Genomic DNA, 56,443 nt, shown 5'->3' with positions numbered 1-56,443 from the left:
CTTGCATATCCGACAGGCCTCCCCAGATAAGAACGCCATCTTTCCGCCCGTGCCTGCCCAAGTCTACGGCTACAGCCCTTGGCAGCTTTGGATTTCGTCATGTATTGGTGACTCATCCGACTGCAACCGCCTCCAATTGGATTCGTGTACCTCAGGCCGTGCTTTTGCCTCCGGCTTCCTTCAGATTCCACCTCACGGTGGACACCCTTGCCCTTGGCTAACGGTAGGCGCTTGCCAGCCCCCGCTCGGGACTTTCACCCTAGAGATGACGCCCATGCTGGGCGTACAATGAAAAAACACGCTTCTCCAGGAAACGTGTTTTGAGAAAAGTCTCTATATGTATAAATATATGATCATTTTAATATAATCACACACCAATGTTACAACTCCCTCATATATTCATATTCTCTTTTTGCTTCTCCTTCAATTGCCTAAACAATTTTTCCACAGTACTGATCCCGACATTTTTATACTTTGCCAGAATGACAAGTTCCCTCGGTAAATGTTCGACTCGCGTCATCTGATCCTCGTTAAGCTGTTTCAACAGATTAGGGAAGCCGGTGAATTGTTCTGTATTAAGTTGTATTTGAGATAATTCTTCCGTTACAACAATATAATCATCTTTAAAGAAAAAGAATAGCTCTCCGGGGCGCTCCATCATCAATTTTCTGCGGTTTTTTTCTTCTTCAATATACTGCTTCAACTCTTCAAAAAAGATTTCTTCATGCTTTTCATTATATCGTATGATATATCGGTTCAATCCTTCCACATTGTTCGGCAATTCGCTCATGATTCGTGCCTGTTGTACTGCTCCCAGTCGGACAAGAAATGTTTCGGATTTCTCAAAACGTTGCGGCAACAAGAATGCATCACGTAGAAAGTATGGAATGTCCACGTATTGGTCTTTGTATGTTATCGTGCGAACCGTTGTTAGTCCTGGCGTTATCGCTTCAGGAACAGAGATTGCTATAGCTGCCTCCTCTGCCGCTAGGCTCTCAGACTCCACCTTAGTTTTTCTAAGAGATGAGACAAGCAACTCCTCAACAGCCTTCAGACGTTCCTGAATTTCAACGATTCCTAAGGAAGGATTTTTTTGTGTCGATGGGTCTTGATAATTAGGGAAATCCAGACTCACTGGTCCATATACTTCAATATACCATTTCACAATTCGGTAAATTGATTCCCAAGAAGACAACGCCTCCGAATACCTGAACATTCGAGTGTCGTGTGCTGCTTCATTTCCTAGTTTGCGAATAGAATGGAGATCGTTTCGAATTTCTGGTGTGAGCAATTCACTTTTATTCAGTAAATCAATTTTCTCCAGAAACCCACTTCTCTGCTCCTCAGGCAGCTTCTCCGCTTGAATCACCTTCTGGAGTATGTTTTCAACAAAAGTTCTAGCATGAGTAAGCATCGTACGTGGACTGTTAAAAATACTGTTCTCCAATTCACGTGCAACATACGCTAACTCTTTAGATATAGGTTCTAAAAAATGATAATAATACGATTGCTGCTTTATTTCCATGATGTCTTCCTCCAAATAGCTTTTTACTCAGTGACATAATGGCGTCTGCCTTTATAATCATCATTCCAGATGGACTAGATAAAAAGAATCATAGACTACATACCTAATTCGACATACAACACATAATCCCTTTTATTATCCCACCCGAACACCCATTCGTGACACCCAGCTGTCACCCAACCTCCTGTACACTTGCAGTAAGCAAATACATAAAGGAGCCGATAGCTATGAAATACATCGTATTTGACCTGGAGTTCACGGTACTCCGTTCGCAGAAGCATATGGCGGAAACGATCGAGATCGGGGCGATTGAGCTTCAAGCGGATGAGCATGGGGAGCTGAGCATGACTGATTTGTACCACACTTATGTTCAACCTTCACGAAGTCCCCAAATTTCCAAGCTGACGACGGAATTTACCGGGGTCACTCAATCTGACGTGGATGATGCGCCTCTGTTTAAAGAAGCGATAGAAAGCTTCAAAGCCTGGTTAGGTGAGAATTATTATCTTTGCTCCTGGGGACCGGACGACAAGTATCAATTGGTGCGGGAATGCAACGCTAAGAAAATGGACTTGAATTGGATAAGGAACTACAATGATATCCAATTGTCCTACACCCGTTTGAACGGGGCAGACATTGGTCAGAGAATGGGCCTGAAGAAATCCTTGAAGGCCGAAAATCTTCCCTTTATCGGGAAACAGCACAACGCGCTCGACGATGCCTTTAATACGGCAAAACTGTTTAAAAGATACTTCCCGAGGTTCATTCTGGAATGCAACAACGCTGCTGAAGAATCTTTGTTCGAAACGAAAATCGTTTATTCAACCGACCCTGAATTGAAATACACACCCTTCCTCGAGCTTGCCAATTTGTTAAAAATCGCCCAATAGTCCAAGAGGCCCTGAAATAGGGCCCCTTTTTATGTTTTATAAAACGACGTATTCGTTCCCATGCAAAAAATACAGCCCTTGCTCTTTTACCTTGAGGCCAAATGCACGCTCCAGTTCGGACGCATAGGCTTGAACTTGCGGACGGTAGAAGTCGGAAAACAATTCCAGTTGTCCATCTGCATACATATCGGTTTTAAAGTCCACAATCACCCAGCCGTTCTCTTCTTCGAAGAGGAGATCCACAACTCCTTTAAGTAGCAGGTCAGGTGCTTTGCCATTCGGCTCAATATCCGCTTGATTGCCATTAGCATGACCATCGGATATATCTCCTTCATACGACCCAGCACCTATCATCGTTCGAAATGGAAGCTCTTGAAGCATCGTTTTGGCGGCAAGAGCGCGCCTCCAAATCTGGCTTTCCTTTACTTCTTCAAGCATGTACTTCACTTCTGGCATTAAGTTGGAATCCAACCCTTCTTCTTCAGCGATGACTGCGATATTGATGTCGAGTTCATCCTTGCTTCGTCCCCTGCCCAACAGCTCGATCGAGCGATGCACCGTGCTGCCGAATGCCAAACCTCTACCCTTTAAAGGCCTTGGTGGTTGAGTCCCTGCTTGTTTAGCTAACTCCGTAACAGATGCGGAACGGTAGGTCGGAATGGAAAGTTTCTCTCGTACGCTTCGACCTACACTCTCACTGTCGAATTGTTCCTTGCCTGCATTATCCTCAAGCGCCCGGTATTTCTCGGGCAAGACCGATTCCCACTCTACATCTTCCAGTTCCGGCGCCTCCTGCAAGCTTTCTGCAAATCCGCTCCACGGATCGATCGCCGGTTTGTCGGGATATCGACTGATGACGAGCAACTGCTTCGCACGCGTCGCCGCGACATACAACAGTCGTTCCTGTTCTGCGAGCATAAACACCCTTTCCCTTTCCGCAAGCTCTTGCCATCCTGGGGGCTGGGCAATGATTTCTTTCTGATATCCTCTTTTTCTAGAAATAACGAAATACCCCAGAGCTTCCGGCCCGCTCCGGTCGACGTACTCGGATGCGTCATGATCTGAATTGCCGCACGGAGCAGCCAAAAATACAACGGAAGCCTCCAACCCCTTCGCTTTATGCAAATTCATTATACGCACCGCATCCTGCTGCCCGGCGAGCAGATGGCTTCCCTCCAGCTTGCCTTCCTCAGCAAAATGCAGGAGCAGAGCGGTCAATTCCGCCCATCCCGCCGCTGCTCTTAAATCGGATTGAACTTTTTGAAGCAACTGCAATATAGTTCCTGCCCGGCCAAGTCCTCCTTTTCTCCCCACCGCTACCGGCAGCAAGCCAAGATCTTCTACAATCCACATCATCGCCGCCCAGGCAGGAAGCGACCCCACTTGTCTGCGGTATCCGGCTAAACGCTCCAGTGCATCAAAAACAGGTAGAGAAATAGCCGAAACCTTGTCACTCTCCGGTAAAAAAAGATAACTCAGCGGGAAGCCTTCCATTTTATAATGGTAGAGCGCATGGTCGCTAACTCCAAATATCCCCCGAATGGCGGCTAGTAATGCTATTTTATCGTCTGGATCATTCAAGCATTGAGCCAGCAGCGTCAGCATGCCGATCTCCTCGTATACCGGAGCTCCTCCGGCAGTAACCGCGGGCACACCATATAGCTCCAGGTATTCGGCATACAGAGACAGAAATTCCTTTTGTTTCAGCAAGATTAGAAAATCTCCTGGAACAGCCTGACGACAGACATAACCTTCCGCAGATCGCTCCTGGATCTGCAAATTCTCGGCGCAGGCCCAAGCAATGTAGCGTGCAATCCGGTTTGCATCTACCTTAGCGATAGCCGCTTTGCCGCCGGACATTTTTTCGTGCGTAATAACCGTTGTGCCGTGCAAGGCCATCACAAATTTCCCGTTCACCTCTGTCGGATTTGGCAACTGGGTCTCCATCTCAGCATAGGCCGCCTGATGCTCTGTCTCCCACTCCGGAAATCGCGGCCGAAATACTGAATTCACAAACTGCCCGATCGCATGAACGGAACGGAAATTAGATGTTAATTGTACGCATTCGCCGCACCCGGCAAGCTTGTTTTTTACAAAATTGTAAATAGAAATATCAGCCCTTCGGAAACGGTAAATCGACTGCTTGGGATCCCCAACGATAAACAAGGAACCCGGTTTCGGAGTCAACTTTCGCCAATCCGCTTCCGTCGTATCGTCCCCAGTCAATCGAAACATGATCTCCGCCTGAATCGGGTCTGTATCCTGAAATTCATCGACGAACAAACGGGTATACTTCCTGCCGAAATACTCCCTTACATGCCGGTGTTCCCGCAGCAACTTGGCTGCACGCATTAACAAATCCTGAAAATCCATGACCCCGAGTTGATTCCGCCTTTGCTCACAGTAGCGGATGATAGGGAGCACCTGCTCAATTAGTTTTGGGTACAAGTATTCTCGCCAGGCATTCAAAAAAGGAAAAAGCACGGTCACCTGCCAATCGTGAAACCGTTCCTGAAACGCCTTGCCCATCGATTTATCACTCCAGCGGCTTTGCACGACCTTGATACTTCGTTCAAAAAGAAACGCAAGCTCCAGTATGCGCTGATCGTCTGCAAGCCCGTGGAGCGCAATCTTACGCTTACCTTCTTTGATCATTAACTGCAGATTGTCCCAGTCCTTTTCGGGCTGGATCGTTGGAATGTAAGGATAAGCGGCTTCAATCAGCCCGGGAAGCGACAAGCGAATCAAGTCGAAATCCGGGCGGGTACCACAGGCGGTTTGCACCTGCACATCACGGTACCCGGAGACTTTGTGGTATACCTCTTTCAGTTCCTCCACCTGAACATGCAGTTCTTCCAATTCAGGAATCAACAGGCCCTCTTCCCGGCTCCTCAGTTGCAATAAATACTCATCCCAGCATTGATCCTGCAATGCCGAAGCCTCTTCTTCCTCCAGTTCGCGAAACATCGGATCAATCCCCGCCTCGATAGGCCGTTCTCTAAGTAGTCTCCCGCAAAAAGCATGGATCGTCCCGATATAGCATTGCTCGATTTCTTTCAACGCAACCTCGAGCCTTTCAAACTCGGGGTTACTTGCGGTTCTGATCCGTTTTTCGATTTCCAGCCGGAATCGGCTACGTAATTCATCCGCCGCTTTTCGGGTAAACGTAATCGCCGCTATTTGCTCGACTGTAGCTTTGCCGGACTCGATCATAGCCAGCATGCGGCCAACGAGTGACGTCGTTTTTCCAGAGCCCGCGCCAGCCTCTACCAGGAGGGTCGTGTCCAGATCAGATAATATCCGCTCACGCACAATTTGATCGTTAAGCATAGGCGCTCACCTCTTTCCAAGCCAATAGCAGTTCATTTTGTTCATTTTCCCATTTCGCCTTGACGAGATCACCTTGATTGCCGCAAACCGGCTTGTAGGGGCACCATCTACACGAGTCGGCATGGGGTGTTCCTAGAAATACACCTGACTCAATGGAATCAAGCAAACGTTTCACTAATTGAACCAGCTCAAGCTTACGGTTTTGCACTCTTAGTACTTCCTCACCTTTTCCCCGTTCTGTAGGAAAATAATAAGCCGATTCGATCACCCTTGCTTCCGGATCCAACCGGGTTTGCCTAAGGTATTGCTCTACCGCCACTGCATACAAGGCGTGCTGCAGTTGCGTCCCGCCTGCGAAATAGGCGTTCTCTCCGTATTTTCGGGGATTGCCGGTTTTGTAGTCGTAAATTTTGTACTCGTGCGGACGCAGCTCATCCACCCGGTCGACGAACCCCTTCATATATAAAACTGTTTCACTGTCCAATACCACTTCTAACGGATGATCATCGGTTGAAAGCGACAACTCGAACCATTTCGGCAACGTTTGACGTTTCAGCTCCGTTTGATAAAACACTTCCACGTCTTGATGAATCGCCTTACATTCCTGCTCAAACACATGCGGGGATGGGGGCGGGATACGACGTCTATATTCGCTGATAACTTCATCGGCAAGGTGTTTGATCCGTGAATAATCATGCTGTAACGTACGATCTCCGATCTCATTCTCTAGATGAAATTCGACTCTTTCTTTTAAATACCGGTAAAAAATCACATGAAGCAAGCTCCCTCGATCAGCCGGACCAAGCCAAATATTGCGATCGAAGACTGGGGTATCCTTTTCTCTAACCTTTAATATAGAGCCATAAAAGAACCGCTTCGGACACTCTGCATACCGTTCTAACTCCGTAACGCTTAGGTGGATTCCCGAATTGCCCCGGTAACGGATCGCCATTTCTCCATGCGGTTGGATAAGACCATCAGCTTCGGTCAACGTGTCCCCCTGTACTTCTTTCCTGAGCCCGATCGAACATGGAAAAGTAGCGCTCAGCGCTTCATCAACAAGAAAAGCCTTCCCCTCCGCGACCAACCGTCCCAGCCAGAAGTCTGACCGGTCAAGCCGGTTTCTCGACTCATCCTGATTACAATCCTCTTGCCAGGTCATAAATCCAGCCGGTATACCGAGAATAGCATTCATCTCCGAAAAATCCATATCTTCATTTTCCGTGTACCCGCGGCAAACTTGGAGCAATTCAAAAGCAGCATAATTGTCTTGCTGATTTACAGGGTCATAACTGCTGTAACTTAAGTTGACATATCCGCCGATCCCGCCCAGCCTTTCGGCTCTTTCCTGCTTAGCCTGCTTCACGGATTCCGCCATAGTCCGCAAACCGTCAATCCCTTTCTTTTCTTCGTCCAGCAGGATGGGATCTTCTTTCGCGGAAAACGACCAAGCCCCATCATCCATCCCTAAAATAAACGTATGCGTTCGGCCCGACTCTCCCCCGTTTTCCAGAGAGGAAATATGAAGATGTCCACTTTGCGGAGATGCTTGCTTAATGCACAAGTTCATCACCGAATCTTTGACGTAACGAACTGCCGATTCACTGGATATGGCGGAGGGCTCCAATATGATTAGACTATCCCGCTGTTCCTTTAGTGAAGTTAAAACTGAATGATCGTGGACATCAACGATATCCGTACAATTCTCCAAAAAGAGAACCAGACCTTCGAGTACATCTTGTATCGACCAGTTACGATCTTCCGGTAACCGAATCAGCAATTCCTTGAATAGTAACGACCAGGCGTTACATGCCGCTGCATGTTCTGGATTGCCAAAATGCTCCGTACAAATATCCAATAATTCATAACGTTCCCGGCCCCATCCAATCCCGCTTTGTTCCAGAACGCGAACCAACTGCAGGGAGGTCATATTCAGTTCACCCTTTTCTAATGATCGGGTTGACAAAACTCCGTTACGAAATGCCTGAATTAACACATCTACTCTGAAGCCAGAATCCAGCCATTCCAAATAAGCAATGGCGGCTTTCCCTAGGTTCGAAAATGACGTAGAAATTCCTTGAGAAAAAGTACACGGAATGTTTAAGTATTCCATTAAAGTATGTATCGTAACATAACTGCCGGTGTAATCTGAAAGGATAAGCTCTACTTGATCAAACGGCACCTCTTGCAAGTAAATTCTTCTAATGACCTCCCGTATCTCCGCCAGCGTACCCGCCGCCCTAAACATCTCAATTTGTCCCCGGTCATTTTGAGTTAAAGATTGTGGAAATAACCGCCCTTCCTGCCATATATAAAGTTTATTTACGGACAAACGATTAAGCATCTCTCGTTCCACTCGACTAAGCGATTCGTAATGAAAACTCGAAATCATATATTCTACCGCCGCAGGGTTACCTCCTGGCAGTAAGTCGAGCAACCCGGTCATATCCGTCCATGAACGTCGTGCAAGTTCCCGTTCATACATGCCTAACAAATTGAGAACATAACGCCCTTTGGACAGATTTTCAAAATCCAGAGGATTTAATTGTGCTGCCTTAATTCCCGCTAATCTCAACTCTTGTAACGCATTATGGAACCGTTGCACAATCCCGGCTGTTACACTTTCCTTGGGAACATACCCATTGTTTTCATGCATATGAGTCAACATCAGTTCGTATACAAGCCAGAAACCTTGCTCCCGATTAATCAGCCGAATCTGCCGGCGCGAGAGTTCCGATTTGGCATTTTGGACGATCAAAGACTCCAAAGTTACTGTTTCTACGTTCATCAAAGGTCCGTTCTCTTTACACATTCTGGTCAGCCATTGTTCTCCCTGCGCAAAGCTCCTGGCCAGAATTACCTTTTTGAGGAAGGGCTGTTCCTTACATCGTTCATATAGATGTTTCGAAACGTTTGAGTCCATGAAATACACCTCCAGCTTGCTATGCATTATGGTTCATTATACTCTTCACTAATGTCTTCACCTTGTCAGCGAATAAACGTTCGATACTGTAAAAAAAGAACTGCCCCGTTTTTCCCAGTACAGTTCTAAAAGTTTCATGCCTTGTTCACCTGCAGGCGACTAACTCCTCGCCTTAATGTCTGAATCATATAAGGTCATCCAGTCCGCCAACTGTTGCTTTAAAGTCTCCCTTGCTGAAGCCGGCTCTAAAATTTCCGCCTCCGGACCGTATTGCTGAATCCACATTAAAAATTCCTTTTCATTGTTGACAGTAACTTCAAAAAGCAGACCCCCGTCCTTCAAATCCTTCATCCAAGGCTGGACGAATAATTCCTCTTCCTTGATATAACGAGCCACATTCGGAGAGAACCGCACTTTGAACCGGGTATTTTTCTCGCCGCGATCAATCGACCAGGTGTTTTTCAAGTACTGCTTAAGATTAAAATCCCCCTTATCGAAGGTCTCCGTGGTAATCTCAACCTGCTGAAAACGGCTGATGCGGAAAGTACGAATTGCCTGCTTCAGATGACAATAGCCGATTAAATACAACCCTTGTTTGCGCGGAACGAGAAAATAGGGATCTACATTGCGTTCCGTTGTTTCGTCACGATATTGCGTATGGTAGATAGTATGCAGCGTTCTTTTCTCCAAAATCGCTTGAATCACCGGTTGCAAAAAATTAGGGCTTTCTTGGCGATAAGCCGGTGTCCCCATTTGAATAACATCCGCAATATCCTCAATGATGCTGTTTTGCTTTGATTTTTCCTTCAAATGCGTCCCCATCACCTTGTCATAGGCCGTGTCAAACCCGGGAGGCAACTTGTCCGTGTCCAAAACCGACGGCAATAAAGAAAAAGCAAGGGCCTCTTGCTCCGTAAAATTGAGCGGATACATAAAAAACTTGCCCATAAAGCGATAGCCCGTCCCACGTTTATCGTTAGTTATAGGAGCAATTAAATTTAATACATCCAAGTCCCGGTAGATCGTTCGAATATTAACGTTACATTTCAGCGCTAAATCGGCAGCAGAAATACCCGGATTAGCTTGAATAGCATTAATAATATTAAAAATACGGATGACTTTATCGATCATACGATTCTCCTAGGTAAATAGTTTTATTTTCCAATAATTATTAGTTTCTACATCGAAGAGGAATCTCCTTCCTGTCTTGCACTTTCCAAGCTTAGCAGATTTCTAGCATAACTTTTTATTGAATGAACATTCGGAAATCATAAAAAGCACTGTTGCCTCTCAATTGAGATCACAGTGCTTACAAGACAACACTTTCCACATGCATCAATGAGAATAGGAGCACGATTTCTCTAATCCGCTTATTCTGATTTTCTACAAATCTGCCACACAAGAAATATCATATTTTGACATAATTTCAGTTGGCATTCTCCATTTCTAAATATTCATTGCGTGCTTCAAGCTCTTTAATTCGAAGCTGGAGTTGTTCTTGTTCATTCAGTTCCTCTGGCTGTTTTTTACGACCTCGACGATCTTGCAAGGCTTCTTGTCCCATCGCTTTATATTTTTGCACCCAAGCATAGACCTGCTGGTAAGACACACTGTATTTCTTGATCGCTTGCTGATAATCTAAGTCATGGGCTATTGTGAATTGTACAATTTCAATCCGTTCTTCATAGGTGGTTCTACGTCCTTTATTCATACGAGCTATTCCTTTACGAGTAGGTTTGATTTCTTCTCTACAAGTATACTTGCTAATCCAATTCGATAAAACACTGTTACTGGAAATATGGTAGTGTTTTGTCGCTTCTCGTATCGAATAATGTCCTGATAACACAGACCGAATCGCAGCCTCCTTAAGATCTCGTGAGTATGTTTTGCAGACTCTGGATTCTTTTAATCCCTCACTTCCCTCTGCTTCATATTTCCTGATCCAATCTTTCACGATTTCTTTATCTACACCTAGTTGATTTGCTTCATAATGTGGATTCGAATTCTGCCTAAGACATTTTCTTACCACTTCTAATTTTATTTCTATTGAAATACGACTTTTTTTCGACATGACAAAAACTCCCATCCTTGTAGTAGTAGTTTTTGTTTTTTCTACTGTCTACTATGATGGGAGCATATCAGCGCCAAGGGAACGGGTTATTTTCAACAAAGTCTCTCTGGGAGGCTTCCCACCCAAAATGTTGTGCAGGGAGTCGGATGGCCGTCCGGCTCCTTATTCCTATCCTAATCATATCACGGGTGTTTCATTCAAGCAATTTTCCTCATAGACGATCCTGAGGATTCTCATACATCGTCTCTTTAACCGACTTTATTTTAAAAACGTATGACACTCCGTTCCTCAATCTTTCCCGTAGCCTGCTTATACACGTAATAAACCATCCGATCCAAGTTCACTAGGGCAAGTCCTCTTTCCTCAATCACTGAGTATGTATTTGAACCTAAGTCGCCATTCAGTCTTGCCCCATCAAAATGAATAATTTCAACAGGTGTATGCCCATGGATTACAGGTTTGGATTGGGTCAAGGATAACAGAGTTTCTTTTGGAATACTGTAAAATTCCAACTCCGAAATCCAAAGAATATCTCTACCCTGCTGATCAAGTGGCACGGATGGATTCAGTCCTGCATGAGTGAATACATAGTCTTCATCCTCATATAATAGCGGCAAGTTGCTTATCCATTCAATATACGCATTCATTTCTGCTTTGGAGAATGTCTTTTCGAAATCTTTCAGCGTCTCATGTCCATGACTCAGCCAAAACTTATCTCCACTCTGATAATAATCTCGCATCATCTCTTCATGGTTTCCAATTAACACTTGGACCTTCTCCGGATAATTATCGGACAGTTGCTTAATCGTCCTAACAACCTTGGCACTGTCTCTACCCCGATTTATCATATCTCCGCCAAAAACAAGCTGATCTCTACTGAAATCAATCTGAGCATGCTTCATCAAAAGCTCCATACCTTTGTAATCCCCGTGTATATCTGTCATAAAGAACCTCAAGACAACTTCCCCCATTGATAAATCAAAATTATCAAAGAAAAATAAATCTATTACTATCTGAAACAATTTCATAACTTCAAAGCCTTGATCTGTCAGGCTTTTTTAAGCATAGAAAAAGGAGAACCTCCCCAAATCTCGAAGTGTTAAGTACCAGCCAAACACAGAGATGAAAGAATGAACTACCTATGTCATATATACGACACGAGAGCTTGTTTACCCTGCTTATCAAATGGAACAAAAATCAAAGGCTGAACGTGAAGTTTGGGTCGCTCAAAAACAAGAAGAGAGCCAAAAGCCACTGTTCAAGAAAGAGACCGCTGCACAACCTAGCGAGCCCCTCCAGGTTCTAAGAGATGAAATGCCGATTGAGCCGCAGTGGGGAATCAAGAAAAATAGTGATGGAAAAAATGTCTTCTGGTATGGCTATAAAGATCATCTTGCCGTAGGGACCAAAAGTCAATATATCCTTGGGGCCCTGCTCTCTTCCGGGAATTTGAACGATGGTAAAGCCGCGATACCGCTTCTAAAAGGAGTGGCTTTGCAGTATCCGCATTTTCATTTCAACTATGCAACCATGGATGCAGGTTATGACTATGAGCCCATCTATAAGCAAGTTCGAGAAGTGAAGGCACATGCAGTTATCGCGTATAACCGTCGCCGAGAATCCAAAATTGTCAGATTTGACGAACACCTTGCCCCTACTTGTGTGAGAGAGTATTCGTACCGTTAACGACAGCTACGACTCGAAATATCAAAAGCTTAAATACGTTCGGCCGAACGAATGTGAGAACTGTCCATTAGCGAGATGAAGTTCACCCGTGATCTTCGAAAATATACCGCTCCGGCCCGCGGTTCAAAACGTTGGAAGGAGATTGCTAAAGAACGCCCTGCAGTCGAGAGAGTAAATGCTTACCTCAAGGAATTTTTTCAGTTGAACAATGTGAGGCATCGGACAGGACAAAAAGCAAAAGCACATTTCAACTTGGTAACGCTGGTTTACAATGGCACGAAGTTGGCATGTGATCGTCTAAATCGCCACTTACAAGAACAAGTATCATAATTTTCGAAAACAGTATTGCTCAAATTCGGTTAGTCTACGATTTAGTAACATCCTTAGTAAAAGGCACAAAGTGTTGAAAACAAAGGATTTCTAGGTATCTTTGCGTTGCATTCCTACTACTACCTCCACATGTGTCGTATGCGGAAACATATCCACCGGAGTCACCTCGATGGTAGCGTAGCCCCCGTCCTCCAGCACTCGCAAATCCCTGGCCAAGGTGGCCGGGTTGCAGCTCACGTACACGACGCGCCCCGGCTTCATCTCCAGAATGGTGTCCAGCAGGCGCGGGTCGCAGCCCTTGCGCGGAGGATCGACGACGATCACGTCGGCGGTGATGCCTTGCTCCTTCCAGGCCGGAATGACATCCTCCGAAGCTCCCACCTCAAAGGTCACATGGCTCATCGCGTTCAACTCGGCATTGATGCGGGCGTCCTCGATGGCTTCCTTGACGATTTCCACGCCGTACACTCGCTTGGCATGCTGTGCCAGAAAGAGGGAGATCGTGCCGATCCCGCAATAAGCGTCAATCACGGTTTCTTGCCCGGTGAGTCCGGCGTATTCTACCGTTTTTCCATATAATACTTCGGTCTGAACCGGATTCACTTGAAAAAAAGAACGCGCGGAAATAGCAAACTTCACCTCACCAATGTAATCATAGATCACTTCCCGGCCCCATAATACACGAGTAACCTCTCCGAAAATAACGTTTGTCTGCCGTGTGTTGATGTTCTGACAGATGCCCACTACTTGCGGCAGCTCCCGGTGAATCGCCGCAATCCACTCTGATTCCTGCGGAATATCCTTGCCATTGGTGACAAGGACAATCATCATCTCGCCCGTACTAAAACCAACTCGGACCACCACATGACGAAGCAGCCCGTGGCCCGTTTCTTCATCATAAGCGCTGATTCCCAAGCGGCGGGCGATGTCCTTCACCGTTCGCACCATCTCATCATTGCTTTCATGCTGGATGAGACACTTTTCCATGTCAACGATGCGATGGCTGCCGCGGGCGTAGAAGCCCCCGACAAATTCACCATTCATTTCACCTACAGGAACCTGTGCTTTATTGCGATAACGCCAAGGCTCAGCCATTCCCAGTGTGGGCAGAACCGTAACAGGTGTTGTTTGCTCTGTACCTGCAGCCGTTCCACTACCCTCTGCTACGCGCAGCTTGCCGATCCGCTCCAGCGCATCGATAACATGCTGCCGCTTCCAGGCAAGCTGTGCTTTATAGCTTAAATGCTGCAACTGGCAACCTCCGCATTTATCATAGATCGCACAGGGCGCGTCCACTCGGTTCGTACTTGGCTCAAGCAGCTCCAACAGCTTGGCATAGCCGTATTGCTTCTTGGTCTTTAAAACCTTCACTTTGGCCGCTTCCCCCGGTAAAGCCCCCGGCACGAACAAAGTATATCCCTCGGCCCGGCCCACGCCTTCTCCATCATGGTTCATGCTGATCATCTCAAGAATGACCTCGTCATTCTTGGCAACAGGTAGCCCTGCATCTATATGGTTATTGGCTGTACTGTTGACGGATGATTTCCCAGGTCGGTGTTGGGACCGTCGTCCATCGGATGAACCCTGTGCTTGACCGCGAGATGGAGCATGTGAGCGGCCTTGCCGCCCTTTGGAGCCCCCGGTTGTTTTACCGGAAGCTTTGTCTTTTCGTTGCTTAATCATGAAGTGCTCCTTTATCTATAACCTGTTATATTTTGCATTTACTCATTATGGTGGAATTAGTAATTACCATATTAGAATCAGCCAAAATGAGTTATTCCGTAATTATTAGAGTTGTGTCTGAAAATGATCAAATTATTTCTGAGATTATCCAATATGAAGAGGAGTTCTAGCTCTATGCCCATGATCAATGCCAAGTCATATGGGCTCAAGCAAATCAACTAGATGGAAATCCTCCATCTAATTTACCCACTTTGCTTCATTTTCGCAAAATAGATGGAAAACCTCCACTTAATTCGGCAACTCCCCCCTATTTTTGCCTAAAACGGCAAGATTAGAGGGACTTTTTCCAGCTAATTCACCTAAAATCCATCCACTCGCCAAAATAACTGGAGGAATTCCATATAAACTCTTATCTTCTCCCCTTTGTGCCCCTACACTTTCATTTTCCAACTATTGTCCATAACATACAGCTACCTTCGCTTATCCTAACCTTTAATCACTTTCCGTGCTATGCCTGATCTCTCCCGCCCTCTTGTTCACCAACACAAACATGCCAAATCCCCCACCCATCCGGTGAGGGACTGATCAAGTTCACAACAGGTATTGGCACGCTTGTACAGACAATTATGGACTAGATTGTCAGGCCAAGATTAGTCAAGTCACATCGGCTAGATTAGTCAGGTCAGATCAGGCTAAATTTGTCAGATCAAAGCAGATCAGGTCAGTCAGGCTAGTTTGGCTAAACTGGCCAAAGCTTGGGCTTCATCGGCTCTGACATTGATTATTCGGAGTCAGCCCGGAGGACCGGGTTCTCCTAAGCTTGGTCAGTCTGGACTTGATCAGTCCGAACTTGACTCTGGCAGTCCGGACTGGCCCCCTTCCCGCTTGAGCAGTCCGAACTTCCCCTGCCCTGCCCAGTCCAGACAAAGCTCGCCCTGCCCCACTAGCTCGCACTACAAAAGCGCTAACCCCTAAGCAAAAATATGCAAATGCTGCGGCAGCACCTCGAACACGCCAGGAAGCTCGCCGCCGAGCTCGCCGTCCAGATTGAGCTGCACTTGCCCTGGGGAGGTCACAGCCATCCGCGATGTCTTGAAATAAGCCACATGTGGATCATCCAGATGATCGCCCCGCAGGGCTAGTGTTACCAGGCGGATAAATTCCGCCAGATTGCATTTCTTCACCGCAATGACATCCAGCAATCCGTCATCGATACGCGCGTCGGGTGCCAGCTTCTCAAAACCGCCCACCGAATTGCTGTTAGCGATCAGGAACAGCATGAACTCGCCTTCGACGATATCGTAGCCTTCCGCATCAATGATTAATTGCGTTGGCGACAAACTGACCATCTTCTCGACACCCTTCGCGTAATAAGCCAACTGTCCAATCAGCGTCTTCAGCTTGCTGGGCACCTCATATGTCAATTCGGTCAGCGTACCGCCGCCCGCAATATTAATGAAATGGCGGCCATTAACCCTGCCGATGTCTATGGGTCTGGTTTTATTTTCGATGACCAGGTCGCAATAATCCTCCCAACGCCGGGGTATCCCCATCGCGCGGGCAAAATCGTTGGTCGTTCCCATGGGGAACACGCCAAGCGGAGGCAAGTTGTTAAGCCCCGCCATGCCGTTGACGACCTCATTCAGTGTGCCGTCTCCGCCGGCGGCAATGATGATGTCATAGCCGCGCTCCACGGCCCAGGCCGCTTCCCGCGTCGCATCGCCTTCCCCTGTTGTCGCATGGCATGAAGTCTCGATGCCGTGACGGTCCAGCCGCTCCAGCACATCCGGCAGCAAACGCCGAATTTCCTCTCTTCCCGAGGTTGGATTATAGATCAGCCTAGCTCTCTTCATAAGGTCAACGCCACCTGATTATCATAATGTAAACAACTTCATTATATTCAATATTTGCTGTGACATCCAGCGAGCAAGCAAGGGGTGGGGCAACAGGGACTCCCCGGCATAGCGATACCCCTCATGGCCCTCCAGCCTTCCCGGGATCGTTCTTTTTGTAAAATAACCCGAGCTCAGGAACAATGGCGCCACCAGTACCTCCATGTTCCGCTCCTTTGTCCAATACCTGACCTTCTCGCTTAGCGTGTCGGGAGACAAAAACGCTACATCAGCAGCAGCCAGACCACTAAGCTGTCCAGTCCGTTCAGCCAGAGAGGTAATCCCCCGCTCCCAGCGCTGCAAAAATGCAGTATGCCGACTTCCATGGCCAACGAGCAGCAGAACCTCCCGCTCAGGCTTGACCGATAGCGTCTTGACCTTATCCCACACCAGCTCCGCCACCAGAGGATCATCATCTACAGGATCGCCAAAAAGCACCCGAGCCGAAACACGAAGTCGCTTCATTTCGGTTTCCTTCTCCGGCGCCGCCTTTACACCAAGAGCATAGGCAATTTCATCGATATGTGTACTGCCTGAGGACACAAAGAAAGGTATGACGATCATGTCCGTCACCCCTTGCGCCTCCAGCGAGTTGATTCCATCTTGAATAAGACGCCCCGGTACCAATTCCAGATAAGAGCTGTAGACTGGAAGCTCTGCAGGCAGGTACGCCCTGGCCGCCTCTACCGCCTCATCCACAAGGGATACCCAGTAATGATCCGCTGAACCGTGACTGATCACCAGCACGCCAGGCTTACGAAGAACACCCAGACCGGAAGATATTTCTTCCAGTCTGGGATGCAGCTTGTCAGACACCATATCTGCCACCGTGCTTAACGGCCCAGACGGTCCAGGGCCATTTTGTATCCATCATTTCCGTAATTCAAGCAACGTTTCACCCGTGAGATCGTGGCCGTGCTGGCTCCCGTCTCCGCTTCAATCTGGTTGTAAGTATTGCCCTTGCCAAGCATCCGCGCTACCTCCAGACGCTGGGACAGAGACTGAATTTCATTGACAGTGCAAAGATCGTCAAAAAAAGTATAGCATTCCTCGATGTTTTTCAACGTTAAGATGGCCTCGAATAATTGGTCGATTGACTTGTCGTTTAATTTTTTCAGTTGCACTCCATAATCATCCCCTAGAATTACTGTAACCCATTCTCATTGTACCTGAGGGGCATACACATTTTCAAGCATTAACGGTTTCACGCATCACAGAAAGAACGCCCAAAATCCGCAAACGCCTACCATGACCGGGACATTCGTCCATACGCCAAGTCCACCGGGCACATACAGTATAGTGATAGAATCGCCTAATTATAAAAAAGGACAGTGATATTATGCCACAACATTACGATCCACGGCAAAGCCAACTGCCCCCGTCTTATCCATACAGCGAATACTACCCTGGGTTGAATCCTTATGAGATCAAAGCCCAATCCTCAGCACTCATGCCCTTCTCTTCCCCGTCACAAGGGCCCACGCCCGTCAGTCCGGTTACACCCAAGCCGGCAGCCTCCGGTAGTGGTCTGTCCCTGCCAAGTATTAGCGACTTGAAGGGGATGGTGGACCGGCTGGGGGGGATCGACGGGATCCTGGACAAAGTGGGTCAGGTCCAGAAGGTCATGCAAACCGTGCAGCAATTCGCTCCTATGGCGAAGATGTTTACTGCCTTCCTGCCTGGCAGCAAAAACAGCTCGGCCGGAAGCATGGATGAGTACCGCCCCCGGCGCCGCAAGTCCGGCAAGCGCAAAAAGAGCAGTTCAGGAGGCTCTGGCAACCGTAAGCGCAGTACATCCGGCAAAAAGAGCACCTCAGGCAAGTCCGGTAAATCAGGCAAACGCCGCCGTTAATTCGGCGGCGTTGCTGCTTGGGCCTGACGTTGCCGCCACCCGATTCAGAACCCGTGGTGCGCCCTCACAACTATCTTATATCAGCAGCCATAAATTGGAGGCCTGACAATTCAAAAAAGCCAATCTCCAAAGATTGGCTTTCTACGCTGCATTACCTAGAACAACAATTTATAAATTCCTCCGGCCATCAGGAATACAATCGGAATCGTAATGACCCAAGCAATGACAATTCGCCCCGCCATTGACCAACGTACAGCGGAGAAGCGTTTGGCAGAGCCGACGCCCAGAATTGCCGATGTAATCGCATGCGTAGTGCTGACCGGCAAGTGAAACAGCGTAGCTCCAAAGATAACGGTTGCCGCTGAGATATCCGAAGCGAAGCCATTGATCGGCTCGATTTTGAATATCTTGGTCCCCATCGTCTTGATAATTTTCCAGCCGCCGATCGACGTTCCTAGCGCCATCGCCGTAGCTGCCGAAAGCTTAACCCACAGCGGTACTTCCATATGATCCTGGAATCCGGCTGTAACCAAAGCAAACGTAATAATACCCATCGCCTTCTGCGCATCATTTGTACCATGCGTGAAGCTCTGCAATGCGGCCGTGAGAATTTGCATCGACCGGAAGCCTTTGTTGACCGAATGCGGACTGCGGCGTGCGAAGATCCATTTCAGAACCATCATCACGATGAAGCCTAGTCCAAAGGCCAGCAGTGGGGAAAAAATCAAACCTTCAATAATAGTTTTGAATCCGCTCCAGTTCAACTTCTCAGATCCGGCACCGACATATACCGCACCCGCCAGGGAGCCGATCAAGGCATGCGATGAGGATGAAGGAATCCCGAACCACCAGGTAATCAGATTCCAGATAATCGCCGCCAGCAACGTAGCGATAAGTATCTCCAGACCGTTATCCAGCTTCGCGGGATCAGCCACGCTGCCACCGATCGTCTTGGCGACACCGGTGAACATAATCGCACCCAAGAAGTTCATGACCGCTGCCATCATAATCGCCGTGCGCGGCTTCAATGCACGCGTCGACACTGAGGTTGCTATGGCGTTAGCCGTGTCATGAAACCCGTTGATGAAATCAAATGCCAGCGCCAAGAAGATAACGATTAAAATTATCAGTAAACTCGTATCCATAGCTCTTTTGCACAGATGGCCTTCTCTCTATGTGTAATCCGCGCAATTCCAACCTCCCGGGAATCGAATATAATGAAAGTTCTTAAGAATTACGCATGATGATGGACTCCAGCATGTTAGCGACTTTCTCACATGCGTCCGTCGTCGTTTCAAGCCGTTCATAGATTTCTTTCTTCTTGATCAGCTCGATCGGATCGGTAACCTTCATAAACAATTCCTTAATGCAAATTCGCAGCAATTCATCGCCCTGGTTCTCCAAGTCATTCAAGCGTATCGTATACTCGCGGATAGCCAGCAGCTTCTTCTGGGATAGCAAGTGAACCGCCTTCTGAATCTCATAAGCCGATGTACGCAAAATTTCAGCAAAACGGACAATGTATTCATCCGGCTCCGTCAAATGATACATAAAGAAACGCGATGTTGTGGCCTCAAGCCCGTCAATCACATCATCCAGCGCGGTGATTAAATGCATGATGTCATCACGCTCGATCGGTGTGATGAAAGTTTTGTTCAGTTCGACAATAATCGTATGCGTGTACTCATCACACTGGGATTCGAATTCCTTCATCCGTTTGGCGAAGGCTTCAACATCCTTGAATTCCGCTACCTGCTGCGTAAAATAATCAGCCGAATGCACAATCGCATCCGCCATGTTCTCCAACGTCTGGAAGAAAATATCTTTCTTTCTAACTCGCATCAGGTTCCCCCCCTTTTCTCGGTATAGGCTACTTCTGAAAAAAATTTTACATAGCCTTGACTATCTTATCACAACCTTTTAACACATAGTTAATATTGTCGCAAACATTTCACCTAATTTCGCAAACATTCCCCACAATAATTCCATAGTTATCCTTATATAACCACAATATCTCATTTTATCTATTTTTTCTGTTTACTCTGCCTTTACATGACTGTCGAAATCAGGCGCATTCGGCACGATATGAATATAAGTATTTCCGGGAACCATTGGCACTTCCTGGTTATCCTTAATAAACCGGATAATGTCGTTGTTTTCCCGAATCCATCGTGCACGGACCACTTGTCCTTGCTGGAACAATATGGCCTCTCCCCCCAAGGTCAGGCCAACCTGCAACCGTCCGATATCGTCCAGTACCCGATGGTCTGCTCCCATCACAACTACGTTTGCAGCGGTAAGCTGCTCTCCGCTCTCCAGATCGTTATGGGGCTTCTGATTGATTGACCGTTTATATACACCGGCGGCCGCGTCAAATTCATAGCCAACCCGGTAGCTGTCTAATTGAAATTTGATCTCTAGCGTATTCGCTTTTTCCAAACTGTCGGGCCCTTCTTTTTCCGGGTAAAATATGTAACCTGACGTGCGCTCCGCTTCCGTCTCGAAGCCACGCTTCACAGCCCCTTCCAGCAAGGTTGCCACATTGGAGTACAAGTTATGGGGAGCCTTCCGGGACTTGTCCCGCCAGAAGTAAGAGCCGGCATTCGTGATCTCATCCAAATCATCCTTGCGTTTGGCCTGCAGAATCGCGTAAGCGTCATTGCTGGCACCCGCATGCACCGTGACCGCATGATGGCTCTCCCCCAAATCGATCATATAAGGACGGATGCTGCGGATGGGACCAATTTTGACGTTGTCGGCCTTACTTTGGTATATCGATACCAGACGGGTAATTCCGCCTTCAGCCAGCACCTCGTATACCAGATCGGCATCGATCAAGCCTGACTGTGGGCGGGCCGCAGGGGCATTGTTAATCATGATGGCCAGCGGACGCTGAGTGATTGGAACTTCCGAAGGCATTCCCGTCAGCGGAGCGATATAGGCAGGAGCCGAAGGCTCCACAGTTTCCTCAGATCCATACGGTTCAATCACCGGGGGAGGTGCAATTCCCTCTGCGGGAAGGGCCGTTTGACCTGCGTCTCCGCAGGCAGATAGCAAGATCAAGCAGAACAGCAGCAATATGGAAATAAGCTTGGATAATTTCAAAATGCGATTCCTCCGTTATTCCTGAATTTTCTACCATTGAATAACCTCTATTATACGTTGATTCGGCTTGCTCAGGGAAGACAAAGACCGAAGGGTTCAACACAACAGCCCTCTATATAACATACAAAAGCGCAGAGCCCGCACATACGGGTTCTGCGCTTATTTAGCAAGCTTAGTGGGCAACTATTCTCCGCCAAACCGCCAGCAATTCAGACTTAAGCTGCCTAATTGATAATCCTGAAACAGCTTGACTGCCCGGCGTTCATTATCGGCCGCGCCCATAGCATACAATAACGGTACAAAATGCTCCTTCCCATAAGAGGGAACTGCCATCCGCAAATGCGGGGCCTTGCGTTCATAGTCAAATAACGTCTGCAAATTCCAGCTTTGCAGTTGTTCACCGATCCAGTCGTCGAATTCGACCGCCCAATTAGCTGGTCCATCCGCCTTGCTGTCAAGCAAGCGCAAATTGTGCACCAGTCCACCGCTAGCGATGACCAGAATATTGCGGTGCCGCAGCTCACACAGCATTTTGCCGATAGCATATTGCTCCTCTGGCGCTCGCTTGGAATCTACCGACAAGGCGATGACCGGAATGTTGGCTTCCGGAAACATCAGCCGCAAGATGATCCAAGCTCCGTGGTCAAGTCCTCTTCCCTCCGAACGTTTGTAAGGCAGGTTGTGGTTCTGAAATATCGCTCCCACTTCTTCACTTAGCTCCGGGTTACCCGGTGCGGGATAATCGATCGTGTACATTTCATCCGGAAATCCGTAATAATCATGCATCGTCGTATGCTGTGCATCCGACGTTAGCCATTGGATCGGTGAGTCCCAATGAGCTGTGAACACCACGATGGCTCTGGGCGGCTTCAGCGTCTCTTGTCCCAATCGCCGGAGAAAATCGGTATAATCGTTTTGTTCAATAGCTAAAGTAGGTGATCCATGTGCGACAAACAATGCAGGCTGAGACATCACTCTCAAACCTCCCTACACCAGTATGGTTACACCTCCATTGTATCCTTTCAGAAAGTATTTTACCACTTTCATATGATCTGGGCAGGGTTCATCTTCTAAATCATCCAATTCTGCCATTCCACCTGAGCCGCCTCCAGCCCCCCCAGCCATTCCTTCGTCTTGCGGATCAGTTGTTGCTGATGCTCGCCCGTGGAAAACGTATGATTGGCCTGGAAAATAATATCCTTGTCGCAACGGCCTTCTGAACGCAACCAAAATACCTTCTGATACAAGAAAGCATAATCTGCCGGAATATCATCATCCGAGGTGCCATGCACAACCAGCACATCACCTGTAAATTTAGAAGCCTCCTGGAACGGCTGGAATTCGCCAAGGGAATCGAAATAGGCTTTAGTCAGCCCGTAGCCCAGATAATCGGCGATACCCTGCTTGACCGCCTGGTCATATACCTTCCGTCCAGTGATCTTCACAATATCACTGTAAGGGTATCCTACAGAGGCCCACAGTACCAGATTCTTAACCCGACGATCGCGGATCGCCGTTAGCAGGGCAATGGCTCCGCCCAGGCTATGTCCAATCAGGGCTACTCGGGTAGGGTCGATATCAAATGCCCCCAAGCTATAATCCAGCACGGCCCGAGTCTGGGCAATCAGTGACTCTATACCGTGTTCTCCGTAGCTGCCGCTGCTCTCTCCGCAGCCCAGATAGTCAAAGCGAACCACAAGATATCCATCCGCAGCCAAATCACGGGCCGTCTTGAGAAACAATCGGTCTACCCCGATTCGGTTGCCTACGAATCCGTGGCAGATAATGACGAGTGGAGCGCGTTGGCAGCGTCCCTCCTGCTTGCTTTGGAGAGGATAATGAATACTGGCCGCAATTTCCTCACTGGCATGCTTAATAATCATTTGTCTTTCCATATTGGCGCTTCCCCCTATCTGTTTCCTAACAGGAACTTTATTTAATTAATTCCGATGTGTTTAATATGATTTATGAAATGATCTTATCATTGCCGGTTGTCGGGTGTCAATCGGCTCCTTGCAGACAAGGTAAAACTTGCAGTATACTACGAGGGATAATCAGACCGGAAGGAGAACGCCTAATCATGAATTCGCAAAAGATGACCGGCGAATTGAAGCCGCTTTATCGGCAAATGAATCCGGATAACCAAGCTTATTTTAACCAAATGCTCGAATTTATCTACTCCGATGCCAACCCTTTGCCCGTAGCAAAAGGCGAGGAACTCCTGGTTGACCTGGCTCGGCAGGTGGTTCATAGCCAAAGCAAGGGAGTGTCTGCAGCAGATTTGTTCGGAGACGATCCAAATGCCTACTGTGAACAATTAGTTGATGATATGTCAAGGGGGAAACCTCGTACTCTGGGGGCCAAGATTCGCTATTATATTATGATCCCATGGGTGGCCTTGACCTGGATTTTCTTTATTTACATGATCACCGGCTTCTTCAGCAAATGGTTCAGCGGCAGCATGGACTACGTGGTAATCAGCAGTTCTTCTCTGCTCATTATGGCCGGCTTGTCCATCGTTCTTATTGAATTGGTGACCCGATTCCTTGCCAATCCCGGCAGAACAGAGCAGGAGAGTACCCAAGCTGGGGATTCTGCCAATAGAGTCCCCCATCGTCCCGCCGCACGCAGCTTCAATCTTCGCTCCTTTGGCCTTTATATCGGGATTGCGGTTGGCGTCATTCTCATCGGGGCACTACTTAACCGGATCATGCCGTCGTTCACTGTATCGCCCTGGGACAGCCTTATCATCTTTGTCGTTGGCCTGGCAGGACAATTTTTTTTCTTCAGCCGCCGGTCCAAATTATAATCACAGCATATCAAAAGGGGGCACTGCAGCCATGTACGGCTTGCCGCCCCCTTTTACTTACTCGTTGCTCATTGCATGAACTGGTGTCGGAGCCTTAATCTTGTCAATGACGATAATTCCGTCATACTGCTCCTTCGGGATAAACCGCATTACATTCGGCAGAACCTGTTCAGAGGTCATGCCGTCCTCGGAAGCATAAATCGGCCGGAACATCCAGGCATTTCGCTTTTCCTTCACTTTATGCTTACTCAAATCAATAAAGGAATTTGCGTAACCGCTTTGCATGATCAGGTGCTCAAGGCTTCCTTCTATCGCAGGCTTGATCGTAAAAGGCTTTTGTGAAGTGATCGTCACGGATGAGCCGCGATTCATGTAAAGTCCGATCACATACATTTTATCCTTCAGCTTCCGGTACGTCAGTTCGCCCATGCTCGTAAAGCTATAAATCCATTTACCGTCTTCCTTCACCCGCATTTTCGAGGTGTTTTTGGCCAGATGGTCATTGTGGGCCCATAAAATTACCTTTTTCCCCGGATACAGCGTCTGCATCACCCATTCCAGATTTTGTGTCATCAACTCATCCCGGGAAGAATAGGCATCCTTTGCCTCCTCCAGCCCGCTCTCCAGAAAAGCGACATGGTCGCTCAAGGATTTCAGAAAAATATCATCGATATGAGGCTGATTGGGATAAAAGGCTGCTAGTTCGGTACGGTGCTGCTCGACATACTTGATGACTTCATTATATTGAGGCACATATTTGTCGATCACAGCCTGCATTTCATTTTTGTAAGCCGGATCTTTGGCGAAAAGCTCGTATTTATCAAGAACTTCGTACCAATCCGTGATCGCTTGCAATTCCATCTGAAAAAAAGCTTTTCCCTTATTTAAGTCCAGCTTCGCAATTCCCTCGCCAATAAACTGGGTCAAATAAAAGCTCGTAAACTGATTGTCATACCCCGCCAGGTACAGTGGTTTGTCGCCCTTTCCCTGCTCTTTGATATAGTCGAACAGCTCCAAGGTTTCCTTGGAATGCCAGATCGGAAAGATCGAAGCGCCCATCATCGCCTCCGGGGTAAGGGAATCCCGCGTCTCGAATACGGCCGCCGCATCCCCCATCCCCGATTCAAAAGCGATCACGTCAAAATCCATCTCTTCGTGCAAAAATTTGATCAGCCTGGTTTTTATACTGCTGTATTCGGCCACCTGGTGAAAATTTTCCCCGAGGCTGACGACGGTTTTGTCCTTCAACAGCGGCTTTAGAAAGGCAAGATCGCTGTAATCCTCTGACTCCAGCGACGATAGCTGCTGGACGTTTTTCTTCAGCCATTCCATCTGACTCTGATCAATTGCGGCCAAAGCGTTGACGGGCGCCAACACGATGGAGCAGACCAGTACCAACGATAGCATCACTCCGGTCACTCCGGTCAGTTTATTGAACCCCATCTTCATATTTACCCTGTCTCCTAAGTTAAGTTTTCTAGATTTCCACTTTCCGGTTAATCAAATATACGGTTGCGAAGAACATCAGCCCCACAAAGGCTGTTTGGAATAAGGCAGGGCCCAGGCAATAAAAACCCTAGAAGTGAACGATGCACTTATCCCTCCCGTTGAACTCGATTCGATAAGCAATTTTTTCACCACGCTTCTATATTTGTACCCGTCTCTTGAGTAAATAGCTCATCATCCAGACAAACAAACAGACGACAACAAATTCAAAGAGGAACGGCCCCCAAGTCAGGACGGCTTCAATGGTCACTGCCCCCGATTCGGATTCAAGGACACCGGACATGAAGCCTGAAGTATCTTCGCTAAAGAACACATCCTCGACCCAGAACAGAACATACTGAATAATAAAGAAGGAAAGAATAGCTATCCAGATTCCGGCTTTGCCCCGAATGCTTACGCTGGCCCCGATCAGCATGGAGACAAAGATTACTATAATCAGCAAAGTATATAACCATACAATTTGTCCAACAACTAATAACCAGTCACCCAGAACAAGGGAGTTCACTACTTGTTCTAATCCAAAAGGGTAATCCGAGAATTGAAAATACAGTCCACCATGAATGGCCATGATCCCCAGAAGCACGATTAGAACGAGCCAGCTTAGCAAAAGGGGAGAAAGTATCGTCCATACCGGGTGAACCGGCAATAAACGCCAATGATAAGCTCTGATGTTGTAGCTAAATGTCTTGGAGACCGTGACAATCATAATCATCACTGCCGCCACATACATCATGATGCTCAGCGCTACAGTCCCGGCGTCTATCCAGTTGCCATAATGCCCTACAGTCGCAACAACAATTTGAGCAACAATAAGTACGAAGAATACGCTCAGTAAAGTATTGGCATTCCGTTTCCATTCGTATTTCAATAGCATCATCATTCTGCAAACACCTCTTTGAACATGTCGTCAACGCTTTTGCCGTATTTAATCCTCAGGTTCTCCACTTCCTCCTGCATCACTACTTCTCCATCGCGGATGAAGACAACCTCGTCAAATATCCGTTCAATGTCCCGCACCAGGTGCGTAGAGATCACGAGACTTGCGTCCTCATTATAGAACTCCACAATGGCGTCCAGGATCTTGCCTCTGGCTACGGGGTCTACACCGCCAATCGGCTCATCCAGCAAATACAGTCTGGCATTTCTCGATAACGTCAGGGTCAATTGCAACCGTTCATTCATCCCTTTGGACAAGGCACTGATTCGGTCATTTGCCCGCAATCCCATGAAATCAAGCATCATCCGAGCCTTCTGCTGGTCAAAATCGGCATAAAAATCCTGATAGAAGCTGATGGCATCACGCACCTTCATCCAGGATTCCGTTAACGGGCGGTCCGGCATGAAAGACACTAGCGACCTCGTTCCCAGGCCCACTGGCATACCGCTGACCAGGATTTGCCCCTGTGTAGGATGGATCAGCCCAGCGACCGCCTTCATCAGTGTGCTTTTCCCGCTGCCGTTCGTGCCGAGCAATCCGATAATCTTGCCTGGGTTCAGGTTCAGTGAAACCTGATGCAGAGCTATCTTCCCCCCGTAAGTCTTTGATACTTCACGTACTTCCAGCAATGGATTCATTTGAGTTCCCCTTTCTGCTGCGGTTCTTTCGTCTTCACGGCTTCACTAACGATCGTAGCGATATCTTGACTGGAGAAGCCAAGCTCCTGCATGCCACCGATGAAACGGTCCAGCAAATCTCCCGCCATTTCTTTTTTGATACTCATAATTTTCCCTTCCTCACTCGTCACGTATCTGCCCAGCCCACGTTTTGTTTCCACAACAGCTTCACGCTCCAATTCCTGAAAAGTCCGTTGCACCGTATTCGGATTAATTTGCAGCTCGGCTGCAAGCTCGCGTACCGAAGGAATTTTATCGCCGGCCTTCAGTTTGCCAGTCACGATCTCGCGCTTTAAATAATTCATGATTTGTAAATAAATTGGTAAGTTATTGTCAAATTCAATGCTCATGATTCCGTGTGCTCCTTTCCGCCGTATGCCGCAGAACTGCGAGCGGGCAGATGCTCACAGTTAAGAGCAACTTCATTTTCACTACGCAGTATCCTTTTTTTGGAATATAATAAATCCGGCTCCTGTTCATCTGTGATTAATTTATTCATCCCTTTATTGTATTGGTGTTATAGTTAAATAGTACACTAGTAGTTTGGTGTTGTAAAGTGCCATTTCAAAAAAAAGAAGCTGTCCTTAAGGGACAACCTCAATCTCATCCTGCTCCTATCCATGTATCAAATTAACAGATTAAATAAATTCAAATCCCGGTTTAGCTCCGTATAAGCAATACCTTTCGACACCATGCGTTCTACCAAAGCCGCATAATCAGCCTTATCGCTTAGTTCAATGCCGACCAGAGCCGGACCGTTCTCCTTGTTGTGCTTCTTGGTATATTCAAACCGGGTGATGTCATCGTTTGGTCCAAGAACCTCTTCCAGAAATTCGCGGAGAGCGCCTGCCCGCTGCGGAAAATTAATCAGGAAATAATGCTTGAGCCCCTCATAAATCAAAGAACGTTCCTTCATTTCCTGCATCCGATCAATATCATTATTGCCACCGCTAATCACACAAACGACCGTCTTGCCGCGAATTTGCTCCCGGTACATGTCCAGCGCCGAGACGGGCAATGCCCCTGCGGGCTCCACAACAATTGCGCTGTCATTGTACAACTCCAATATCGTCGTACAAGCCTTGCCTTCCGGTACGCGTACCACATCATCCAGTATGGTCGAACAAATCTCGAAGTTGAGATCGCCAACCCGCTTAACCGCCGCACCGTCAACAAACTTGTCGATAGACTCCAAGGTCACAACCTTTTTCTGCTTGAGCGAAGCGATCATGGATGCCGCTCCTGCCGGCTCTACACCAATCATTTGCGTCGTGGGACTCACCGTTTTGAGATAAGTGCCTACGCCGGAGACCAGCCCGCCCCCGCCAATGGTCACAAACACATAATCGGCCGGTGAGGTCAAGCTCTCCATGATCTCCATCCCGATCGTCCCGTTACCGGCTACGATCTTTGGATCGTCAAAGGGATGGATAAAGGTCATGCCATTTTCGCGACAGGCCTTCATGGCTTCGGCGTAAGCATCATCGTAAGTATCTCCGATGAGGACGACCTCCACATGCGAACCGCCAAAGCGTTTGACTTGCTTCACCTTCTGATTAGGAGTCGTGCTAGGCATATATATCTTCCCTTGGATGCCAAGCGCATTGCAAGAGAAGGCTACCCCTTGAGCATGGTTCCCGGCACTGGCGCACACGATCCCCTTCTCTAGATCCTCCGGTTGCAAGCTGCGAATCATATTATAGGCCCCGCGAATTTTGAAAGAACGGACCACTTGCAGATCTTCCCGCTTTAAATAAACGTTGCATTCATATTTTGACGATAACGTCGCATCAAGCTGCAACGGAGTTCTAACCACAACTTCTTTCAGTACATGGTGCGCCTTAACGATATCCTCCATGCCCACCGTTTGTCTCTCCGCCTGGTTCATGACTTTCTCCTCACTTTGGGTTATATCTCTCATGCTTATAAAATTACACCTGAAACCGCCTTCGGTTCAAGCTATTTATCTAAAATTGTGGTGAACAATGGGAATAAACCGCTTCAGCACAAAAAATGAATGCCCCTCCACAAGGCCCAAGGCCAGATATGGAGAGGCACATGCAACTGCAAAGGAATGGACGGGTTAATCCTTCTTGGGTATCAAGCGATCGTCGGTGTGGCCCTTGGAGTTGGTCTCCTGAGCCAGCTCGGTCAGTTCCCATTCCACCGTACCGTAGACCGGATCCGTTGGAAATTCCTCGCCCTTCTGCAACAATTCCTCGCGACCCGACTCGTCGCGATAAACACCGTCCGTTTCCACTTTTTCGCGCGAGACCGGCAGCATTTCCTTCATTTTATCGCTCACTATAGATCGCCTCCTCCCGCGTAGTATCTCCCTATCCTGGACGTTTATCCAAATTTGGGAGTGAGCCTTCTTGCGGGAGACTGTGTGGCTGGCTATAACATTTACACTGAATGCTATGGCTCTGGCTGTTTCGTGCGCCATCTGCTTCTTACCGAACCAAACCTGCGACGTTTTTTTCCTCGCTGCTAAATAAGCGCTTTTGCCGCAATATCGGTCCGGCTGTGCTTCCCAGCGAACTCGATCTGCTCAGCCGCAGCATAAGCCTGATCCCGGGCTTCCGCAATGGAGTCACCCAAACCAACAACACCCAACACCCGGCCACCGTTCGTTATCCATTCGCCAGCCTCATTTTTGGCTGTTCCGGCATGGAACACTAATGCGCCGGAAGGGAGCTTGTCCAGCCCTTGAATCGGCAAACCCTTTGGATAGGAAGCCGGGTAGCCGCCTGAAGCCAGCACCACGCATACTGCCGCTTCCTCGCTCCACTCGATATCAATTTGATCCAAGGTACCGTTAATCGCCGCCAGGAAAATATCGAGCAAATCGCTCTTGAGTCTCGGCAATACGACCTGTGTCTCCGGGTCACCAAAGCGAGCATTGAATTCAATCGTCTTCGGCTGACCGTCCGGCGTGATCATCAGCCCGGCAAACAGGATGCCGCGGAAAGGACGGCCTTCCGCCACCATCGCTTTGGCGGTAGGCTTGATAATGGTCTCCACCGCTTGCTGAATGATGTTATCCGCAATGTGAGGCAATGGCGAATATGTGCCCATTCCGCCCGTATTGGGTCCCTTGTCACCGTCATAGACCTGCTTATGATCCTGTGCAGCGGGCATTGGGCGCACGGTCTCCCCATCCACGAAGGCCAAAATCGACATTTCCTGCCCTTCCAGAAATTCCTCAATGACGACCTGGCTGCCAGAGGCACCGAATACCTTATCAACCATGATATTCTTTAAAGCTGCTTCCGCCTCTTCAAGTGAGAGAGCCACAGTTACGCCCTTACCGGCCGCAAGTCCGTCTGCCTTGATGACAATTGGCACGGCTTGGCTCCGCAAATACGCTAACGCTTGCTCGTAATTATCAAACTTCTGATAGGCGGCTGTAGGAATGCCGTATTTGTGCAGCAAATCCTTCATAAACGTCTTGCTGCCCTCGATTTCGGCTGCATTTTTTCGCGGCCCAAACACAGGAATTTGCTTGGCTTCAAACACATCGACAATGCCGTCCGCCAGCGGATCATCGGGGCCAACCACCACCAGCCCCACCTTGCGCTCCTCGGCAAAGGCGGCTAGTTTCTCGAACTCATGCACCTGAAGCGGTACTCGTTCAGCGATCTGTCCAATTCCGGCATTTCCCGGCGCGCAGTAAATTTTATCGACCTTGGGGCTCTTCGCCAAGCTCCAGCAAATCGCATGCTCCCGACCGCCCCCGCCAATCACCAAAATATCCATACGTCTCCTCCTCAAACTATACTTGCCTGGGTGTTTCCTTTAACGGTTATTAACTTATTAACGGTTAACTACGAAATATAAAGCTCATCATGTCCAAGTAGCTGCTGACTTACTGTTTAAGTAACTGCTAACCTTTAGCTGCAAATGCTCAACTGTGCTCCTAACCGTGCAAGATACCTTGTTCAACTAATTTAACTTGGCTACGAATTTTAGTGCGACTGCTGAGCGGTTAGATTAAAAGTCTGTAGCATAACTCCAAGTACAGATGTGTAGCGCATGGGTCTGTAGCCCAACTCCCAGGGCAGATGTAGCGCATGACTAGTTGATATAAGGATTACCGAGTGAGGGTAAGTGTAACTAAGGTTGAGCGTCGATTGTTCGCGTGAGAGCGGGACTTGTTACCTGAAAACACAGTTTTCGCAGGCTGCGGTCGATAGTCCTCAGATCCTGGATAAAAGCCTCCACATCAGCATAACGTTCAGGAGTCTTCTTCTGATGTCATTCAGGACATTGGGGGGCCTGAGCGTAGCTCCCGGGGAAGTCGCTGATTAGCTGGAATTCCTCCTGCTAATTTCACTCCATTTGCTCATTCCCCACATTTTGTGGGAAATTCTCCCTCTAATTTGGGACTAAACGGCCAATACAGCCTTTTTTGCACGAATTAACAGGAGGTTTTCCAGCTAATTCACCTTATTTGGCCAATATCAGCAAATTAACAGGAGGTTTTCCAGCTAATAAGCAAAAAGTGTTAAGGGAATGAGCACCCGTACGCATACGATCAATTAGCAACATTCCTCCACACTCCAGTTACTCTAGCAGTCGCTAACTAGCTGCTCTCCAACTACTCTAACAAGCGCTCCCTAGCCACTCTCAGGTTCTTAGACAAAAATTTTATACCCTTCTAAGATACTCTGGAGCTTCGCCTAGCTACTCCACAAACTATTACAAAACTACTTTAAATTTACTCCCAGCTACTTACCTCACTTCCTTCTCTCCATCCATGGCTAAACACCTAGCTAAACACCTAGCTAAACACTTAGCTAAACACTTAACTCTTATGCTCCCCCGCCAATCATTCGCCAGTCATCCTTTAACTCTTCTTCCAGCCGTCTCTTCTAAAACTACTTCCGCAGCCGCAAGTGTTCCGCACTGCCCTAATATGTTCCACTGCCTATATGTTCCACTGCCTATATGTTCCACTGCCTATATGTTCCACTGCCTATATGTTCCACTGCCTATATGTTCCACTCCTTTTTACTCCCTCATCCTTTATTTGGCGGAGCTCACGCGCCGAAACACGACGCGCCGGAGCCCCGCACTTCCAGCTGAAAAACGACAGGCCGCCGCAGCGGTCTGCCGTTTGGCTTGGCCTTTTAGTGCTTGAAGTGACGTACGCCGGTGAACACCATGGCAATGCCATGCTCGTTGGCTACCTTGATCGACTCTTCGTCTCTCACCGAGCCGCCTGGCTGTATGACCGCTGTGATGCCGGCTTTAGCCGCATATTCCAGTGTGTCGCCCATCGGGAAAAACGCATCCGATGCCAATATGCTGCCCTTGGCTTGTTCTCCAGCTTGCTCAATCGCAATTTTCGCCGCCCCTACGCGGTTCATTTGTCCGGCACCCACACCGATGGTCATATCATCCTTAGCGAGCACAATCGCATTGGATTTCACGTGCTTAACGACCTTCCAGCCGAACAGCAATTGCTTCAGTTCCGCTTCCGTTGGCTTGCGGTCGGTCACTACCGCAAGGTCCGCCTCCTGCAACGTATGAACATCGCTCTCCTGAACCACCATGCCCCCAGCGATCGAGGTTACGACGAACTGACTGCTACGGCTGGCACCAAGCTCCAGTCCACCCAGCTTCAACAGACGAATATTTTTCTTCTGGGTCAAAATCTTCAACGCATCCTCAGTAAAGCCTGGCGCCAGCACAATTTCCAGGAAAATTTCTTTCAGCAACAATGCCGTATCCCCATCAATCATCCGGTTAGCCGCTACAATACCGCCGAAGATCGAGACCGGGTCCGCTGCATAAGCCTTTTGGTAAGCCTCCAGTACGCTGGAACCCACGCCTACACCACAAGGATTCATATGCTTGACCGCCACCACCGCAGGCTCTTCAAACTCTTTAACGATTTGCAGCGCTGCATTCGCATCATTGATATTGTTGTAGGATAGCTCCTTGCCATGCAACTGCTCGGCTTGGGTTAATGTATCTCCACCCGCCAATGGCTTGCGGTAGAATGCTGCCTTTTGATGCGGGTTTTCGCCATACCGCAAATCTTGAATTTTCTCATAAGTCACCGTGTAGCGTTCAGGCAAGGGATCACCGTTCACATTGGACAAATAGTCCGAGATCAGAGCATCGTAAGCAGCCGTATGGCGGAATACTTTGGCAGCCAGCCGTTTGCGTGTATCCAGTGCGGTATCCCCGCCTGCACGAATTTCTTCCAGCACCATGCCATAATCGGCTGCATCGACAACCACGCTGACGAAGGCATGATTTTTGGCTGCTGAACGAAGCATCGTTGGTCCGCCGATATCAATATTTTCGATAGCATCCTCATAAGCCACATCCGGCTTGGCAATCGTCTCCTGGAAAGGATACAAATTCACCACGACCAAGTCGATATAGTCCAGGCCCAATTCCTTCATTTGCTCCTGGTGTTCACTGCTATCACGCACCGCTAGCAAACCACTGTGAACCGCCGGATGCAAAGTTTTCACCCGTCCATCCAGGATTTCCGGGAATCCGGTAACTTCGGAAATGCCGATGACAGGAACCCCTTCCTTCGACAAAAGGTTCTTCGTACCACCGGTCGAAATAATTTCCACTCCCAGCTGCGACAGCTCACGGCAAAAGTCTACGATGCCCGTTTTATCCGACACGCTTACGAGCGCTCTCTTTATACTCACAATCGGCTCCTCCTTTATTTGGCGAATCTTGCCCGATATTTCTCGGGAAATATCGAAACCCCTGAACATTTGTGGCGACATCTTACGCAACATGCAAGCTTGCCGAATGATGGAGGTGCTCAAAGCGCCACCTCACACCAACGCAAACAGGCCCTCTTCATAGTCATGCTAACCACTTTATCCTGACATTCAGCGCCCGGCCCGCTACGGTGCAGGCAACAGCATAACCTTTCGGCCTTCAACCTGAACACGGCCTTCCGCAAACCACGACACAACCTGCGGATACAACTGCTGCTCAGCAGCATGAATTTTAGCTTCCAGCGACTGAAGCGTATCCTCTGCGGCAACCTCCACCACTGTTTGCGCAACCACGGCTCCCGTATCCATACCTCCATCCACCAAATGCACGGTAGCGCCCGTCACCTTAACCCCATAATCCAAGGCTTGTCCTATCGCATTTTTGCCCGGGAATGCAGGCAGCAGAGAGGGATGAATATTGATCATTCTACCGGCATAGGCCTCCACCAACACCGGGGTCAGCAATCTCATATACCCGGCCAATACAACCAAATCAACCTGAAGCTCGTTTAACCTTATGGCAATTTCCGCTTCGTAGTCCTCCCGGTGAGCATACGCCTTCGGGTCGAACAAAAAGCATTCAACCCCTGCCTGGCGAGCCCGCTCGACCACAGGGGCCTGGGGCTTGTCGCATACCAAGAGTACAATCTCCGCAGCTAAACCTCCCGCTCGCGAAGCATCAAGCAAATTTTGAAAATTACTGCCTTGTCCCGAAGCGAACACGGCCATCCGATAACCTTGCGCCATTATACGTCTGCTCCCGTAAACGCAACCTCACGACTGCCTTCGGTAACCCGGCCAATGACATACGGTGTTTCGCCCGCAGCGCGCAGCGCCTCTGCCGCAGCTTCGGCTTGCTCTTCTGCCACGACAATAACCAAGCCGATGCCCATGTTAAAGGTCGTGAACATATCACGATTGCTGACATTGCCTTGCTGTTGCAGCAAATCAAAAATCGGCAAGATCGGCCATGAGCCGTAAGCCACCTCAACATTGACGCCCTCCGGCAACACACGCGGAATGTTCTCGATAAACCCACCGCCGGTAATATGCGCCATGCCCTTTACATCTACCTGCTCCAGCAATGACAGCACCGGCTTCACATACAGCTTCGTAGGCGTCAACAGCACATCGCCCAACACCTGTCCATCAAGCGAGTCCAACTTGTCATGCAGATCATAACCTGCTTCCTCAAGCAACAGCTTGCGTACCAGCGAGAAGCCGTTGCTGTGCACACCGCTGGAAGCCAAGCCAATTACCGTATCTCCCGGCTTGATGGAATTGCCGTTAATGATCTTGCTCTTGTCGACAACCCCAACGGTAAAGCCGGCAATATCGTATTCCCCTTCGCTGTACATACCTGGCATCTCGGCTGTTTCGCCACCGATCAGCGCACACCCGGACTGGTGACATCCCTCTGCAATCCCGGCAACAATGGCCTCAATTTTCTCAGGAATCACCTTGTCGCAGGCCAGATAATCCAGGAAAAACAGCGGCTCCGCGCCTTGCACCACCACGTCGTTCACGCACATAGCGACCGCGTCGATGCCGATCGTATCATGCTTGTCCATCGCAAAGGCAAGCTTCAGCTTTGTGCCTACGCCGTCCGTTCCGGACACAAGCACAGGTTCCGCATATTTATCCTTGTTCAAGCCGAACAAAGCCCCAAAACCGCCTAAATCCGTCATCACCTCTGGACGAAACGTCCGTTTGACGTGCTTTTTCATCCGTTCAACCGCTTCATTCCCGGCTGCGATATCGACACCGGCCTTCTTGTATGCTTCTGACACGAGAGGGACACACTCCTTAAATTCATTTTCAAAACTGTTCAATACCCTTCAAAATTTGCTTCATCTTCGCACCAACGGTTTTAGAAGTTGTTCAAAAATTTGGTCTTCTCATGATGGAGTCTTGTACTTTTACCAAAAATCAACAAAATATTTCATGTCGTAAAATAAGTCGAATTCTCACACGATCAGCAAGTACAGCCGAACTTCTCTTCCCCGTCAAAATCCGTTTGGGTCGGATAATCATTATCGAAGCAAGCCATACATAAGCCACCCTTGTAATCCGTGGAATTCCCGCCGCCCACCGCCTGAATCAAGCCCTTGGGAGTGAGGAATTGCAGGGAATCGGCATGAATTTCCCGGCAAATCTCTTCGATTGATTTATAGGAAGCTATCAATTCGCCGCGATTCGGGGTATCAATGCCGTAAAAGCACGGATTCTTAAAGGGTGGGGATGTAATCCGCACATGCACCTCTGTGGCCCCCGCTTCGCGAAGCAGGTTCACGATCCGACGCGAGGTTGTGCCACGAACGATGGAATCGTCAATCATGACGACCCGCTTGCCCTCTACCACCTTGCGCACAGCACTCAGCTTCATCTTGACCCCTTGCTCACGCAGCTCCTGGCTAGGCTGGATGAACGTACGGCCGGTATATTTATTTTTGATCAGGCCCAGCTCATACGGGATCCCTGTCTGCTCCGCGTAGCCGATGGCAGCCGAGATACTGGAATCGGGCACCCCAGTCACCACGTCCGCATCCACAAACGATTCCTGCGCCATAACCTGGCCCATCCGCTTGCGGCTGGCATGCAGGTTCGAGCCATTCATGTCACTATCCGGACGGGCAAAATAGATATACTCCATGGCACAAAGCGCCTTGCGCCCTGCCGGGGCATACCGTTCTTCATGCATACCGTCCCGGTCAAACACCAGCATTTCGCCTGGCTGAATTTCGCGGATCGTCTCCGCGCCCACGACCTCAAAGGCACAGGTCTCGGACGAAAACAGATAAGCATCGCCAAGCCGTCCCATCACCAGGGGCCGCAATCCGTTCGGATCGCTGGCGGCGATCAGCTTATCGTTGGTCAGCAGCAGGAAGGCGAAGCCGCCCACAAGCTGGCTAAACGCATCCTTCGCTGCCGCGACGAAATCCTTCGAGGAACGGGCGATTAAATGCGCAATGACCTCGGTATCGCTGGTCGTTTGAAAGATCGAGCCGCTTTGCTCCAACTCGCGGCGGATTTTGGGCGCATTCACGATATTCCCGTTGGTCGCCACAGCCAAATCGCCGTCCCGGTATTTGAAGATCAGCGGCTGCGCATTGGTCAGCTTGCTGTCCCCACTCGTGGAATAGCGCACATGGCCGATGGAGCGGTCGCCCTTGAGCGAAGCCAGCTGATCGCGGTCGAACACCTCCTTCACCAGCCCCATGCTGCGGTGATAGTTGAAGTCCTCGCCGCCGGCAACACAGATCCCGGCGCTCTCTTCTCCGCGATGCTGCAACGCATGAAGGCCGTAATACGAAAGGGAAGCGGCTTCGGCATGACCAAACACGCCAAACACGCCGCACTCCTCGCGCAGGGTATCGAACGGGTCGGCATGACCCGCTCCTTCGTTATAATAATCTCCTGTCCATAGCCCTTGCGGCATTACTTCATCAGACATGGAATGACATCCTCCCAGGTGCGTTTCAACTGCTCTACCGGCCGACTTAGAGCCGGAGTTTCGTTCACAGATATGCTCAGCTCAGCTCCGCCAACCTGACCAATGCGAGCTACAGGAACACCCTTGCCCTCGATCAACTGTTGCAGAGCATCCGCCTGCTCCGGAGCTGCCGACAGCAGGATACGCGACTGCGATTCGCTGAACAAGAGCACGTCCGCACGAAGCTCGCTGGTCAGATCAACCCTGGCGCCCAGGCTTCCGCTGATGCAGCACTCCGCCAAAGCCACGCCCAGCCCCCCGTCCGACAAGTCATGAGCAGAGTGAACCATTCCCCCTTGAATCGCTGCCAGCACTGCATCCAGCAGCTTCTTCTCAATTGCCAGGTCAAGCTGTGGCGGACGGCCTTCCACCAAACCATGTATAACGGATTGGAACTCGCTGCCGCCAAGCTCGGCTTTCGTTTCGCCAAGCAGGAAGACAACATCTCCCTCCGCTTTGAAGCCTTGCGTCGTAATATGATCCGTATCATGTACAAGGCCCACCATGCCCACCACCGGGGTTGGATAAATGGCGCCTTGGGCATTCTCGTTATACAAGCTTACATTGCCGCCGATTACCGGCGTCCCAAGCTCGCGGCAGGCCTCCGCCATACCGTCCACAGAGCGCTCCATCTGCCAGAAAATATCCGGCTTCTCCGGGCTTCCGAAATTCAGGTTATCTGTGATAGCCAGCGGCTCTGCCCCGGAGCAAACAATGTTGCGTGCTGCTTCGCTGACCGCGATCCGGCCCCCAACCTCAGGATCCAGATACACGAAGCGCCCGTTGCAGTCGGTTGTCATCGCCAGTGCTTTGCGCGTACCATGGATCGTCACCACCGCGGCATCAGAGCCGGGGCGCACCGCTGTACTGGTCCGCACCATATAGTCGTATTGGTTGTAAACCCATGCCTTGCTGGCTACCGTAGGAGAAGCCAACACTTGCTCCAAAGCTGCGCCCAGATCCTTCACCTCGTCATAGCGAAGCGTGTCCACATGAGTATTTTGCTCATAATACGCCGGTATAGCCGATGGTTTATTATAAATCGGACACTCATCCACCAAAGCCGTCACCGGCATATCGCCAACAACTTTCCCATGATGATACAGCTTCAGACGACCATCATCCGTCACTTTACCCACCTTCGCGCAGATGACGCCCCAACGCTCAAAAATTTCCAACGCCTGCGCCTCATCCTTTGGCTCCACAACGAACAACATGCGTTCCTGCGATTCAGACAACATCATCTCGTAAGCTGTCATGCCTTCTTCACGTTGCGGAACCTGGTCCAGATACAACTCCAGGCCATTGCCCGCTTTGCTCGCCATTTCAGCACTGGAGCAAGTCAAGCCAGCCGCCCCCATGTCCTGAATGCCCAGCACAATGCCGGTGTCGATCAATTCCAGACAAGCTTCCATAACCAGCTTCTCCATAAACGGATCACCGACCTGCACCGCGGTCCGTCTCGCTTCGGATTCCTCCGTTAGCTCCTCCGAAGCAAAGGTCGCACCGTGGATCCCATCCCGGCCGGTTGGCGGTCCAACGTAGAACACCGGATTGCCTACACCCTTGGCAACGCCGCGCTGGATTTTGTCGTGGTCAATCAGGCCGACACACATCGCATTAACCAATGGATTGCCGTCATAGCTCTCATCAAACACGACTTCGCCGCCGACGGTCGGAATCCCGATGCAGTTGCCATAGCCGGCAATCCCGGATACAACATGCTCAAACAAATATTTGACCCGGTCGCTCTCCAGCTTGCCGAAGCGCAAGGAGTTGAGCACTGCGATCGGTCTGGAGCCCATGGAGAAAATATCGCGAATAATCCCGCCCACGCCCGTGGCTGCGCCTTGGTAAGGCTCCACCGCAGATGGGTGGTTATGGCTTTCGATCTTGAACACTACCGCTTGATTGTCGCCAATATCCACAATTCCTGCACCTTCACCCGGCCCCATCAGAACGCGAGGGCCGCTGGTCGGGAAGCGCCGCAGCAGAGGCTTGGAATTTTTATAAGCACAGTGCTCAGACCACATTACGCTAAACACGCCGATTTCTGTATAGTTCGGCTTCCGTCCCAGGAATCCACAGATCAGCTCGTATTCATGGTCTGACACGCCCATTTGCTTGTAAATTTGCTGCTCCGCGATTTGCTCCGCGTTGGGTTCCTTAGCGGACACTTGCTGACTCATGCCGATCCCTCCAAGCCTTCAAAATAGATGTAAACATTTTCTTGCCGTCCACCGAACCAAGCACTGCGTCTACTGCCCGCTCCGGGTGTGGCATCATGCCCACCACGTTGCCAAGCTTGTTGGAAATCCCGGCGATATCGTCCACCGAGCCGTTTGGATTATCGGTATACCGGAAAATAATTTGCTTATTTTGCTGCAATTCGGCCAAAGTTGCTTCATCGCAGTAATAATTGCCTTCCCCATGCGCAATCGGAATCGTAATCTCTTCGCCTGCAGCGTAGAGTGAGGTGAACGGATTTTCGTTATTTTCGACGCGCAGCACCGTATCATGGCAGCGGAACTTCAGCGACATATTGCGACGCAGCGTTCCCGGCAGCAGCCCGGCCTCCGTCAAAATTTGAAATCCGTTGCAAATGCCAAGCACATATTTACCCTGTTCCGCCGCTTTGGCAACCTCGTTCATAACCGGAGCAAAGCGGGAAATCGCCCCACACCGCAAATAATCACCATAGGAGAAACCTCCGGGAACCAGAATGCAATCGTAAGCTGACAGATCAGTAGCCGTATGCCACACGTAATCGACAGCTTCTCCAAGACCATCTTCAACCGCTTTGTAGCAGTCGATATCACAGTTGGAACCGGGAAATACGAGAACTGCAAATTTCATGAAATTAGCCCTCCAATTCAAAGCGATAATCTTCAACTACAGTGTTAGCCAGCAGCTTCTCGCACATCGCTTTGACACGGGCTTCCGCCTCAGCGCGATCATCGGTATCCAGCACCAATTCCATATATTTGCCGATGCGAACACTATCCACTTCCTTAAACCCCATGGAATGAAGCGCCCCCTGAACGGCGACCCCTTGCGGGTCAAGTACGCTTTGCTTGATCGTGACATATACGCTCGCTTTCATCATGTTCTTCGTATTCCTCCTAAAGGTGCGGACTTCACGTCCATATTTTGATAATCCAATGAAGCTCAAATGAATGCTCAAAACCAAAACCAGTGCTTGCCATGCGGACGATGAGGCACTGCGGTTTCGGGCTTACGATAGTTCGCTGCCGGTCAACCTTTGGTAAATATCACGATAACGCCGCGTCGTTTCCTCTACAACATGTGCCGGAAGCGGGTCAGGCGCGCTGTTCTTGTCCCAATCTGTGCCAGACAAATAGGCGCGTACAGGCTCCTTATCCATGCTGTCGATCTCAATATCCAGTGCATAGTTCTCTTTGGCCCAGAAGCGCGAGGCGTCAGGGGTGAAAATTTCGTCGATCAAAATCAGCTTACCGTCCACCAGCCCGAACTCCAGCTTGCAGTCGGCCAGGATAATACCGCGCTCTTCACAGTAATCACGGGCGAAGGCGTACATCTCCAGGCTACGGCTGCGCAGCTGCCAGGCCAATTCCTTGCCAACCCGGGCTGCCATGGTCTCGAAGGAGATATCCTCATCATGCCCGACATCATTTTTGGCCGCTGGAGTGAAGATCGGCTCAGCCAGCTTGGCATTCTTGCGCAGGCCGTCCGGCAGCCGGATACCGTTGATCTCGCGCGTTTGCTCATATTGACGCCAGCCACCGCCCGTCACATAGCCGCGCACAACGCATTCAATATCAATACGCTCCGCCTTGCGCGTTACCATGACCCGGTTCCTCAGTGCCTCCCGGTGCTCAGCCGGAATTACTTCACCCAGCCGCTCTACATCGGTATGAATCACATGATTGTCCAGTACCTGCTCCGTCTTCTCGAACCAGAATGCACTCAGACGGTTCAGTACATTTCCTTTGTCCGGCACTGCCGGATCAAGCACGTAATCGAATGCCGAGATGCGATCCGTTACCACGATCAGGAAATGCTCACCCAAATCGTACAGCTCCCTCACCTTGCCTTTGTACAGCAGTGGGGCCTGAATGAGTTCCGCTGCCGTAGAAATTGCCGATACTGGCATGTTGTCGTTCCTCCTCCAAAATGCTTGCTATTCCAATCCCAACTTGCGGAAAATGGTGTCTACATGCTTCAAATGCCAAGCCGGATTAAAGGCAGCCTCGATCTCTTCCTTACTCAGCACGCTGGTAATCTCCGGCGTCTCCTCGATAATCTCGCGAAATTGACGCTGTGTCTCCCAAGCCTGCATCGCCCGTGGCTGCACGGTGTCATAGGCTTGCTCGCGGCTGAAGCCCTTGTCAATCAGCATGGTCATTACACGGCCCGAGAACGGCACACCATACGTACGCGCCATATTGCGCTTCATATTTTCCGGGAATACAGTCAGATTCTTCACAATGTTGCCAAAGCGGTTCAGCATATAGTTCAGCAGCATGGTCGCATCCGGCAAAATAACCCGTTCTACCGAGGAATGGGAAATATCGCGTTCATGCCACAGCGTTACGTTCTCATAAGCGGACAGCATATGTCCGCGAATGACGCGAGACAAGCCGGAAATGTTCTCGCAGCCAATCGGATTGCGCTTATGCGGCATGGCCGACGAGCCCTTTTGTCCTTTGGCGAAGGCTTCCTCCACCTCGCGGAATTCACTTTTCTGCAAGGCGCGAATTTCCGTTGCGAACTTGTCCAGCGAGGTGGCGACGAGCGCCAGCGTCCCCATGTACTCCGCATGACGATCGCGTTGCAGCGTCTGCGTCGAGATCGGCGCCGCCTTCGTGCCTAGCTTCTGGCACACGAACTCCTCCACGGATGGATCAATGTTGGCATACGTACCCACCGCTCCGGATATTTTGCCGTATTGTACATTGTCAGCCGCATGACGGAACCGTTCCAGATTCCGTTTCATTTCCTCATGCCACAAGGCCATTTTGAGACCAAAGGTCGTTGGCTCGGCATGTACACCATGGGTGCGGCCCATCATCGGCGTATCCTTGTAGGCGAGTGCTTTTTCCTTTAAAATTTCGATGAAATTAACGATATCCTTCTCCAAAATTTCGTTGGCCTGCTTCAGCAAATACCCCAGTGCTGTATCAACCACATCTGTCGAAGTCAGCCCGTAATGCACCCATTTCCGTTCCGCGCCCAGGCTTTCTGACACCGCACGGGTAAAGGCGATTACATCATGTCGCGTCTCCTGCTCAATCTCGTATATGCGGTCGATATCGAAGGAAGCGTTCTTCCGCAGCAGAGCGGCATCCTCCTTCGGAATGACACCAAGCTCGGCCCAAGCCTCGCATGCGCAAAGCTCTACCTCCAGCCAAGCCTTGAATTTGTTCTCTTCCGTCCAGATCGCTCTCATTTCCGGTCTGCTGTAACGTTCGATCATTTGTGTTCATTCCTCCAAATTTTGGTTTGCTCGATCCACTGAAGCCCATCCTCTACCTCATGGCAAAGCAGGTTGATATGACCCATTTTGCGTTTAGGTGCAGCTCCGTTCTTTCCGTATAAATGCACCTTGGGTATAACCGCAGACCGTCCGTCCTGGGACTTGTCCACTCGTTTATCCTCTTCTATAGAAAGCCATTGTCCGCTGGTCATGGCCGTACGAACCGCTTCCAGGTGCTCGCCGAGGATATTCACCATAACCACAGGAGTTAATAGCTCCGTGCGCCCCAGCGGCAAGTTGCATATAGCTCGTACATGCTGCTCGAATTGCGAGGTCGTACAGGCCTCCATGGTGTAGTGACCCGAGTTGTGGGGACGTGGGGCGAGTTCGTTCACGAACAGTTCCCCATCTGCCGTCAGGAACATTTCAACGGCCAGCAGGCCCGCCGCTTCCATGCCTTCGGCAATTCGGGCCGCCAGCTCCTCGGCTCTCCGCTTCACATCATCCTCAATCCGTGCCGGGACGATGGAAATATGCAGAATATTCTCCCGGTGAATGTTCTCCGCTACCGGGAAGGTTCTCACCTCGCCGCGAGGGCTGCGCGCCGCAATGACGGACAATTCCTTAACGAAGGGAATAAACTGCTCCAGCACCAATTCCGTACCTGCACGACTCAATTCCTCATAAGCAGGGGCGATATCTTCTTCCGAACGAAGCACCCATTGTCCCTTGCCATCATAGCCGCCGGTCGCTGTCTTAAGCACGGAAGGCAGACCTAAACGACCCACCGCAGAGCGCAGTTCGTCCTCGCTGCCAATTTCCTCATACGGCGCCACCTTGGCCCCGGTCGCCTCTACAGCCCGCTTCTCACGCAGCCGATGCTGTGTCGTATAGAGCAGACGGCTTCCTTGTGGCACAAGGGAGGTTTCCTCCAGCAACGCGGCCACTTTGGCATCCACATTTTCAAATTCATAGGTAATGACATCCGAACGCTGCGCCAGCCCCCGGGCTGCAGTCTGATCATCATAACGCGCCACAATCTGCTCTGCCACCTGACCACACGGAGCGTCCGGTGTCGGGTCCAGAGTTACAAAGCGGTAGCCCAGATTGCTGCCCGCCAGCGCCATCATTCGGCCTAACTGGCCGCCGCCCAATATCCCGATCATCGCTCCTGGCCCGATTACAGGCGTACCGCTATCGCCAGCTTTGTCCAACCAATTCCCGCTCATTCGATCGCTCCCAGTTCAGCGCTGCTATCCAGCACCTCATCCTTGATCCGATCTCGGCGCTGCTGAACACGTGACATCAAATCGGCATCAAACACCCCCAGCATTTGAGCAGCCAGCAAACCGGCATTGATGGCTCCCGCTTTACCGATGGCCACCGTTGCTACAGGGATGCCGCCAGGCATTTGCACGATGGACAACAGGGAGTCCAATCCGTTCAGTGCCGCTGATTTCACCGGCACACCGATGACCGGGAGCGTCGTCTTGGCCGCAACCATCCCTGGCAAGTGGGCAGCACCTCCGGCCCCCGCAATAATGACCTTGATTCCACGACCCGCAGCTTGCTCCGCATATTCAAACATTAAATCCGGCGTACGATGCGCGGATACGACATTTTTCTCGTAGGGTACGCGCAGTTCCTCCAAGATGGCGCAAGCGTGGGACATCGTCTCCCAGTCCGACTTGCTGCCCATAATTACGGCAACCTGTGCTGTCATGCTTCAGCCCTCTTTCTATAAATAATAGACATTCCTATTCATTATAAGGGTTGTTCAAAAAGTCGTCTTCCCATGACGAAGCTGTTCGAGAAGTGAATTCGACATCGAATCTTGAATTTAGCCGGGCCAAGTGTAGGCTTCCGTAGTATGTTTCTTGCAGAAACATTTCAGTTGCTCACGTACCCTTGCTTCCGAAGTCGTTTTCTCCGAAACCGTGTAGCTCCGCTTCTCAGTCCCTGGCTTCATCGGGGCTCAAGCGTATTGAAAAAACGCACATCGGAAGCATAAGCTTCGATCCTGTAAACCCAACTTTTTGAACACGTATTATAATTAATCGCCGGAGCGTTAAAAAGGTCCGGAACTCCCTGGAAAATAGCAAGTATTCTCCAACAATCCCGGACCTTCGAGGGAATACGGAACAAATGCGCACCCTTAGACGAAAAATGCGCGGCAACGCAAAGCCCGGTGCATTCTGGGCCCCAGGCTTACCTTAATCCGTATTCGCTCGTAGTCCAAGAATTTACGGTTCTCGGGTAGAAACTTCCAGGCCTTATTCCCGGCATTATACGAGTTCATTATATTCCCGGCGGCGAACCGCCTTTGCTCCCCTAGTGTACCAATCGCTCCCCCTTGATGTCAACTCAAACACGAACATTAAATGAATGTAAAATACGAATGTTCGTCTTTGAGCTTAGGAAGCCCAATTTCCAATTTCTTAGTTCCCTATAGAAATAATTATGAATGTCTGAGAAGAGCCTCAAATCGTGGATAAATTGCGAAGATTTCTTCATTACTGGGGAAAGCTTGCAGGCTGATGAACAGATCGCCGGAGATCCGGTATGAAGCCTGAAGCAGCGAGCGGAGTCCATACCGGAGGCAGCTTTTCCATCGATGACCACATCTTCAGGAGCTTCTTCCCAACTGCTCCTGAAGTTCAATATACAGCACTTGCAGAAATTTTTTGATGTTCACCTTTACTTTGCCGCTTGGCTCGCGTTCCTCTTCAATCTCCTTCATTTTCAACCTTACATCTTCAAAGTCAAAATACAGTGGCGCATAGTATTCAAAACGGGGGTTGCCGTAATCGGTAAGTCCCAGAGAGGCGAGATTGGATAGTCCGGCCGTCAAAGCACGTCTTAACCGTTGCTCGATGGCCTTAATTTCCTTGGCGATGTCCTCCGGCTGGCTCTTGTAAGCCGACGCTACTTGGCAGTATAGCTCCTTCAGCGGCGGCAGGTTGCCGTTATCCCCACGCTCCAGTAATAAATCCATAATTGCGATCATATCCCGGCTGCCCGCCTCCCCAATTAATCCCATGTTCATCAGGATGGGCTGAATAGCTTCACGTACCGTCGGTTTGCCTGCGGACACAAGACGTACGTCTCTCAAGCCCTCCAGCTTCTTGAGACTAGCCTTGATTTCGTCCAAATAATGACTCATCGCGTAACGTTCATTTACCTTTCGCAGTACCGTTTCTACTTCAATCCGATTGATGGGCTTGCGGATAAAGAACTCAATGCCACTGCGATAGGCCCGGCCTACCATATCCTGATTTTCGATTTGTGAGATCATCACAAATCGGGAATTGCAGCCTTGAGCGCGCAGCGAGTCAATAGCCTCGATACCGTCCTGATCCGGCATAAGCAAATCCATTAACACAATATCGGGTGCTTCGCTTAAAATTTGCCGTACCCCCTCCAGGCTGTCACTGGCCGCTCCGGTTACCTCGCCGAGGCCACTATCCTCGATAATATGCTGAAGCATTTTTCTTGCGCCGGCATCATCATCTACAATACAGAAAGATAGAGACATCTTGGACTCCTCCTCTATTAAGGTAGTGATCTTCCTGTCATCAGATTTGCATATGTATTTGGGATTTACGCAGCACATCCGTAGATATTCTTACCTGAAACAACGCACCCCCCAGCCTCGGAGCCCTTCCTATAGAAATCCCCCCGTCGAACTGCTTCACAATATCGCGCACATGCGACAGACCAATGCCCGTGGCAGCAATGCCTTCTTCATCAAATTTGGTCGTAAAGCCAGGTTCAAACAATAGCTCCTGATCCGTCTGACGAATCCCGCTCCCGCTATCACTCACCATGAATAACGTGAATCCGGCTTGCTCCCGGATCTCCAAATGAATTTGCCCTTGCCCCTGTATAGCCTCTACCGCATTAGCCGTCAGATTATTTAACAGTGTAAGGAGAGGAATATAGTTCACTGTTGCATAATCGAACATCAGCTGATGCGTAAATGCAATGCTCTTACCGAGCATTTCCGCATACTGCTGATTGCTCTTGACCGTATAATGAAGAAGCCCCGACAGCAGCATATCCCCCGGGACCTCTTGATCGGTCAGCTTGATAAGCCCGGCCAGTATACGTTGAGAGTCCTTCTTCACTTCATGAATCTGCTGAGTGATGCAAAGCACCTGGTGAGCAGGCCCAGCCCGTTCTTCCTCCTTCAAATCCCGGTACAGCTCATAGCTGTGAAGGGTCACCTGCTCTAGCGTACCGATCGACTTCTTCAAATAGAACACCTCGCCGTACAATCCGGAGCTAAAGCCAAGCATCTGCTCCATTCGCCGGTTCTGCTCCTGCTGAATGATTCGCATCCGACTAACGGCAATACTGCTATAAATGCCGGTCACAAAATAGGTGCGGAGCATCGCAATCGCCATAAGAAAGGACCATTCGTTCAGTTGGAAGGTGGTTGTTCCGGTGACGAGCAGCCGGGTCAGGAGTTCGGATTCATTGGACATCAGATCGATGACCGCCATGACCGCCCCCAGAGCGAGTGGATAGAGACGATCCAGCCGTGGCTTAATCGCGTTCATCCCTATAGCAAATACGATGTAGTAAATCCCAGCCGAACAGTGCCGGGTCAGGCTGTCCACAGCATTCAGGCCATTACCCAGCAGCGAATCCAGACCCATGCGGAACAGCAGCACCGTGATGCCGGTCACGATTCCGGTAGCTACATAGGGGAGACGCCGCATAAGCAGCAAAAACAGCAGGAATGCACTGCTCCCCAGACCAATTCGGAAGATATCATCGGCAAAAGGGTTAATCTTCAATTCCCCGGCAATCGCAGTTCCTAGCGCAACAGCACCGATTTGTACATATGAGCGCTTTAAAAAGGCGCCCCCCATGGCCATCACCACATTCCGTTAACTCATTGTTGCCCATTATCGTACCATATTTCGGGGTTACCGCCTATACCTTCCATTTCATAGCATGTCAGAAGTATGTCAGAATTGTTTTCAAGCGTGCCGGGCCTCCAATCTGCGAGAGATGATTGACAACAAGAAGTTGACGGTAAAATAAATCAGAGCTACCAGCAACAGAATTGGAATCGTATAGCTATAGCCATGCCCGATGATGATGCCTGCATGGTGCATTAACTCCGGTAAAGAGACAACAACGGCCAGCGACGTATCCTTTAACAATGCTATGAACTGGCTGACCAAGGGTGGGATCATTCGCCTTAGCCCTTGTGGCAGCACGATATGCCATAACGTTTGGAACGTGCTCAGGCCAGATGACCTTGCAGCCTCCACCTGCCCCCGATCGATGGAGTTCAGCCCTCCACGCACGATCTCCGCAATCATCGCCGCCTCGAAGATGGTCAAGCCGATAATCGTTGCCGTGACCAGGCCCAGGCGAATTCCAGCCTCCGGCAACGCAAACCGCATAAAGAAAATGATCAGCAGCAATGGCAAATTACGAATCAGCTCCACACTTACCATCAATATCGGTGACAGCACCGGCATTTGAATGTAACGTATAATTCCTACTACACAGCCAATCAGAAAGCTGAACACAATGGAGGCTCCTGCCACAATCAGGGTAACTCCCAGGCCTTCCATCAAAAAGCTCAAGTTCTCGGCGCTGTACGCTCCTATAAAGTCCATCCCTCACCATCCTTTCGTACAAGCGCTCTATTCATATTTCCGCTCAAGTCTTTGCTCCCAGACCCTTACACCGTAGCTTAACGGAAGCGTCAGCGCCAGATAGAACAGAGCCACAAATATATAGGTATCGAAGGTCCGATACGTACTGGTATTAATGATGTCGGCAAAATACATCAAATCCAGGCCGGCCACAATGGTCAGTACCGATGAGTTCTTGATCAAGTTAATGAACTGATTGCCTAGCGGCGGAATTACCAACCGAATAGCCTGCGGCAAAATTACATGCACCATCGTCTGGGCATAGCCAAGCCCGGAGGAGCGCGCCGCTTCGGTCTGCCCTTGAGGAACCGCCATAATCCCGGCGCGAATAGCTTCCGCGATAAAGGAAGAGGTGTAGACCGCCAGCCCGATCGTTCCGGCTGTGAAGCCATCCAGCGGCATTCCCAGCACCGATGGTCCGTAATAGAAAATATATACGACCAGCAAAAGCGGAATATTGCGAAGAAATTCTACATAACCCGTACCGAACCAGCGAAGGGGCCGGAGAGGGCCGATGCGGAATACCGCAATCAGCGCTCCAAGCAGAAAGCTGCCGGCCAAAGCCATGAGGCTGGACAACACCGTCCCGCGAAACCCTTCCATATAAGTACCAAAATACTCTGTGAGTATCGTAATATCCATCACATAACTCCTTACTCAACAGGCTTCTTGCCAATCCATTTCTCATAAATGGCATCGTATTCCCCGCTATCATGAAGTGCCTTCAGGGTATCATTAATGGCTTGCACAATATCCGTGTTGCCTTTCTGCACAGCAATGCCGTATGGTTCATCCGTGAACGGCTTGCCAACCACCTCGTAATTGGAATCCTGCGCAGCCATACCGTATAAAATAGAGTCGTCCGTGGTCAACGCCGCACCTTGCCCGGCCTTCAACGCATTGAAAGCGTCCTGGTAGTTATCGAATTCCAGCACCTTAACACCGGACACCTGATCACGGATATTTTTAACCGAAGTCGAGCCCTTCGTTCCCAGAACCGTGGTCTCTGCCGTCACGTCTTCAATGCCCTGAATGGGACTGCCCTTCTTCACCAGCAGCGATTGTCCCGCCTGGAAGTAGACATCAGAGAAATCAACCTCCTGCTTGCGCTCCTCGGTAATCGTCATTGTGGCGACCACCATATCGATCTCTCCATTATTCAGCATGGGAATCCGTGTCTTGGAGGTGACCTCCTTCAACTCGATGGCGTTCTCATCATTCAGGACATGCTTGGCAATGGCCTTGGAAATATCGATATCAAAACCTTCGACATTACCGCTGGCCGGGTCCTTAAGGCCAAAGAGCTTCGTATCATATTTCACCCCGACAACCAGCTTGCCGCGTTCCTTGATCTTATCTAAAGCGCCACCCGCACTCTCCCCAGCAGCCGGAGCTGTATTGTTGCCACCGCTTGCCGTATTCCCCTCCACCCCATTGCTTCCACAACCTGCCAAGACGAACACCGCACAAGCCGCTGCAATACTGAACAATTTCATGCTTTTTCTCATATCCAGTTCCTCCCTCGATTTTTTTAGAGGTCATTCAAAAAGTACAGGCTATTTAATGGCTTAACAATCTGCTCAAAAAGGTACGCGTCCGTTCCTCACGAGGCTGAGAGAAAAATTCCTCCGGTCCCGCTTCCTCCACGATCTGCCCCTGGTCCATGAAGATAATGCGGTCGGCTACCTCACGAGCAAAGCCCATCTCATGCGTCACCACCACCATCGTCATCCCTTCACGGGCCAAGTTGCGCATCACGTCCAGCACTTCGCCTACCATCTCGGGGTCTAGCGCCGACGTTGGCTCATCGAAGAGCATGATCTTCGGCTTCATTGCCAGCCCCCTGGCAATTGCCACCCGTTGCTGCTGCCCGCCCGACAATTGAGAGGGATAAGCTTGCGCCTTGTCGGCTATACCTACCTTCTCCAGATAGAACAATGCCGTCTGCTCCGCTTCCGCCTTTGTAATACCCAGTACCTTGACCGGCGCCAACGTGATATTGTCGATCACTTTCTTATGGGGGTACAGGTTGAAATGCTGGAAGACCATACCAATGTCCCGCCGCAGCTTATTAATATCGGTCTTCCGATCATTGACGGGAATGCCACCCACGCTTAGCTCACCGCTCGTAATCTTCTCCAGGCGGTTGATACAGCGCAGCATCGTGCTTTTGCCCGAGCCGGATGGGCCGACGATAACCACAACCTCCCCTTCTACAACCTCCAGATTAATTTCCTTAAGCACGTGAAAATGCCCATAATGTTTATCGACCTGGCCAAAATGGATCAACTTGCTTCCTCCTTTCCCCTATCCTGCTGATGCCAAACATATGTGAGTAATCATGACATTTGAAATTAACCTTACTGCAAAGACTATATAAAACTATATTTTCCTATACGTCCGTCTCTTTTTACACGAAAAATAGCGGGTATGACGATAGACAAGCGTCAACTATTCTTACACCAAAGCTACCTTAAAAAGCCTGCGTTCAAGTCATGTGATTCCACGACAAAAAAGCCTCCATCCCCACAAAATGTGGGGATGAAAGCTTTGGTATAAATGATCTATTTTACAATAAGCACCGGAACCTCAGCATGCTGCACAACATTATGACTGACACTGCCAAGCACAAATTGGCGAATGCCGCCCAGCCCGCGGCTGCCGATCACAATCAGATCCACTCCACGCTCCTTCGCATAGTCCAGAATTGTCTCCGCCGGAGAGCCCTGTACCATGCTGACATTGGGTGCTGCGCCTGCAGCCTCAAGCCGTTGTTCTGCCTCCAGCACGATTTGCTCCGCCAGCTCGTAGACCTCCTTATTTATTGAAGCCGGCACGGGGGCGAATCCTTCGGCCACATAGAGGCGGGGGTAATCATACGCATGCAGCACCTGAAGCTGCGTCCCGGGTGACAATTTGCTCAAGGCAACCGCCTTGTCCAGAGCCTTGTTCGCTGCCTTCGATCCGTCATACGCTACTAAAATATTCTGAAATAACATGCCAAACACCTCTCTCTTGTTCTGGAATCAACGAGGTAAGCCATGGAACATTCTAGCCCCATGTTTATTATATACCCCGTTTGGACCCGGTAGAAAAGCCAAGCCGGATTTTACCCTATGAGAGAGACGTTATTTTCTTGTTGACGAGAACGAAGACACTTCAAGCTATGCTCGGACTAGTGTTTCAGATCAACAAGTAACCATAGAGCACAGCGTTAAGCAGCAGAAGCAATGGAATACCGATTCGGAAGCTCATATGCTTCGTCTTGTGCCGCTTGGCATTCATCGCCAGCAGCACACCCAGGGCTCCGCCCAAGGCAGCCAGCAAAAACAGAGTCTTCTCGGGTACCCGGTCACGTCTTTGCCGTGCCCGCTTCTTATCGTCGGACATGACCAGATATGCCACGGAATTGATAAACAGGAACCACACCAGCAAGGCTACTCTCATGTATACAGCCTCCTTCCTATTTTCCGTTTGAGCGGATTTGCCACCCCGTTTATAGGCTTGGTGAACAATGAGGATGAGTGTCTTACCTATGCAGGGCTTACACTCACCGTTTCAGGTCTAGACCAAATCTCCGGCAGCTTATACTATCAAACTTTTAAGCGTCGCCCTTCTTCTCCATGGCTGCCTTAAGCAGTTCTCCCAGGTTGGTTCCCGCAGATTCTGTCTGGGAATATTGCTTCACCAGCTTTTGCTGTTCTCGCTTGTTCACATGCTTGTTGTCCTTGTTAACCACTTCCGTAATACCGCAGGATAGGCATTGCACATACATCCCCGCCTTGCCTTCCTTCATCTCCATCTTCTTGTGGCACTGCGGACAGCGGCGGTTAGACAAGCGCTTCTCACCGGAACGACGGTAGCCGCAGTCCTCGCTTGGGCATATAAGCATCATTCCACGGCCTGTCTTCTTCTCCAGTAAACGCGTTCCACAATCCGGGCAATGGCTGTTCGATACATTATGGGGCTTATACGTAGCTTCGCTGTATTTCACACCCCGGACCAATTGGGCGGCCATCTCGCGGATGCCCTGCAAGAATGGCTCCGGCTTGCCCTGACCTCGGGCAATCTGCTCCAGTTCCGCTTCCCAGCGGGCTGTCAGATTCGGTGAGCGTAAATCAGCTGGAGCAAGCTCAATCAACTGCTTGCCCTTGCCTGTAGGATGCAGCGAATTGCCCTGCCGTTCAATCGTATCGGAATGGACCAGCTTCTCGATGATGTCCGCGCGGGTGGCCGGGGTCCCCAGACCATGCTTCTCCATCTGGGTTAGCAAAGCCGCTTCGGTATAACGCTTCGGCGGTTGAGTCCTTCCGGAGATTACCTGACAGCGCTGAACCGACAGCTTTTGCCCCTGCTTCAACTCCGGCAAGGCTGACTGACTATCGTCTTCCTCTTCGCCTTCATCCTCCATCGCTTGCCCGTCATAAACGGCCCGCCAGCCGCTATCCTTCATCGTTGTGCCCTTGGCATGCAGTGTCTCACCGCCTGCTTCCACTGTCACCGTAACTTGATCGAACCGGGCAGGCGGATAAAACAAGCTGATAAATCTCCTTACGATCAAATCATACAGCTTGCGTTCCTCAGGACTCAGCGCATGGAGCAGCACCGTTTGTTCGGTTGGAATAATGGCATGATGATCCGTGACCTTGCTATCGTCCACTATCCGCTTGCCGAGGGGCAACGACTTGCGCAGGAGCGGTCGGGCCAACGGCGCATAAGGACCTACCGCCACACTGGTGAGCCGTTCCTTTAGCGTATCAGCCATATCAGCCGTCAAATAACGCGAATCGGTCCGCGGATAGGTAACCAATTTGTGCTGTTCATACAACCGCTGCAACACGTTGGAGGTCTGCTTGGCCGAGAAACCCAACTGACGGTTGGCATCCCGTTGCAGTTCTGTTAAGTCGTAAGCCAATGGATGAGGGATCGTCTTCTCGTTCTTCACCAGCTTGACGATGCTGCCGGAGGCTCCCTCCAGCTTGCGCTTCAGCTCTTCCAACCGATTGGCTTCAAAGATGCGTGAATCCCCGTTTGCCCCCCGCCATATGGCTTCAAAAGCACCGAAATTAGCCCGCAGCACATGGTACTCTTCTGAACGGAAGCGGGTAATCTCATTCTCCCGCTCCATAATCATCCCAAGCGTTGGCGTCTGCACCCGCCCGGCTGACAACGGGGAACCGAATTTCGTCGTTAGTGCCCGGGTAACGTTCAAGCCTACCATCCAGTCAGCTTCGGCACGACAACGAGCCGAGTGGTACAGCCGCTCATACTTACTGCCCGGCTTCAAGGATGCAAAGCCTTCCTTGATGGCCTTGTCGGTCTGCGAGGATATCCACAACCGCTTGAACGGCTTGCTCCACTTCACCATATCCATGATCCACCGAGCAAGCAGTTCGCCTTCGCGAGCCGCATCTGTAGCCACGATCAGCTCCCCGATATCCTGCCGTCGCATCAATTGCTGCACCGCCTTGAATTGATGGCTGCTCTCGCGCAATACCTTCAGCTTCATCTTCCCCGGCAGGATCGGTAAATCCTCCAAGGACCATTGCTTATATTTCCCGTCGTATTCCTCCGGCTCAGCCAGTCCCACCAGATGGCCTAATGCCCAGGTCACCACATACTTCGGACCTTCAAAATGACTCTTATGCTTATCGCGGCTGCCGATGACCCGCGCAATTTCTCTTGCTACCGATGGCTTCTCCGCCAATACTAATATCTTCATAAATGGACGTAAACACTCCCTTCTTCTGCCTTATTATAGCATCCCTCCTGCATTTGAAGCGAAGTTTGGCTGGAGGCAAATTCATCACTTGCTTCAAGTGTGGTGAATAAGTTGCCGGAGAGCCGGTATGAAGCTGAAACAGCGGAAGCGGTCGCCTTTAAAGCTGAGTTTTTACCTTGTCAGGTTCAAATACTTCAATAAAATTCGGGTTTAACAGCGAGTGTAAGCCCATACCGGCCGCAGGCTCTATTATTCACCACATTTTAAAAAGGATTGAAAATTTATTTTAAAAATGATATAAACAAGTTGTAATTAGTACCAGGTTTTAATATCTGATTCTAAAATTGAAGGAGTGATCGAATTGGTTCAGCTAGCCCATGCCCGTATTACTGCCATCGGTTCCTACGTTCCCAAGCGGATTCTAACTAATGATGATCTGGAAAAAATGGTAGATACCAACGATGAGTGGATTGTCCAGCGCACCGGCATCAAACAGCGGCATATCTCCGCTGAAGATGAGTTCACCTCACACCTTTGTATACAAGCGGTTGAACAACTGCAAAGCCAGTATGGCGTGGCTTTGCATGATATGGAGCTCATCGTTGTTACTACCACAACGCCGGATTATCCGTTCCCTACGGTGTCCTGCCGTATTCAGCAGCATTTCGGCATGGAGCAGGCCGGGGCCATCGATCTGAACGCTACCTGTGCGGGATTTGCTTATGCCCTGCACCTGGTCAATGGCATGATCGCTGCGGGCTTGCATCGTAAAGTCCTGGTGGTTGCCGGAGAAACGATGTCCAAAATCACCGATTACAGTGACCGGAGCACCTGCATTCTGTTCGGAGATGGAGCTGGTGCCGTTCTGGTGGAACGTGACCGAGAGGATTCCTGGTTTGAAGCCTTCAACCTGGGTACAAATGGGGATGGCGGCATTCATGTATATGCCTCTGGCCTTTCAGAGCAAATGGACGGAATTCCTCTGATCGGCAAAGGAAAAATTGTGCAGAATGGCCGTGAGGTATTCAAATGGGCGGTACGCACCGTTTCTTCCGGCATTGAGCAGCTTCTTCAGCAAGCCGGACTCACTCGGGAGGACATTGATTGGTTTGTCCCGCATAGCGCCAACCTGCGCATGATTGAATCCATCTGCGAGAAGTCGGGCATACCTCTGGGCAAGACACTGCAAAGTGTTCAGAGCATGGGGAATACGTCTTCCGCTTCTATTCCATTAGCGCTGCAAGCCGGGGTTCATGAAGGACGACTTAAGCTGGGAGACCGGGTAATGCTCTATGGCTTTGGGGGCGGGCTTACCCATGCCGGACTCATCCTGCGCTGGGGCGTTGACAAGGCAATCTAAAATTCAGCTTCCCATCACAAAGGGAATTCAGGGAGTGCGAGCAGCGGCGAATCTTGAACTCTGCCTGTGCCCTCCGCTGCTCACGTAGGATTTACCTACGCTGCGCTGCTCTGCCGCTGGTATCGTTCAACCTTCTAACCGATATTTGCAAAAGGGCCTATTCAGCGTAGTACGCCGGATAGGCCCTCTTTTGAGCAACACTCCGCTTCGCTAGGACAACCGCTTAACGGATTGGCATCCTTACTTAGCTATATTTATTAAAAGAACTATGGTGACACACCCCACGCCACATTAACAGGAAATCCTCCAGCTAATATTTACCTCTAACCACATTATTAGGATATTATAGGGAATTCCTCCATATAATTCGACTAAAAACGTTGAATATGGACCTAAAGTGTGAATTTATAGGGACTTTTTCCTTTTAAATGCTGAAATTCAGCCCATTTCCCCAAATTAGCAGGAGGATTGGACCTCTGTCAAGAAAGTGGACACTCTTTAACCGACTCTTCTCTTATTGAACTGCGCAGCAAAACGAACCGGTGATAAATAGCCTAGTGAACCGTGGATCCGTTTGCGATTGTAGAAAAACTCAAGATAGCGGTAGATTTCATCGTAGGCTTGTTGCTTGGTCTTAAATCGCTTGCAATAAATCAGCTCTTTCTTCAGAATGCTATGAAAAGACTCTATACAAGCATTATCATAACAGTTGCCTTTGCGGCTCATGCTGGCCTTCATGCGATACGTGTTAAGTTGTT

General features: G+C 49.8%; 47 protein-coding genes, 1 pseudogene and 1 riboswitch. Of the genes and pseudogenes, 5 read left to right on the top strand and 43 right to left on the bottom strand.

The window, feature by feature from the left end; genetic code table 11:
* Positions 1-391: 391 nt before the first annotated feature.
* A complete protein-coding gene (locus C557_RS0120480; RefSeq protein WP_018753728.1) occupies positions 392-1,525 on the bottom strand; it encodes a DUF4145 domain-containing protein in 1,134 nt (377 codons plus the stop codon).
* A 227-nt stretch (positions 1,526-1,752) separates the two neighbouring features.
* Between C557_RS0120480 and C557_RS0120475 the strand changes: the two genes are divergently transcribed.
* Positions 1,753-2,415 carry a 3'-5' exonuclease gene (locus tag C557_RS0120475; protein WP_018753727.1) on the top strand — a complete coding sequence of 221 codons (663 nt, stop codon included), beginning with the start codon at positions 1,753-1,755 and terminating at the stop codon, positions 2,413-2,415.
* A 36-nt stretch (positions 2,416-2,451) separates the two neighbouring features.
* Here the strand turns inward: C557_RS0120475 and C557_RS0120470 are convergent, their stop codons facing one another.
* From C557_RS0120470 to C557_RS0120450, 5 genes are all read right to left on the bottom strand, one after another.
* A complete protein-coding gene (locus tag C557_RS0120470; RefSeq protein WP_018753726.1) occupies positions 2,452-5,745 on the bottom strand; it encodes a UvrD-helicase domain-containing protein in 3,294 nt (1,097 codons plus the stop codon).
* The gene (locus C557_RS0120465) at positions 5,738-8,533 is read right to left on the bottom strand and encodes a PD-(D/E)XK nuclease family protein (RefSeq protein ID WP_169338254.1); all 2,796 of its coding nucleotides are present in this window, start codon (positions 8,531-8,533) and stop codon (positions 5,738-5,740) included. The genes C557_RS0120470 and C557_RS0120465 overlap by 8 nt, the downstream gene beginning before the upstream one ends.
* A 294-nt stretch (positions 8,534-8,827) precedes the next feature.
* Positions 8,828-9,799 carry a helix-turn-helix transcriptional regulator gene (locus C557_RS0120460; protein WP_018753724.1) on the bottom strand — a complete coding sequence of 324 codons (972 nt, stop codon included), beginning with the start codon at positions 9,797-9,799 and terminating at the stop codon, positions 8,828-8,830.
* A gap of 295 nt (positions 9,800-10,094) precedes the next feature.
* Positions 10,095-10,739, bottom strand: a complete 645-nt coding sequence (locus C557_RS23870; RefSeq protein ID WP_018753723.1) for a helix-turn-helix domain-containing protein — start codon at positions 10,737-10,739, stop codon at positions 10,095-10,097.
* Between the two features lie 263 nt (positions 10,740-11,002).
* Positions 11,003-11,767 (bottom strand): metallophosphoesterase family protein, encoded by a 765-nt coding sequence (locus C557_RS0120450; protein ID WP_240472998.1) that lies wholly within the window; start codon positions 11,765-11,767, stop codon positions 11,003-11,005.
* Between the two features lie 163 nt (positions 11,768-11,930).
* On the opposite strand from C557_RS0120450, the pseudogene C557_RS25520 reads away from it, so the two are divergent.
* Positions 11,931-12,755 (top strand): annotated as a pseudogene (locus C557_RS25520) (transposase); the annotation flags it as partial.
* 90 nt (positions 12,756-12,845) lie between these two features.
* Here C557_RS25520 and rlmD read toward each other — a convergent pair.
* The 4 genes from rlmD to C557_RS0120425 all read right to left on the bottom strand — a co-directional run bounded on the left by rlmD (position 12,846) and on the right by C557_RS0120425 (position 17,454).
* Positions 12,846-14,438, bottom strand: coding sequence for a 23S rRNA (uracil(1939)-C(5))-methyltransferase RlmD (gene rlmD, locus C557_RS0120440; protein ID WP_018753720.1), 1,593 nt, complete (start codon positions 14,436-14,438; stop codon positions 12,846-12,848).
* Between the two features lie 971 nt (positions 14,439-15,409).
* Positions 15,410-16,291, bottom strand: a complete 882-nt coding sequence (locus tag C557_RS0120435; protein ID WP_018753719.1) for a diacylglycerol kinase — start codon at positions 16,289-16,291, stop codon at positions 15,410-15,412.
* Between the two features lie 21 nt (positions 16,292-16,312).
* Positions 16,313-17,149, bottom strand: coding sequence for a sirohydrochlorin chelatase (locus C557_RS0120430; RefSeq protein WP_018753718.1), 837 nt, complete (start codon positions 17,147-17,149; stop codon positions 16,313-16,315).
* A gap of 14 nt (positions 17,150-17,163) precedes the next feature.
* A complete protein-coding gene (locus C557_RS0120425; protein WP_018753717.1) occupies positions 17,164-17,454 on the bottom strand; it encodes a YerC/YecD family TrpR-related protein in 291 nt (96 codons plus the stop codon).
* Positions 17,455-17,669: 215 nt separating this feature from the next.
* Between C557_RS0120425 and C557_RS0120420 the strand changes: the two genes are divergently transcribed.
* Complete coding sequence (locus C557_RS0120420; RefSeq protein ID WP_018753716.1) at positions 17,670-18,182, top strand: hypothetical protein; 513 nt, start codon at positions 17,670-17,672, stop codon at positions 18,180-18,182.
* A gap of 155 nt (positions 18,183-18,337) precedes the next feature.
* Here C557_RS0120420 and C557_RS0120415 read toward each other — a convergent pair whose 3' ends face one another.
* The 5 genes from C557_RS0120415 to C557_RS0120395 form a co-directional block, all read right to left on the bottom strand.
* On the bottom strand, positions 18,338-19,327 hold the full coding sequence (locus C557_RS0120415) for an inorganic phosphate transporter (RefSeq protein WP_018753715.1): 990 nt from the start codon (positions 19,325-19,327) through the stop codon (positions 18,338-18,340).
* A gap of 82 nt (positions 19,328-19,409) precedes the next feature.
* Positions 19,410-20,024 carry a DUF47 domain-containing protein gene (locus C557_RS0120410; RefSeq protein ID WP_018753714.1) on the bottom strand — a complete coding sequence of 205 codons (615 nt, stop codon included), beginning with the start codon at positions 20,022-20,024 and terminating at the stop codon, positions 19,410-19,412.
* A gap of 195 nt (positions 20,025-20,219) precedes the next feature.
* The gene (locus C557_RS0120405; protein WP_018753713.1) at positions 20,220-21,287 is read right to left on the bottom strand and encodes a DUF3048 domain-containing protein; all 1,068 of its coding nucleotides are present in this window, start codon (positions 21,285-21,287) and stop codon (positions 20,220-20,222) included.
* Positions 21,288-21,470: 183 nt separating this feature from the next.
* Positions 21,471-22,259: a DODA-type extradiol aromatic ring-opening family dioxygenase gene (locus C557_RS0120400; protein WP_018753712.1), complete on the bottom strand. Its 789-nt coding sequence runs from the start codon at positions 22,257-22,259 to the stop codon at positions 21,471-21,473.
* A gap of 98 nt (positions 22,260-22,357) precedes the next feature.
* Positions 22,358-23,182: an alpha/beta hydrolase family protein gene (locus tag C557_RS0120395; protein ID WP_018753711.1), complete on the bottom strand. Its 825-nt coding sequence runs from the start codon at positions 23,180-23,182 to the stop codon at positions 22,358-22,360.
* Between the two features lie 185 nt (positions 23,183-23,367).
* Between C557_RS0120395 and C557_RS0120390 the strand changes: the two genes are divergently transcribed.
* A complete protein-coding gene (locus C557_RS0120390) occupies positions 23,368-24,096 on the top strand; it encodes a hypothetical protein (RefSeq protein WP_018753710.1) in 729 nt (242 codons plus the stop codon).
* Between the two features lie 57 nt (positions 24,097-24,153).
* Here C557_RS0120390 and C557_RS0120385 read toward each other — a convergent pair whose 3' ends face one another.
* The 27 genes from C557_RS0120385 to C557_RS0120255 all read right to left on the bottom strand — a co-directional run bounded on the left by C557_RS0120385 (position 24,154) and on the right by C557_RS0120255 (position 54,325).
* Complete coding sequence (locus C557_RS0120385) at positions 24,154-25,545, bottom strand: erythromycin esterase family protein (protein ID WP_018753709.1); 1,392 nt, start codon at positions 25,543-25,545, stop codon at positions 24,154-24,156.
* Positions 25,546-25,741: 196 nt separating this feature from the next.
* Positions 25,742-26,482, bottom strand: a complete 741-nt coding sequence (locus C557_RS0120380; protein ID WP_018753708.1) for a hypothetical protein — start codon at positions 26,480-26,482, stop codon at positions 25,742-25,744.
* Positions 26,479-27,177 carry an ABC transporter ATP-binding protein gene (locus tag C557_RS0120375; protein ID WP_018753707.1) on the bottom strand — a complete coding sequence of 233 codons (699 nt, stop codon included), beginning with the start codon at positions 27,175-27,177 and terminating at the stop codon, positions 26,479-26,481. The genes C557_RS0120380 and C557_RS0120375 overlap by 4 nt, the downstream gene beginning before the upstream one ends.
* Positions 27,174-27,566 carry a GntR family transcriptional regulator gene (locus C557_RS0120370; protein WP_018753706.1) on the bottom strand — a complete coding sequence of 131 codons (393 nt, stop codon included), beginning with the start codon at positions 27,564-27,566 and terminating at the stop codon, positions 27,174-27,176. The genes C557_RS0120375 and C557_RS0120370 overlap by 4 nt, the downstream gene beginning before the upstream one ends.
* Before the next feature lie 275 nt (positions 27,567-27,841).
* Positions 27,842-29,104: a threonine ammonia-lyase IlvA gene (gene ilvA, locus C557_RS0120365; protein WP_018753705.1), complete on the bottom strand. Its 1,263-nt coding sequence runs from the start codon at positions 29,102-29,104 to the stop codon at positions 27,842-27,844.
* A 195-nt stretch (positions 29,105-29,299) separates the two neighbouring features.
* Complete coding sequence (locus C557_RS0120360) at positions 29,300-29,521, bottom strand: hypothetical protein (protein WP_018753704.1); 222 nt, start codon at positions 29,519-29,521, stop codon at positions 29,300-29,302.
* Positions 29,522-29,706: 185 nt separating this feature from the next.
* Positions 29,707-30,975 carry a phosphoribosylamine--glycine ligase gene (gene purD, locus C557_RS0120355; RefSeq protein WP_018753703.1) on the bottom strand — a complete coding sequence of 423 codons (1,269 nt, stop codon included), beginning with the start codon at positions 30,973-30,975 and terminating at the stop codon, positions 29,707-29,709.
* Between the two features lie 1,373 nt (positions 30,976-32,348).
* On the bottom strand, positions 32,349-33,896 hold the full coding sequence (purH, locus tag C557_RS0120350) for a bifunctional phosphoribosylaminoimidazolecarboxamide formyltransferase/IMP cyclohydrolase (RefSeq protein ID WP_026263597.1): 1,548 nt from the start codon (positions 33,894-33,896) through the stop codon (positions 32,349-32,351).
* Between the two features lie 204 nt (positions 33,897-34,100).
* Complete coding sequence (gene purN, locus C557_RS0120345; RefSeq protein WP_018753701.1) at positions 34,101-34,721, bottom strand: phosphoribosylglycinamide formyltransferase; 621 nt, start codon at positions 34,719-34,721, stop codon at positions 34,101-34,103.
* The gene (gene purM / locus C557_RS0120340; RefSeq protein WP_026263596.1) at positions 34,721-35,764 is read right to left on the bottom strand and encodes a phosphoribosylformylglycinamidine cyclo-ligase; all 1,044 of its coding nucleotides are present in this window, start codon (positions 35,762-35,764) and stop codon (positions 34,721-34,723) included. The genes purN and purM overlap by 1 nt, the downstream gene beginning before the upstream one ends.
* 185 nt (positions 35,765-35,949) lie before the next feature.
* Positions 35,950-37,428: an amidophosphoribosyltransferase gene (gene purF, locus C557_RS0120335; protein ID WP_018753699.1), complete on the bottom strand. Its 1,479-nt coding sequence runs from the start codon at positions 37,426-37,428 to the stop codon at positions 35,950-35,952.
* Positions 37,413-39,656 (bottom strand): phosphoribosylformylglycinamidine synthase subunit PurL, encoded by a 2,244-nt coding sequence (gene purL / locus C557_RS0120330; RefSeq protein WP_018753698.1) that lies wholly within the window; start codon positions 39,654-39,656, stop codon positions 37,413-37,415. Before purL ends, purF begins: the two co-directional genes overlap by 16 nt.
* Positions 39,634-40,323: a phosphoribosylformylglycinamidine synthase subunit PurQ gene (gene purQ, locus C557_RS0120325; RefSeq protein ID WP_018753697.1), complete on the bottom strand. Its 690-nt coding sequence runs from the start codon at positions 40,321-40,323 to the stop codon at positions 39,634-39,636. Before purQ ends, purL begins: the two co-directional genes overlap by 23 nt.
* 4 nt (positions 40,324-40,327) lie before the next feature.
* The gene (gene purS / locus C557_RS0120320) at positions 40,328-40,573 is read right to left on the bottom strand and encodes a phosphoribosylformylglycinamidine synthase subunit PurS (RefSeq protein WP_018753696.1); all 246 of its coding nucleotides are present in this window, start codon (positions 40,571-40,573) and stop codon (positions 40,328-40,330) included.
* Positions 40,574-40,702: 129 nt separating this feature from the next.
* Positions 40,703-41,602 (bottom strand): phosphoribosylaminoimidazolesuccinocarboxamide synthase, encoded by a 900-nt coding sequence (locus tag C557_RS0120315; RefSeq protein WP_018753695.1) that lies wholly within the window; start codon positions 41,600-41,602, stop codon positions 40,703-40,705.
* 27 nt (positions 41,603-41,629) lie between these two features.
* A complete protein-coding gene (gene purB, locus C557_RS0120310) occupies positions 41,630-42,925 on the bottom strand; it encodes an adenylosuccinate lyase (protein ID WP_018753694.1) in 1,296 nt (431 codons plus the stop codon).
* Complete coding sequence (gene purK / locus C557_RS0120305) at positions 42,922-44,154, bottom strand: 5-(carboxyamino)imidazole ribonucleotide synthase (protein WP_018753693.1); 1,233 nt, start codon at positions 44,152-44,154, stop codon at positions 42,922-42,924. The genes purB and purK overlap by 4 nt, the downstream gene beginning before the upstream one ends.
* The gene (gene purE / locus C557_RS0120300; RefSeq protein WP_018753692.1) at positions 44,151-44,648 is read right to left on the bottom strand and encodes a 5-(carboxyamino)imidazole ribonucleotide mutase; all 498 of its coding nucleotides are present in this window, start codon (positions 44,646-44,648) and stop codon (positions 44,151-44,153) included. Before purE ends, purK begins: the two co-directional genes overlap by 4 nt.
* A 488-nt stretch (positions 44,649-45,136) precedes the next feature.
* Positions 45,137-45,238, bottom strand: a riboswitch (purine riboswitch).
* A 313-nt stretch (positions 45,239-45,551) separates the two neighbouring features.
* Complete coding sequence (locus tag C557_RS0120295) at positions 45,552-46,460, bottom strand: response regulator (protein ID WP_018753691.1); 909 nt, start codon at positions 46,458-46,460, stop codon at positions 45,552-45,554.
* 40 nt (positions 46,461-46,500) lie between these two features.
* A complete protein-coding gene (locus C557_RS0120290) occupies positions 46,501-47,802 on the bottom strand; it encodes an ATP-binding protein (protein ID WP_018753690.1) in 1,302 nt (433 codons plus the stop codon).
* 111 nt (positions 47,803-47,913) lie between these two features.
* A complete protein-coding gene (locus tag C557_RS0120285) occupies positions 47,914-48,564 on the bottom strand; it encodes an amino acid ABC transporter permease (protein WP_018753689.1) in 651 nt (216 codons plus the stop codon).
* 27 nt (positions 48,565-48,591) lie between these two features.
* Positions 48,592-49,245: an amino acid ABC transporter permease gene (locus C557_RS0120280; RefSeq protein WP_018753688.1), complete on the bottom strand. Its 654-nt coding sequence runs from the start codon at positions 49,243-49,245 to the stop codon at positions 48,592-48,594.
* A gap of 11 nt (positions 49,246-49,256) precedes the next feature.
* Positions 49,257-50,111, bottom strand: coding sequence for a transporter substrate-binding domain-containing protein (locus tag C557_RS0120275; protein ID WP_018753687.1), 855 nt, complete (start codon positions 50,109-50,111; stop codon positions 49,257-49,259).
* 52 nt (positions 50,112-50,163) lie between these two features.
* Positions 50,164-50,892, bottom strand: coding sequence for an amino acid ABC transporter ATP-binding protein (locus tag C557_RS0120270; protein WP_018753686.1), 729 nt, complete (start codon positions 50,890-50,892; stop codon positions 50,164-50,166).
* A 275-nt stretch (positions 50,893-51,167) separates the two neighbouring features.
* Positions 51,168-51,602 carry a universal stress protein gene (locus C557_RS0120265; RefSeq protein ID WP_018753685.1) on the bottom strand — a complete coding sequence of 145 codons (435 nt, stop codon included), beginning with the start codon at positions 51,600-51,602 and terminating at the stop codon, positions 51,168-51,170.
* A 184-nt stretch (positions 51,603-51,786) separates the two neighbouring features.
* Complete coding sequence (locus C557_RS0120260; protein ID WP_018753684.1) at positions 51,787-52,050, bottom strand: DUF1294 domain-containing protein; 264 nt, start codon at positions 52,048-52,050, stop codon at positions 51,787-51,789.
* A 154-nt stretch (positions 52,051-52,204) separates the two neighbouring features.
* On the bottom strand, positions 52,205-54,325 hold the full coding sequence (locus C557_RS0120255; RefSeq protein ID WP_018753683.1) for a DNA topoisomerase III: 2,121 nt from the start codon (positions 54,323-54,325) through the stop codon (positions 52,205-52,207).
* A gap of 361 nt (positions 54,326-54,686) precedes the next feature.
* On the opposite strand from C557_RS0120255, the gene C557_RS0120250 reads away from it, so the two are divergent.
* Positions 54,687-55,685, top strand: a complete 999-nt coding sequence (locus C557_RS0120250) for a ketoacyl-ACP synthase III (RefSeq protein WP_018753682.1) — start codon at positions 54,687-54,689, stop codon at positions 55,683-55,685.
* Between the two features lie 498 nt (positions 55,686-56,183).
* Here the strand turns inward: C557_RS0120250 and C557_RS0120245 are convergent.
* Positions 56,184-56,443: integrase core domain-containing protein (locus C557_RS0120245; protein WP_018752118.1), on the bottom strand; the 260-nt coding region annotated here is incomplete at its 5' end.

This window comes from Paenibacillus sanguinis 2301083 = DSM 16941, assembly GCF_000374825.1.
In the GTDB taxonomy this organism is placed as follows: domain Bacteria; phylum Bacillota; class Bacilli; order Paenibacillales; family Paenibacillaceae; genus Fontibacillus; species Fontibacillus sanguinis.
This window is presented reverse-complemented; position numbering and strand designations above follow the sequence as displayed.

What these genes read in the sequence shown, in the direction of transcription:
- C557_RS0120275 (WP_018753687.1), bottom strand. Translation starts at nt 50,111, where the DNA reads ATGAGAAAAAGCATGAAATTGTTCAGTATTGCAGCGGCTTGTGCGGTG.
- C557_RS0120375 (WP_018753707.1), bottom strand. Translation starts at nt 27,177, where the DNA reads ATGAATCCATTGCTGGAAGTACGTGAAGTATCAAAGACTTACGGGGGG.
- purS (WP_018753696.1), bottom strand. Translation starts at nt 40,573, where the DNA reads ATGATGAAAGCGAGCGTATATGTCACGATCAAGCAAAGCGTACTTGAC.
- C557_RS0120315 (WP_018753695.1), bottom strand. Translation starts at nt 41,602, where the DNA reads ATGCCAGTATCGGCAATTTCTACGGCAGCGGAACTCATTCAGGCCCCA.
- C557_RS0120415 (WP_018753715.1), bottom strand. Translation starts at nt 19,327, where the DNA reads ATGGATACGAGTTTACTGATAATTTTAATCGTTATCTTCTTGGCGCTG.
- C557_RS0120480 (WP_018753728.1), bottom strand. Translation starts at nt 1,525, where the DNA reads ATGGAAATAAAGCAGCAATCGTATTATTATCATTTTTTAGAACCTATA.
- C557_RS0120465 (WP_169338254.1), bottom strand. Translation starts at nt 8,533, where the DNA reads ATGAACGTAGAAACAGTAACTTTGGAGTCTTTGATCGTCCAAAATGCC.
- C557_RS0120255 (WP_018753683.1), bottom strand. Translation starts at nt 54,325, where the DNA reads ATGAAGATATTAGTATTGGCGGAGAAGCCATCGGTAGCAAGAGAAATT.
- C557_RS0120420 (WP_018753716.1), top strand. Translation starts at nt 17,670, where the DNA reads ATGCCACAACATTACGATCCACGGCAAAGCCAACTGCCCCCGTCTTAT.
- purD (WP_018753703.1), bottom strand. Translation starts at nt 30,975, where the DNA reads ATGGATATTTTGGTGATTGGCGGGGGCGGTCGGGAGCATGCGATTTGC.
- C557_RS0120430 (WP_018753718.1), bottom strand. Translation starts at nt 17,149, where the DNA reads ATGGTGTCTGACAAGCTGCATCCCAGACTGGAAGAAATATCTTCCGGT.
- ilvA (WP_018753705.1), bottom strand. Translation starts at nt 29,104, where the DNA reads ATGAACCAGGCGGAGAGACAAACGGTGGGCATGGAGGATATCGTTAAG.
- C557_RS0120290 (WP_018753690.1), bottom strand. Translation starts at nt 47,802, where the DNA reads ATGGGGGGCGCCTTTTTAAAGCGCTCATATGTACAAATCGGTGCTGTT.
- C557_RS0120470 (WP_018753726.1), bottom strand. Translation starts at nt 5,745, where the DNA reads ATGCTTAACGATCAAATTGTGCGTGAGCGGATATTATCTGATCTGGAC.
- C557_RS23870 (WP_018753723.1), bottom strand. Translation starts at nt 10,739, where the DNA reads ATGTCGAAAAAAAGTCGTATTTCAATAGAAATAAAATTAGAAGTGGTA.
- purB (WP_018753694.1), bottom strand. Translation starts at nt 42,925, where the DNA reads ATGATCGAACGTTACAGCAGACCGGAAATGAGAGCGATCTGGACGGAA.
- purQ (WP_018753697.1), bottom strand. Translation starts at nt 40,323, where the DNA reads ATGAAATTTGCAGTTCTCGTATTTCCCGGTTCCAACTGTGATATCGAC.
- C557_RS0120260 (WP_018753684.1), bottom strand. Translation starts at nt 52,050, where the DNA reads ATGAGAGTAGCCTTGCTGGTGTGGTTCCTGTTTATCAATTCCGTGGCA.
- C557_RS0120395 (WP_018753711.1), bottom strand. Translation starts at nt 23,182, where the DNA reads ATGGAAAGACAAATGATTATTAAGCATGCCAGTGAGGAAATTGCGGCC.
- C557_RS0120435 (WP_018753719.1), bottom strand. Translation starts at nt 16,291, where the DNA reads ATGAAGAGAGCTAGGCTGATCTATAATCCAACCTCGGGAAGAGAGGAA.
- C557_RS0120460 (WP_018753724.1), bottom strand. Translation starts at nt 9,799, where the DNA reads ATGATCGATAAAGTCATCCGTATTTTTAATATTATTAATGCTATTCAA.
- C557_RS0120450 (WP_240472998.1), bottom strand. Translation starts at nt 11,767, where the DNA reads ATGAAATTGTTTCAGATAGTAATAGATTTATTTTTCTTTGATAATTTT.
- purK (WP_018753693.1), bottom strand. Translation starts at nt 44,154, where the DNA reads ATGAGCGGGAATTGGTTGGACAAAGCTGGCGATAGCGGTACGCCTGTA.
- rlmD (WP_018753720.1), bottom strand. Translation starts at nt 14,438, where the DNA reads ATGATTAAGCAACGAAAAGACAAAGCTTCCGGTAAAACAACCGGGGGC.
- C557_RS0120265 (WP_018753685.1), bottom strand. Translation starts at nt 51,602, where the DNA reads ATGTTATTTCAGAATATTTTAGTAGCGTATGACGGATCGAAGGCAGCG.
- C557_RS0120390 (WP_018753710.1), top strand. Translation starts at nt 23,368, where the DNA reads ATGAATTCGCAAAAGATGACCGGCGAATTGAAGCCGCTTTATCGGCAA.
- purF (WP_018753699.1), bottom strand. Translation starts at nt 37,428, where the DNA reads ATGTCTGATGAAGTAATGCCGCAAGGGCTATGGACAGGAGATTATTAT.
- C557_RS0120385 (WP_018753709.1), bottom strand. Translation starts at nt 25,545, where the DNA reads ATGAAGATGGGGTTCAATAAACTGACCGGAGTGACCGGAGTGATGCTA.
- C557_RS0120410 (WP_018753714.1), bottom strand. Translation starts at nt 20,024, where the DNA reads ATGCGAGTTAGAAAGAAAGATATTTTCTTCCAGACGTTGGAGAACATG.
- C557_RS0120380 (WP_018753708.1), bottom strand. Translation starts at nt 26,482, where the DNA reads ATGATGATGCTATTGAAATACGAATGGAAACGGAATGCCAATACTTTA.
- purE (WP_018753692.1), bottom strand. Translation starts at nt 44,648, where the DNA reads ATGACAGCACAGGTTGCCGTAATTATGGGCAGCAAGTCGGACTGGGAG.
- C557_RS0120295 (WP_018753691.1), bottom strand. Translation starts at nt 46,460, where the DNA reads ATGTCTCTATCTTTCTGTATTGTAGATGATGATGCCGGCGCAAGAAAA.
- C557_RS0120370 (WP_018753706.1), bottom strand. Translation starts at nt 27,566, where the DNA reads ATGAGCATTGAATTTGACAATAACTTACCAATTTATTTACAAATCATG.
- C557_RS0120280 (WP_018753688.1), bottom strand. Translation starts at nt 49,245, where the DNA reads ATGGATATTACGATACTCACAGAGTATTTTGGTACTTATATGGAAGGG.
- C557_RS0120400 (WP_018753712.1), bottom strand. Translation starts at nt 22,259, where the DNA reads ATGTCTCAGCCTGCATTGTTTGTCGCACATGGATCACCTACTTTAGCT.
- purL (WP_018753698.1), bottom strand. Translation starts at nt 39,656, where the DNA reads ATGAGTCAGCAAGTGTCCGCTAAGGAACCCAACGCGGAGCAAATCGCG.
- C557_RS0120475 (WP_018753727.1), top strand. Translation starts at nt 1,753, where the DNA reads ATGAAATACATCGTATTTGACCTGGAGTTCACGGTACTCCGTTCGCAG.
- purN (WP_018753701.1), bottom strand. Translation starts at nt 34,721, where the DNA reads ATGGCGCAAGGTTATCGGATGGCCGTGTTCGCTTCGGGACAAGGCAGT.
- C557_RS0120285 (WP_018753689.1), bottom strand. Translation starts at nt 48,564, where the DNA reads ATGGACTTTATAGGAGCGTACAGCGCCGAGAACTTGAGCTTTTTGATG.